45 protein-coding genes, 2 pseudogenes and 5 riboswitches (2 of these 52 running past the window's edge) are annotated in these 57,671 nt (G+C 69.9%); of the genes and pseudogenes, 20 read left to right on the forward strand and 27 right to left on the reverse strand.

Features of this window, described 5'->3' with window-relative positions:
• The 3 genes from metE (AB0O07_RS07915) to aceA form a co-directional block, all read right to left on the reverse strand.
• Positions 1–1,181: the 5' portion of a 5-methyltetrahydropteroyltriglutamate--homocysteine S-methyltransferase gene (gene metE / locus AB0O07_RS07915; protein WP_365628720.1), read on the reverse strand. It extends 1,141 nt beyond the left edge of the window; the window shows 1,181 of its 2,322 coding nt (coding positions 1–1,181); it begins with the start codon at positions 1,179–1,181; its stop codon lies beyond the left edge, outside the window.
• A 178-nt stretch (positions 1,182–1,359) separates the two neighbouring features.
• Positions 1,360–1,515, reverse strand: a riboswitch (cobalamin riboswitch).
• A complete protein-coding gene (gene aceB / locus AB0O07_RS07920; protein ID WP_365630255.1) occupies positions 1,513–3,147 on the reverse strand; it encodes a malate synthase A in 1,635 nt (544 codons plus the stop codon). It overlaps the preceding riboswitch by 3 nt.
• A 245-nt stretch (positions 3,148–3,392) precedes the next feature.
• The gene (gene aceA / locus AB0O07_RS07925) at positions 3,393–4,700 is read right to left on the reverse strand and encodes an isocitrate lyase (RefSeq protein ID WP_365628723.1); all 1,308 of its coding nucleotides are present in this window, start codon (positions 4,698–4,700) and stop codon (positions 3,393–3,395) included.
• A gap of 280 nt (positions 4,701–4,980) precedes the next feature.
• On the opposite strand from aceA, the gene AB0O07_RS07930 reads away from it, so the two are divergent.
• On the forward strand, positions 4,981–6,414 hold the full coding sequence (locus AB0O07_RS07930; protein WP_365628726.1) for a short-chain fatty acyl-CoA regulator family protein: 1,434 nt from the start codon (positions 4,981–4,983) through the stop codon (positions 6,412–6,414).
• Positions 6,415–6,447: 33 nt separating this feature from the next.
• Here AB0O07_RS07930 and AB0O07_RS07935 read toward each other — a convergent pair whose 3' ends face one another.
• Positions 6,448–7,263: an FCD domain-containing protein gene (locus AB0O07_RS07935; protein ID WP_365628729.1), complete on the reverse strand. Its 816-nt coding sequence runs from the start codon at positions 7,261–7,263 to the stop codon at positions 6,448–6,450.
• A gap of 227 nt (positions 7,264–7,490) precedes the next feature.
• On the opposite strand from AB0O07_RS07935, the gene AB0O07_RS07940 reads away from it, so the two are divergent.
• Both AB0O07_RS07940 and AB0O07_RS07945 read left to right on the forward strand, forming a co-directional pair.
• Positions 7,491–8,267, forward strand: a complete 777-nt coding sequence (locus AB0O07_RS07940) for a 5-oxoprolinase subunit PxpA (RefSeq protein ID WP_365628732.1) — start codon at positions 7,491–7,493, stop codon at positions 8,265–8,267.
• 121 nt (positions 8,268–8,388) lie between these two features.
• Positions 8,389–9,975, forward strand: coding sequence for an amidase (locus AB0O07_RS07945; protein WP_365628735.1), 1,587 nt, complete (start codon positions 8,389–8,391; stop codon positions 9,973–9,975).
• Here the strand turns inward: AB0O07_RS07945 and AB0O07_RS07950 are convergent.
• Positions 9,972–10,724, reverse strand: coding sequence for a BPL-N domain-containing protein (locus tag AB0O07_RS07950; RefSeq protein WP_365628738.1), 753 nt, complete (start codon positions 10,722–10,724; stop codon positions 9,972–9,974). The two genes, AB0O07_RS07945 and AB0O07_RS07950, sit on opposite strands and share 4 nt — an antisense overlap.
• A 100-nt stretch (positions 10,725–10,824) precedes the next feature.
• Positions 10,825–11,199 carry a hypothetical protein gene (locus tag AB0O07_RS07955; RefSeq protein WP_365630405.1) on the reverse strand — a complete coding sequence of 125 codons (375 nt, stop codon included), beginning with the start codon at positions 11,197–11,199 and terminating at the stop codon, positions 10,825–10,827.
• On the opposite strand from AB0O07_RS07955, the pseudogene AB0O07_RS07960 reads away from it, so the two are divergent.
• Positions 11,147–11,344 (forward strand): annotated as a pseudogene (locus tag AB0O07_RS07960) (LuxR C-terminal-related transcriptional regulator); the annotation flags it as partial. The gene AB0O07_RS07955 and the pseudogene AB0O07_RS07960 overlap by 53 nt on opposite strands.
• A gap of 32 nt (positions 11,345–11,376) precedes the next feature.
• Here AB0O07_RS07960 and AB0O07_RS07965 read toward each other — a convergent pair.
• Together AB0O07_RS07965 and AB0O07_RS07970 are read right to left on the reverse strand one after the other, a co-directional pair.
• On the reverse strand, positions 11,377–13,491 hold the full coding sequence (locus AB0O07_RS07965; RefSeq protein WP_365628741.1) for an acyltransferase family protein: 2,115 nt from the start codon (positions 13,489–13,491) through the stop codon (positions 11,377–11,379).
• Between the two features lie 196 nt (positions 13,492–13,687).
• A complete protein-coding gene (locus AB0O07_RS07970) occupies positions 13,688–14,545 on the reverse strand; it encodes an aminoglycoside phosphotransferase family protein (protein ID WP_365628744.1) in 858 nt (285 codons plus the stop codon).
• 310 nt (positions 14,546–14,855) lie between these two features.
• Between AB0O07_RS07970 and AB0O07_RS07975 the strand changes: the two genes are divergently transcribed.
• Entirely contained in the window at positions 14,856–15,980 is a 1,125-nt protein-coding gene (locus AB0O07_RS07975) for a tyrosine-type recombinase/integrase (protein WP_365628747.1), read from the forward strand.
• A 31-nt stretch (positions 15,981–16,011) separates the two neighbouring features.
• Here AB0O07_RS07975 and AB0O07_RS07980 read toward each other — a convergent pair whose 3' ends face one another.
• Positions 16,012–16,185: a helix-turn-helix domain-containing protein gene (locus AB0O07_RS07980; RefSeq protein ID WP_365628750.1), complete on the reverse strand. Its 174-nt coding sequence runs from the start codon at positions 16,183–16,185 to the stop codon at positions 16,012–16,014.
• Between the two features lie 266 nt (positions 16,186–16,451).
• On the opposite strand from AB0O07_RS07980, the gene AB0O07_RS07985 reads away from it, so the two are divergent.
• Both AB0O07_RS07985 and AB0O07_RS07990 read left to right on the forward strand, forming a co-directional pair.
• Positions 16,452–20,942 carry a hypothetical protein gene (locus AB0O07_RS07985; RefSeq protein ID WP_365628753.1) on the forward strand — a complete coding sequence of 1,497 codons (4,491 nt, stop codon included), beginning with the start codon at positions 16,452–16,454 and terminating at the stop codon, positions 20,940–20,942.
• Positions 20,943–21,456: 514 nt separating this feature from the next.
• The gene (locus AB0O07_RS07990; RefSeq protein WP_365628756.1) at positions 21,457–21,840 is read left to right on the forward strand and encodes a hypothetical protein; all 384 of its coding nucleotides are present in this window, start codon (positions 21,457–21,459) and stop codon (positions 21,838–21,840) included.
• Positions 21,841–22,170: 330 nt separating this feature from the next.
• Here AB0O07_RS07990 and AB0O07_RS07995 read toward each other — a convergent pair whose 3' ends face one another.
• Positions 22,171–22,362 carry a hypothetical protein gene (locus tag AB0O07_RS07995; RefSeq protein WP_365628759.1) on the reverse strand — a complete coding sequence of 64 codons (192 nt, stop codon included), beginning with the start codon at positions 22,360–22,362 and terminating at the stop codon, positions 22,171–22,173.
• A 256-nt stretch (positions 22,363–22,618) separates the two neighbouring features.
• Between AB0O07_RS07995 and AB0O07_RS08000 the strand changes: the two genes are divergently transcribed.
• Complete coding sequence (locus tag AB0O07_RS08000) at positions 22,619–23,674, forward strand: hypothetical protein (protein ID WP_365628762.1); 1,056 nt, start codon at positions 22,619–22,621, stop codon at positions 23,672–23,674.
• Between the two features lie 405 nt (positions 23,675–24,079).
• On the opposite strand, the gene AB0O07_RS08005 is transcribed toward AB0O07_RS08000, so the two are convergent.
• Positions 24,080–24,340 (reverse strand): hypothetical protein, encoded by a 261-nt coding sequence (locus AB0O07_RS08005; protein ID WP_365628765.1) that lies wholly within the window; start codon positions 24,338–24,340, stop codon positions 24,080–24,082.
• Positions 24,341–24,527: 187 nt separating this feature from the next.
• On the opposite strand from AB0O07_RS08005, the gene AB0O07_RS08010 reads away from it, so the two are divergent.
• Both AB0O07_RS08010 and AB0O07_RS08015 read left to right on the forward strand, forming a co-directional pair.
• The gene (locus AB0O07_RS08010; protein WP_365628768.1) at positions 24,528–25,286 is read left to right on the forward strand and encodes a helix-turn-helix transcriptional regulator; all 759 of its coding nucleotides are present in this window, start codon (positions 24,528–24,530) and stop codon (positions 25,284–25,286) included.
• Between the two features lie 723 nt (positions 25,287–26,009).
• Positions 26,010–26,618: an amino acid transporter gene (locus AB0O07_RS08015; protein ID WP_365628771.1), complete on the forward strand. Its 609-nt coding sequence runs from the start codon at positions 26,010–26,012 to the stop codon at positions 26,616–26,618.
• Positions 26,619–26,651: 33 nt separating this feature from the next.
• Here the strand turns inward: AB0O07_RS08015 and AB0O07_RS08020 are convergent, their stop codons facing one another.
• The 5 genes and pseudogenes from AB0O07_RS08020 to AB0O07_RS08040 form a co-directional block, all read right to left on the reverse strand.
• The gene (locus tag AB0O07_RS08020; RefSeq protein WP_365628774.1) at positions 26,652–26,930 is read right to left on the reverse strand and encodes a hypothetical protein; all 279 of its coding nucleotides are present in this window, start codon (positions 26,928–26,930) and stop codon (positions 26,652–26,654) included.
• Positions 26,931–27,253: 323 nt separating this feature from the next.
• A pseudogene (locus tag AB0O07_RS08025) lies at positions 27,254–27,526 on the reverse strand (alanine--tRNA ligase-related protein); the annotation flags it as partial.
• A gap of 16 nt (positions 27,527–27,542) precedes the next feature.
• Positions 27,543–28,109 carry a GNAT family N-acetyltransferase gene (locus tag AB0O07_RS08030; protein ID WP_365628776.1) on the reverse strand — a complete coding sequence of 189 codons (567 nt, stop codon included), beginning with the start codon at positions 28,107–28,109 and terminating at the stop codon, positions 27,543–27,545.
• The gene (tsaD, locus tag AB0O07_RS08035; protein ID WP_365628779.1) at positions 28,109–29,170 is read right to left on the reverse strand and encodes a tRNA (adenosine(37)-N6)-threonylcarbamoyltransferase complex transferase subunit TsaD; all 1,062 of its coding nucleotides are present in this window, start codon (positions 29,168–29,170) and stop codon (positions 28,109–28,111) included. Before tsaD ends, AB0O07_RS08030 begins: the two co-directional genes overlap by 1 nt.
• 472 nt (positions 29,171–29,642) lie before the next feature.
• The gene (locus tag AB0O07_RS08040) at positions 29,643–30,092 is read right to left on the reverse strand and encodes a Fur family transcriptional regulator (protein ID WP_365628781.1); all 450 of its coding nucleotides are present in this window, start codon (positions 30,090–30,092) and stop codon (positions 29,643–29,645) included.
• Positions 30,093–30,232: 140 nt separating this feature from the next.
• Between AB0O07_RS08040 and AB0O07_RS08045 the strand changes: the two genes are divergently transcribed.
• The 6 genes from AB0O07_RS08045 (at position 30,233) to AB0O07_RS08070 (ending at position 36,177) form a co-directional block, all read left to right on the forward strand.
• Positions 30,233–30,874 (forward strand): superoxide dismutase, encoded by a 642-nt coding sequence (locus tag AB0O07_RS08045; RefSeq protein WP_365628784.1) that lies wholly within the window; start codon positions 30,233–30,235, stop codon positions 30,872–30,874.
• 214 nt (positions 30,875–31,088) lie between these two features.
• A complete protein-coding gene (locus AB0O07_RS08050; protein WP_365628787.1) occupies positions 31,089–32,675 on the forward strand; it encodes an ABC transporter substrate-binding protein in 1,587 nt (528 codons plus the stop codon).
• A 20-nt stretch (positions 32,676–32,695) separates the two neighbouring features.
• A complete protein-coding gene (locus AB0O07_RS08055) occupies positions 32,696–33,664 on the forward strand; it encodes an ABC transporter permease (RefSeq protein WP_365628790.1) in 969 nt (322 codons plus the stop codon).
• A 5-nt stretch (positions 33,665–33,669) separates the two neighbouring features.
• Complete coding sequence (locus AB0O07_RS08060; RefSeq protein WP_365628793.1) at positions 33,670–34,548, forward strand: ABC transporter permease; 879 nt, start codon at positions 33,670–33,672, stop codon at positions 34,546–34,548.
• Positions 34,549–34,592: 44 nt separating this feature from the next.
• A complete protein-coding gene (locus AB0O07_RS08065) occupies positions 34,593–35,504 on the forward strand; it encodes an ABC transporter ATP-binding protein (protein WP_365630258.1) in 912 nt (303 codons plus the stop codon).
• Entirely contained in the window at positions 35,497–36,177 is a 681-nt protein-coding gene (locus tag AB0O07_RS08070) for an ATP-binding cassette domain-containing protein (RefSeq protein ID WP_365628796.1), read from the forward strand. The genes AB0O07_RS08065 and AB0O07_RS08070 overlap by 8 nt, the downstream gene beginning before the upstream one ends.
• A 537-nt stretch (positions 36,178–36,714) precedes the next feature.
• Here AB0O07_RS08070 and AB0O07_RS08075 read toward each other — a convergent pair.
• Positions 36,715–37,356: a histidine phosphatase family protein gene (locus AB0O07_RS08075; protein ID WP_365628799.1), complete on the reverse strand. Its 642-nt coding sequence runs from the start codon at positions 37,354–37,356 to the stop codon at positions 36,715–36,717.
• Between the two features lie 244 nt (positions 37,357–37,600).
• Positions 37,601–37,804, forward strand: a riboswitch (cobalamin riboswitch).
• A gap of 164 nt (positions 37,805–37,968) precedes the next feature.
• On the opposite strand from AB0O07_RS08075, the gene metE (AB0O07_RS08080) reads away from it, so the two are divergent.
• The 3 genes from metE (AB0O07_RS08080) (at position 37,969) to folP (ending at position 42,121) form a co-directional block, all read left to right on the forward strand.
• Positions 37,969–40,287: a 5-methyltetrahydropteroyltriglutamate--homocysteine S-methyltransferase gene (metE, locus tag AB0O07_RS08080; protein WP_365628802.1), complete on the forward strand. Its 2,319-nt coding sequence runs from the start codon at positions 37,969–37,971 to the stop codon at positions 40,285–40,287.
• Between the two features lie 78 nt (positions 40,288–40,365).
• Complete coding sequence (gene metF / locus AB0O07_RS08085) at positions 40,366–41,277, forward strand: methylenetetrahydrofolate reductase [NAD(P)H] (protein WP_365628804.1); 912 nt, start codon at positions 40,366–40,368, stop codon at positions 41,275–41,277.
• Positions 41,270–42,121, forward strand: coding sequence for a dihydropteroate synthase (gene folP / locus AB0O07_RS08090; RefSeq protein ID WP_365628807.1), 852 nt, complete (start codon positions 41,270–41,272; stop codon positions 42,119–42,121). Before metF ends, folP begins: the two co-directional genes overlap by 8 nt.
• 453 nt (positions 42,122–42,574) lie before the next feature.
• Here the strand turns inward: folP and AB0O07_RS08095 are convergent, their stop codons facing one another.
• From AB0O07_RS08095 to AB0O07_RS08140, 10 genes are all read right to left on the reverse strand, one after another.
• The gene (locus AB0O07_RS08095) at positions 42,575–43,369 is read right to left on the reverse strand and encodes an enoyl-CoA hydratase (RefSeq protein ID WP_365628810.1); all 795 of its coding nucleotides are present in this window, start codon (positions 43,367–43,369) and stop codon (positions 42,575–42,577) included.
• Entirely contained in the window at positions 43,366–44,262 is an 897-nt protein-coding gene (mmsB, locus tag AB0O07_RS08100; protein WP_365628813.1) for a 3-hydroxyisobutyrate dehydrogenase, read from the reverse strand. The genes AB0O07_RS08095 and mmsB overlap by 4 nt, the downstream gene beginning before the upstream one ends.
• Positions 44,259–45,335 (reverse strand): enoyl-CoA hydratase/isomerase family protein, encoded by a 1,077-nt coding sequence (locus tag AB0O07_RS08105; protein ID WP_365628816.1) that lies wholly within the window; start codon positions 45,333–45,335, stop codon positions 44,259–44,261. The genes mmsB and AB0O07_RS08105 overlap by 4 nt, the downstream gene beginning before the upstream one ends.
• Positions 45,332–46,480 carry an acyl-CoA dehydrogenase family protein gene (locus AB0O07_RS08110; protein WP_365628819.1) on the reverse strand — a complete coding sequence of 383 codons (1,149 nt, stop codon included), beginning with the start codon at positions 46,478–46,480 and terminating at the stop codon, positions 45,332–45,334. Before AB0O07_RS08110 ends, AB0O07_RS08105 begins: the two co-directional genes overlap by 4 nt.
• A gap of 5 nt (positions 46,481–46,485) precedes the next feature.
• Positions 46,486–48,009 carry a CoA-acylating methylmalonate-semialdehyde dehydrogenase gene (locus tag AB0O07_RS08115; RefSeq protein ID WP_365628822.1) on the reverse strand — a complete coding sequence of 508 codons (1,524 nt, stop codon included), beginning with the start codon at positions 48,007–48,009 and terminating at the stop codon, positions 46,486–46,488.
• 218 nt (positions 48,010–48,227) lie between these two features.
• Positions 48,228–48,415: riboswitch (cobalamin riboswitch) on the reverse strand.
• 48 nt (positions 48,416–48,463) lie between these two features.
• Positions 48,464–49,234: an ECF transporter S component gene (locus AB0O07_RS08120; RefSeq protein ID WP_365630260.1), complete on the reverse strand. Its 771-nt coding sequence runs from the start codon at positions 49,232–49,234 to the stop codon at positions 48,464–48,466.
• Positions 49,235–49,284: 50 nt separating this feature from the next.
• Positions 49,285–50,934: an ATP-binding cassette domain-containing protein gene (locus tag AB0O07_RS08125; protein ID WP_365628825.1), complete on the reverse strand. Its 1,650-nt coding sequence runs from the start codon at positions 50,932–50,934 to the stop codon at positions 49,285–49,287.
• Positions 50,931–52,088, reverse strand: a complete 1,158-nt coding sequence (locus AB0O07_RS08130) for an energy-coupling factor transporter transmembrane component T (protein ID WP_365628828.1) — start codon at positions 52,086–52,088, stop codon at positions 50,931–50,933. The genes AB0O07_RS08125 and AB0O07_RS08130 overlap by 4 nt, the downstream gene beginning before the upstream one ends.
• Before the next feature lie 5 nt (positions 52,089–52,093).
• Positions 52,094–53,044 (reverse strand): transmembrane domain-containing protein, encoded by a 951-nt coding sequence (locus AB0O07_RS08135; protein ID WP_365628831.1) that lies wholly within the window; start codon positions 53,042–53,044, stop codon positions 52,094–52,096.
• Positions 53,041–55,710: a prenyltransferase/squalene oxidase repeat-containing protein gene (locus AB0O07_RS08140; protein WP_365630263.1), complete on the reverse strand. Its 2,670-nt coding sequence runs from the start codon at positions 55,708–55,710 to the stop codon at positions 53,041–53,043. The genes AB0O07_RS08135 and AB0O07_RS08140 overlap by 4 nt, the downstream gene beginning before the upstream one ends.
• A 246-nt stretch (positions 55,711–55,956) precedes the next feature.
• A riboswitch (cobalamin riboswitch) is annotated at positions 55,957–56,029 on the reverse strand.
• Positions 56,030–56,127: 98 nt separating this feature from the next.
• A riboswitch (cobalamin riboswitch) is annotated at positions 56,128–56,248 on the forward strand.
• A gap of 122 nt (positions 56,249–56,370) precedes the next feature.
• On the opposite strand from AB0O07_RS08140, the gene AB0O07_RS08145 reads away from it, so the two are divergent.
• Positions 56,371–57,671, forward strand: the 5' portion of a protein-coding gene (locus tag AB0O07_RS08145) for a hypothetical protein (protein ID WP_365628834.1). The gene runs 112 nt beyond the window's last position; the window shows 1,301 of its 1,413 coding nt (coding positions 1–1,301); the start codon lies at positions 56,371–56,373; its stop codon lies beyond the right edge, outside the window.

Here is a 57,671-nt window from a genome sequence, read left to right on the forward strand (position 1 = left end):
GCGAGGTCGGCGCGGTTGGCGGCGAGTTCACCGGCGATGGCACCGGTGCCCTGGGCCAGGCCCCTGGCGAGGGTGACGATCTCGGCGGTCTTCTGCCGCGCGAAGGCCAGCCAGCGCAGGATCTGCGGGTCGATGTCGCGTTCGGCGGTGGCGTCCAGCGGCACGTGCAGCAGGGAGCAGGACGCGGCGACATCGACCCGGCCGGCGAGGCCGAGGAGGGTCCCGAGGGTGGCGAGAGACTTCTCGTAGTCGTTGATCCAGATGTTGCGGCCGTTGACGACGCCCGCGACGAGCCGCTTGCCCGGGAGGCCGCCGACCGCCGCGAGGTCGTCCGGGGTGGCGGCGCCGGCCTCGGTGAAGTCGAGGGCGAGCCCTTCGACGGGGGCCTTGGCGAGCACGGTCAGCGCCTCGCCGAGCCGCCCGAAGTACGAGGCGACCAGGAGCTTCGGCCGGTCGGTGGCGGAGCCGAGCTCCCGGTAGACCCGAGCGGCCGCCGACAGTTCGGCCGGGGTGCGGTCCTGGACCAGGGCGGGCTCGTCGAGCTGGACCCACTCGGCGCCGGCCGCCCGCAGATCGGCCAGCACCTCGGCGTAGACCGGCAGCAGCCGGTCCAGGAGCGTCAGCGGCTCGAAATCCGCGGGCACCCCGGGGGCGGGCTTGGCCAGCAGCAGATAGGTGAGCGGGCCGACGAGGACGGGGCGGGCGGTGAGCCCCTGGACGAGGGCTTCCTTCAGCTCGGCGACCTGCTTGGCGGAGTCGGCCGTGAAGACCGTGTCGGGACCCAACTCGGGCACCAGGTAGTGGTAGTTGGTGTCGAACCACTTCGTCATCTCCAGCGGGGCGACCTCCTGGGTGCCCCGGGCCATCGCGAAGTAACCGTCCGTCGCGTCAGCCTCGACGGCGGCGCGGTGCCGCTCGGGGATCGCGCCGACCATGACGGTGGTGTCCAGGACATGGTCGTAGTACGAGAAGTCGCCGGTGGGCACCTCGTGGATGCCGGCGTCGGCGAGGGCCTGCCAGTTGCTCCGCCGGAGCCCGGCGGCGGTCTCCCGGAGGGCGTCGGCGGTGACCCGGCCCTTCCAGTACCCCTCGACGGCCTTCTTCAGTTCACGGTCACGCCCCTGGCGGGGGTAGCCGTACACGGTGGCCCGTGCTGCCGCGGCTGCGGGCTTCGCTGTCACGGAACTCTCCTTCGCGAGTCTGTCCGGTGGAACCCGGGGACGGGGTGGACGCGAAGGGACGACCGACCGGGCGGGCCACGGGGCTCCGCCGCCGTGTCTGCCGCTCGGTATGTACGCCGACCCGCCCACGAGGTCACCGGGGTGTCCGCACGCGACGGTCCGCGTGCGGGCAACGGGCAGGTCTTCGGACTCGTGGGCCCGTCCGGTGGCCGAAGGCCACGGGACACCTACTGGCCGTCGCTTCCCGGACCCGGGCGGGTCCAGTGCGTATGACGGCGGTCGTTCCCACATACCGCTGCGGGGCAGTCCCGGATTCTCACCGGGTTCCCTCTTACGACGTCCTGCCTGGCGGGCAGGGCGAACCTGTTGCGCCCTCCAGCCTAGCCGAGAGATCCGAAGTCCCGTCCCGGAGACGGCTCGCGGGGATCTGGACGAGATGGCGTTCGTAGGCGTCGTTGGTGAAGAAGGCGGGCAGTTCCCGGGCGAGTGCGGTCCGCTCGAAGACGGCCCTGACCTCGGCGGTTCTGGCTCCGGGGTGTTCCGCGGCGAGCGCCGCGCACTCGGAGTCGAGGAGAGCGGTGACGGTGGCGCGGCCGACCGCGCCGTGCCGCAGCCACTGCCAGATCTGGACCCGGGCGATCTCGGCGGTGGCCGCGTCCTCCATCAGCCCGTTGAGCGCGACGGCGCCGTGGCCCCGGAGCCAGGCGTCGTAGTAGCGCAGCGCGACGGCGATGTTGGAGCGGACGCCCTCCGGGGTGGGCGGGCCGGTGGTCCGTGCGACGGCGACCAGGTCACGGGCGGTGACCGTAACGTCGTCGCGGGCGCGGTCGAGCTGGTGGGGGCGGCCGTCGAGGACCGCGTCGAAGGCCGTACGGCAGACCGGGACGAGGCCGGGGTGGGCGACCCAGGAGCCGTCGAAACCGTCCTCGGCCTCGCGCTCCTTGTCGAGCCGTACGGTGGCGAGCGCGGCCTCGCGGGCGCCGGGGTCCCGGCCGGGGATCTGGGCCGCCATGCCGCCGATGGCATGGGCGCCGCGCCGGTGGCAGGTGCGCACCAGCAGATCGGTGTAGGCGCGGAGGAAGGGCGCGGTCATGGTGACCTTGGCCCGGTCGGGGAGGACGAAGTCGGGGCGGTGGCCGAAGTTCTTGATCAGGCTGAAGAGATAGTCCCAGCGGCCCGCGTTCAGTCCGGAGCTGTGCGCGCGCAGCTCGTAGAGGATCTCCTCCATCTCGTACGCCGCGGTGATCGTCTCGATGAGGACGGTGGCGCGGACCGTGCCCTGCGGGATCCCGAGGAGGTCCTGGGCGAGGACGAAGACGTCGTTCCAGAGCCGGGCCTCGTACCGGTTCTCCAGCTTGGGCAGGTAGAAGTAGGGGCCGGTGCCGGTCTCGGTGCGGCGGCGCGCGCAGTGGAAGAAGTGCAGGCCGAAGTCGACGAGGGAGGCGGCGAGGGGGCGTCCTCCGATGGTGAGGTGGCGCTCGGTGAGATGCCAGCCCCGGGGGCGGACGACGAGGGTGGCGGGGTCGGGGCCCAGCCGGTAGCGGCGGCCCTCGGGGGTGGTGAAGTCGAGCCGCCCGTGCACGGCGTCGAGCAGGGTGAGCTGGCCGGAGATCAGGTTCTCCCAGGTGGGCGCGGTGGCGTCCTCGAAGTCGGCCATCCAGACGTTCGCCCCGGAGTTGAGGGCGTTGACCGCCATCCGGCGTTCGGGCGGTCCGGTGATCTCCACCCGGCGGTCCAGCAGTCCGGGCGCGGGCGGGGCGACCCGCCAGCGGGTGTCGGCGCGGACGGCGGCGGTGGCGAGCGGGAAGCCGAGGGGGGTTCCGGTACGGAGCCGGTCGGCGCGGCGGCGGCGCTCGGTGAGCAGGTCGGCGCGGCGCGCGGCGAACGCGGCGTCGAGGCGGCCGAGGAACGCGAGGGCCTCGGGGGTGAGGATCTCGTCGTGGCGGTCGCCGGGCGGGCCGAGCACCTGGACCCGGCCGGCCGGGGCGGGGGCCGTGGGGGCGGTGGGGTGGGTGCGGGGCGCGGTGGTGGGCGTGGAGGTCACGGGGTCTCCTCGGCGGAGAGCGGAAGCGGTGAGGGTGGTGTGTGCGGTGTGCTGCGGCGCGGGCCCCGGGGAAGGGGCGTCCCCCGGGGCCCGTCGGCGGGTGGCGCTCGTACGGGATCGGCGCGTACCGGATCGGCGCGTACGCGTGGTACCCGTACCGCCGGGGCTCAGTGGAACTGCTCGGCCTCGGTGGAGCCGGCCAGGGCGGTGGTGGAGGAGGCCGGGTTGACGGCGGTGGAGACCTGGTCGAAGTAGCCGGTGCCGACCTCGCGCTGGTGCTTGACGGCGGTGAAGCCGTCCCGCTGCGCGGCGAACTCCTTCTCCTGGAGGTCGACATAGGCGGTCATGCCGTGTTCGGCGTAGCCGCGCGCGAGATCGAACATGGCGTGGTTGAGGGAGTGGAATCCGGCCAGCGTGATGAACTGGAAGCGGTAGCCCATCGCGCCCAGCTCCCGCTGGAACTTGGCGATCTGGTCGTCGTCGAGCGCCGCCCGCCAGTTGAAGGAGGGCGAGCAGTTGTAGGCGAGCATCTGGTCGGGGTGGTGGGCGTGGACCGCCTCGGCGAACTCGCGGGCCTGGGCGAGGTCGGGGGTGCCGGTCTCGACCCAGATGAGGTCGGAGTAGGGCGCGTAGGCGAGGGCGCGGGCGATGACGGGCGCCATGCCGTTACGGACCCGGTGGAACCCCTCGGCGGTGCGCTCGCCGGTGGTGAATTGGGCGTCGCGCTCGTCGACGTCGCTGGTGAGCAGGTTCGCGGCGAGCGCGTCGGTGCGGGCCACGATGAGGGTGGGGACATCGGCGATGTCGGCGGCGAGCCGGGCCGCGTTGAGGGTGCGGATGTGCTGGGCGGTGGGGACGAGGACCTTCCCGCCGAGGTGGCCGCACTTCTTCTCGGAGGCGAGCTGGTCCTCGTAGTGGATGCCGGCGGCGCCGGCCGCGATCATCGCCTTGGTGAGTTCGAAGGCGTTGAGCGGGCCGCCGAACCCGGCCTCGGCGTCGGCGACGATCGGGGCGAGCCAGTCGGTGGGGTCGGTGCCGCCCTCGGCGGTGGCGATCTGGTCGGCGCGGAGCAGCGCGTTGTTGATGCGGCGGACCACCTGGGGAACGGAGTTGACCGGGTAGAGGCTCTGGTCGGGGTAGGTGTGGCCGGCCTGGTTGGCGTCGGCGGCGACCTGCCAGCCGGAGAGGTAGATGGCCTGGAGTCCGGCCCTGACCTGCTGCACCGCCTGGCCGCCGGTGAGCGCGCCGAGCGCGTGGATGTACTCCTGCGTGTGGAGCTGGCGCCAGAGCCGCTCGGCGCCGCGCCGGGCGAGGGTGTGCTCCTCCCGGACGGTGCCGGAGAGCCGCAGGACGTCCTCGGCGGTGTAGGTGCGTTCGATGCCCGCCCAGCGCGGGTCGGTGGCCCAGCGGTGGGCCAGTGCGGCGGCGTCGGCCGCCTGCTGCTCCGCTCGCGCCTGTGCTCGTTCCTGTGCCATGGCCGCCTCCGGGGGTCTCGGGGTCCCAGGTGTCCCGTAAAGCCTGCGAACACCTGACACTGAGTGCCTTGTCTGATCGTAAATCCGGCCGGGAGATCGCGCCCCTTCAGGCCGTACAACGACTCTGACAGTGACACTGAGTGCCATCAAGAGAGGATGTATGTCACGTTCTGCCAATCTTCGGCCCCGGAATTGCCAAGTCTGCGAAGGCTCCGCGAGGCGCTTCCGCACCTACACTTCCCCGGATCGGCGGGGGCGGGCGACGACCGGGAGGTATGCGGTGGGCAGGATCTACGCCGGGGCGAGACTGCGCAGGCTGCGCGAGGAGCGCCGGCTGAGCCAGGCCGAGCTGGCCCGTCTCCTCGCCATCTCGCCGAGCTACCTCAACCAGATGGAACACGACTCCCGGCCGCTGACCGTCCCCGTACTGCTCCGGCTGACCGAGTCGTTCGGGGTGGACCCGGGCTTCTTCTCGGCGCGGGACAGCGCGCGGACCCTGGCCGATCTGCGGGAGGCGCTGGCCGACGAGGTCACAGCGGGCCGGGTGTCGCCCGCCGAACTCGCCGAACTGGCCTCCCGGTTGCCCACGGTCGCCGCGGTCCTGCTCGATCTGGGCCGCCGCAACCACGCGCTGACCGAGCGGCTCGCGGAGGTCGCCGAACACCGTGGCGGGGCCGGTGCGGAGCTGCCGCGCTCCCCGCACGAGGAGATCCGCGAGTTCTTCTACCGCCGCCAGAACTATCTGCACGAGGCCGACCTGGCCGCCGAGGAGCTCGCCCGGGAGCTGGGGATACGCCCCGGCGAGGTGATCCCGGTGCTCGGGTCCCGGCTCGCCGAACGGCACGGGGTGCGGCTGGCCCGGGAGTGCGGCGGACTGGGCGACCGGCTCCACCACTTCGACGCCGCCGGGCGCGTGCTGCGGATCTCGGCCCGGCTCCGCCCCGGCCAGCAGGCGTTCCGGATGGCCACCCAGCTCGCCCTGCTCGAATTCGGGCCCGAGATCTCGGCGCTCGCCTCGGAGGACTACGCGGAGGACTCCCCCGCCTGGCCGCTGGCCCGGATCGGGGTGGCCAACTATGTCGCGGCGGCGCTGATCCTGCCGTACCGCGCCTTCCACACGGCGGCGGAGGAGGCGCGGTACGACATCGAGCGCCTCACCGACCGCTTCGGCCTCGGCTACGAGACGGTCTGCCACCGCCTCTCCACCCTCCAGCGGCCCCGGCTGCGCGGGGTGCCGTTCTCCTTCGTCCGGGTCGACCGGGCCGGGAACATGTCGAAGCGGCAGTCCGCGACCGGCTTCCACTTCTCCCGCGCGGGCGGCACCTGTCCGCTGTGGAACGTGTACGAGGCGTTCGCGGCGCCCGGCCGGATCCATGTGCAGATCGCCGCGATGCCGGACGGCCAGCGCTATCTGTGGACGGCCCGCGCGGTCACCCGGCACCGGGGCGGCTGGGGCGATCCGGGGAAGACCTTCGCCATCGGTCTGGGGTGCGAGATCCGGCACGCCGCCCGGCTGGTCTACTCCGACGGCCTGGACCTGGCCAACGCCTCCGCCGCCACGCCGATCGGCATGGGGTGCCGGATCTGCGAACGCCTGGACTGCCCCCAGCGCGCGGTGGCCCCCCTGGGCCAGCCGCTCGCCATCGACGAGCACACCAGCACCTTCGTCCCCTACCCGGTGGCGCGGCGGGAGGAGCCGGGCCACCGGGGATGAGCGCGGCCGGCGGGTCCGCCGCGGGGGCGCCGCTCAGACCCGCCCCGGGCCCGGGGCGCCCTCGGGACGCTCCTCGGGGAGCAGGCTGGCGATCGGGACCTCGCTCACCCCGCGCTCGGCGAGCGCCCGGGCCCGTACCTCGTCCAGGTAGCCGACATGGTCGTGGAGGCGGGCGCGGGCGTCCTCGGGGCTCCGGGCGCGGATCGCCTCGTACAGCGCCGTGTGCTGGGCCTGGACGAGGTCGCGGTCGAGGAGCCCGACGAAGACCGTGTTGGTGAGCGGGCGGACCAGGTGCACCGAGGTCATGGCGAGTTCGAGGATGCGGTTGCCGGACGAGCGGGTGATGGCGGTGTGGAATTCGAGGTCGGTGGCGAGCCACGCGGCCATGTCCAGCCCCGGTTCCTGGGCGCGGGCGAGAGGCGCCGCCATCGCCGCGAGGTCCTCCTCGGTACGGCGTTCCGCGGCCAGCGCCACGCACTGGAGCTCCAGGGCCATCCGCGCCTCGTCGACCTCGCCGACGGAGACATCGCCCGCCCGGAACCAGAGCATGATCGCCTCGCTGAGCCGGGAGGCGACGTCCTCGGCGGCGGGCACCACCACATAGGTCCCGCCCGCGCTGCCCCGGACGGAGGTGGTCAGACCGCTCGCGTAGAGCAGTTTCAGCGCCTCGCGGGCCGTGCCCCGGGAGACGTCGAAGGCCGCCGCGAGCTCCAGCTCGGTCGGCAGCCGGTCCCCCGGCTCCCACTGTCCGGCGAGGATCGCGCCCCGGAGCTGTTTCGCGATCTGCCCGGACGCGTCCCGCCTGGTCAGCGCCACGGGTGTGAACACGGACGTGTTCGCCTCCCCCACGGACCCCTCCTTCACCGAGATCAGGGAGACCGGCGAGACCACCGGTCACCGAGATCTGTTCGTTACCGGCGGCACACTTGCGTGACACCGGAAAGCCACTAGTGTCCAATGTTAGACATTGGATGTCGGACTGATCGTCCGCCGTCCCAGGCTACCGCCGCCCGCCTGCCCGCCGGGCGCCGCGCCCCGCCGCCCGCCCGTACGGCGGCCACGAAAGGCAGCACGCGATGCACCCGTCTCCGCTGGTCTCCACCGACCTGAACTGCGACATCGGCGAGGGTTTCGGCCGCTGGCGGATGCCGGCCGACGCCGAGCTGATGGAGCTGGTCACCACCGTGAACGTCGCCGCCGGGTTCCACGCGGGCGACCCGTCCACGCTCCGCGCCACCGTCGACCTGGCGGCCGGGCACGGGCTGGACATCGGCGCCCATGTGGCCCTGCCCGACCTGGTCGGCTTCGGCCGCCGCCGGATGGAGATCTCCGCCCAGGAGGCGTACGACCTCGCTCTCTACCAGATCGGCGCGGTCGCCGGGTTCGCCCGCGCCGCGGGCACCACGCTCACCCATGTCAAGCCGCACGGCGCGCTCTATGTGATGGCCAGCACCGACCGGGCCCTGGCCGAGGCGATCGCCCGCGCCACGGCCGCCGTCGGCCCGGCGCTCCGGCTCTTCCTCCTGGACGCGCGCTTCGCCGAGCCGGTCCTCGCCGCGTACGGGGTGCGGGTGGAGCCCGAGGGCTTCCCCGACCTCGCGTACGCGCCCGACGGCGGTCTCGTCCTGGAGCGGACCAAGGAGCCCCGGCCACCGGAGCTGGTGGCGCGGCGCGCCGTACGGATGGCGACCGGGCACACCGTCGAGGCGACGGACGGTTCCGCCGTCCCGGTCCACGCCCGCACCCTCTGTCTGCACAGCGACGCGCCCGACGCCGCCGCGACCGCGCGGGCGGTGCGCGAGGCCCTCGCCGCGCACGACGTCGCCGTACGGCCGCTCAGCGCCCTCGGCTGAACCCGCCCCGGGCGCGGCGGTCCCTCCGCCCCTCCTCCGCCTCCTCTCCCCCTCCTCTCCCCCCTCCTCCGCATTCCCTCCCCTCCTCCAAGTCCCTTCACCCGAAGCACGGGAGCACGCCATGACCGACCGGACGACCCAGCCGACCAGCGACCGGTTCACCCTCGACGAGGCCACCGTCGCCGATGTCCACGCCGCCTACCGGGCCGGTACGCTCACCGCCCGCGCCCTGGTGCGGGCGTATCTCGACCGGATCGCCGCCCTAGACACCGTCGGCGGCGGCGGTCCCGGGCTGAACTCGGTGCTCGCCGTCAACGCCGCCGCGCTCGCCGACGCCGACGCCCTGGACGAACGGCTCCGGGCCACGGGCGAGTTCGCCGGTCCGCTGCACGGCATCCCGGTCGTGCTGAAGGACCAGATCGAGACCGCCGGGCTGACCACCACGTACGGCTCGCAGACCGCGCGGGAGCATGTCCCGGAGCGCGACGCGACGATCGTCTCCGCGCTGCGGGAGGCGGGCGCGGTCATCCTGGCCAAGACGACCATGCCGGACTTCGCCACCTCCTGGCACTCGACCTCCTCGGTCAGCGGCCTGACCCGCAACCCCTATGCCCTCGACCGCGACGCGGGCGGCTCCAGCAGCGGTACGGCCACGGCGGTCGCCGCCAATCTGGCGACCGTGGGCATCGGCGAGGACACCGGCGGCTCGATCCGGCTCCCCGCGTCCTTCTGCAACCTCGTCGGCGTACGGGTGACCCCGGGCCTCATCAGCCGGGCCGGGATGTCCCCGCTGGTGGAGACGCAGGACACGCCGGGCCCGATGACCAGGACCGTCACCGACGCCGCGCTCCTGCTCGATGTGCTCGCCGGATACGACCCGGCCGACCCGTACACCGCCACGGCGGCGATCGCGGCGAACCGGGCCGCCGGGGACCGCTCCGCCCGGAACCGGAGCACCTACCGCGACGCGCTCGCCCCGGACGCGCTGCGCGGGGCCCGGATCGGGGTGCTCCGGCAGGCGTTCGGCGACGCCGGCGACCCCGAGGCCGAGGCGGTGAACACCGTGATCGCCGCCGCCCTCGAACGGATCGCGGCGGCCGGGGCCGAACTGGTCGATGTGGAGATCCCCGAGCTGGACCACTACGTCGCCTATACGTCGGTGTACTTCTCGCGCTCCCGCGCCGACCTGGACGCGTTCCTGGCCGGCCGCCCCGGCATCCAGGCCACCTCGGTCGCCCAGGTGTACGAGGACGGCCTCGCCCACCCCAACCTCGACCTCTTCGCCGGCATCGCGACCGGCCCGGCCCACCCGGACGACGATCCCGAGTACCCCCGGCGGCTCGCGGCCCGCGAGCGGTTCCAGCGCGAGATCATCGGTGTCATGGCCGCGCACGGGGTCGACGCGCTCTGCTTCCCCGATGTACGGATCGCCGCCCCGTCCCACGCCGATGTCCTCGCCTCGCGGTGGACCTGTCTGGAGTTCCCGACCAACACGGTGATCGCCTCGCAGTTCCTGATGCCCTCCGTCACCGTCCCGGCCGGGTTCACCACCGACGGGCTCCCGGTCGGGCTGGAGCTGATGGCGCTCCCGTACCACGAGGCGGACATGCTGGGGCTGGCGTACGGCGTCGAACGGGCCACCGCCGCCCGCCGCGCCCCGGCCCCTGCCTCGCACACCCCGCACGCCCCGCGCGCCCCGCGCGGCTAGTCGTCCGGTGCCGTACCCGCGTCCAGTACGGCACCGACCAGGTCGGCCGCCAGGTCGCGGGTGTTCTGGAAGGGCAGTGCCGCGTCGTCGAACCAGTCCCTGGTCGCCTCCGGGTGGGGGCCCACGACGGCGACGCGGCCGGTCCCGCAGGGGGCGACGAGGGCGGCGACGCGGCCGCTGGGGTACGTGGCGAGGACCGTGCTCCCGGGGGCGGGGGTGAAATACGCGCCGTCCTGGAAATAGAGGGTGCGGGGGCGGCCCCGCCAGGCGACGTCGACCAGGGTGTCGTCCTCGGTGCGGACGGTGGCGCCGTCCGTGGCGATGTACTGGCCGACATCGCCGGAGAGCAGGCCGAACCCCTCCTCGTGCCCCGCGAGATAGCCGCCGAGGCAGAACCCCAGGTACCGGCCGCCCCCGTGGACGAAGTCGCGGATCGCCTGCCGGTGGGGTTCGAGCCGCCGGTACGCGGGGGTCAGGTCGCCGCCGCCGGGCTGGGCGTACAGATGGGCCGTGGCGAGGGTGGCGGCGGAGAGCGGGAGGTCGCCCTTGGGTCCGGTCGTACGGACGTCGAGCCCCCAGGGGCCTTCCGCCAGCAGGCCGACCACGGTGTCGGCGCAGTCCCGGTCCTCCCGGGTGCGCCCCCGGTACACCAGGGCCACCGGGCGGTCCCCGGGGACGGGGACGGGGGCGGCACGGTGGCCCGGACCGAGGGCGCGGCGGAGGGCGGCGAGCGGTCCGGTGGCGTTCATGGGCCGGAATCTAACCGGCCCCTGCCCCACCGGCGGGGCGACACCACGGAGCGGCGGGGCGGCTCCGTGGAGCGCGAGGCGCCGAGGCCGTCCCCCGGGCCTACAGGAGGCGCTTGCGGCCCCAGGTGAGGATGAAGGCGGCGACGAGCACGGTGGCGGCGAGCATGATCCCGGCGCCGAGCCACTGCATCGGCTGCATCTGGGAGACCTGAAGGTAGTCGACGGAGCGGCCGATGACCTGCTTCGCCTCCAGGCAGGCGGCGCGTGCCCTTTCGTTCTCCATCTGGTCGAGGCAGGTGGTCCAGTCGAGGCGCTCTCCGGAGCTGGTGAGGAAGAGGGCGCCCTGCCCCTGTTCCACCGCCTCGGCGGGGAGCTCGGGGAGCGGGGCGTCGGGGCCCGCGCCCCGGCCGCCGCAGACGGCGCTCTCCGCGCGGGAGGAGGACCAGGTGCGGCTGGTGGCCCGGGGGCTGACCAACGCGGAGATCGCCGCCGAACTCACCATCTCGCTGGGCACGGTGAAGACCCACCTCGCCAACGTGCAGACCAAGCTGCCCGCCCGCAACCGGGTGGAGATCGCCGCCTGGGCCTGGGAGTCGGGCCTGGTCGACGGGCGCCGGTAGCTGTCGAAGGGCCCGGACCCGGACGACAGGACCTAGGCCGTCCCCATGAGGCGATCGAGTTCCGGGGCGAGCAGCGGGGTCAGGGCCTCGGCGTACGCCTCCGTGAGGTGGCTGTCGTCGCGGTAGACGGCGGTGTCGGCGACGACCACCGGGCAGATCCGGGTGCGGGGCGCGCAGAGCCAGCGGGTGGGGTCGACGACGGTGGTGGCGGTCTCCGTGGCGGCGGCGCGCAGGGCGGCGCCGCGGGCCGGGTCGCGGATGGCGTCCGGTATGTGGTTGGCGCAGGCGTGCAGTTGGAGGGAGTTCCTGGCGGCGCAGTCGACCGGGTCCCCCTGGGGCCACGGGGTGTCGAGCAGGGCCGCGACCTCGGCCCCGTCGGCGGCCAGGGCGCGGAAGGTGCGGGCGAAGCCGTCGGTCCACTGGCGGAGCGGGTCGCCGGTGGGGCGGGCCGGGTCGCCGGCGTCCGACGAGGAGACGAGGACCAGCTCCGGGCGGAGCGCCGCGATCTCCGCCAGGGCCTGGGACCGCCAGGTGTCGCAGGCGGTGTACGGCTGGTGGTTGGCGACGATGGTCACCTCGGCGACCTTGCAGGAGGCCTTCGTCAGCGAGACGAGTTTCCAGCCGCGCGCGGCGGCGAGGCGGTGCAGGGCGGGGAACCACTGGGCGGCGTGGGAGTCTCCGAAGAGGACGACCGTACGGGTGGCGGCGCGGTCCCCGTAGACGCAGGGGCGGGGGCGGGTGGTGGCGTAGTCGGCGTGGCAGCCGTCCCGGTAGAGCGCGGAGCGGGCGGACTTCACCCGGGGCAGGGGCGGTGCGAGGTTACGGGGCAGGGCGGCCGGGGAGGCGGCGAGGAGTCCGGCGAGGCGTGCCTCCGGGTCCGGTGCCTCGGCCAGGCTCCGCGCCAGCGCGGGCGCCGGGCCGCCCACCTCGATCGTCGGCGGGACCGTGGTGGCCACCAGGGCGAGCACCGAGGCGCCCGCCGAGAGCACGGCGCCGAGGGCGAGCGCGCGGCGCGGGGTCCGGCGCAGCGCCGGATGGAAGCGGACCGGGTTCTCCACGAGGCGCAGGGTCCCCCAGGCCAGGCCCAGCGCCACCGTGGAGAGCCCGAGGGCGAGCGGCACGGGGGCGGTGCCGTCGGCGGTGCCCAGCGCGGCCGGCACGATGACCAGCAGCGGCCAGTGCCAGAGGTACCAGCCGTACGAGAGCCCGCCGAGCCGGACCATCGGGCGCCGCCCGAGCAGCCACCCCGCGCCGTACCGGGTGGCCGTGGAGCCGCCGGCCAGCACCAGCAGGGTGCCGGCGACGGGCAGGAGGGCGTGGTGGCCGGGGAAGGGCGTCCGGTCGTCGTACCAGAGCGCGGCGAGGACGACCGCGGCCAGGCCGAGCCAGCTCAGCGCGGCGGCGAGAGCGGCGGGCAGCCGGGCCGCCCGGGCGGCGCCCAGCGCGAGGAGCGCGCCCGCGCCCAGCTCCCAGGCGCGGGTGAGGGAGGCGAAGTACGCCCAGGGGGCGTGGCCCCCCGTCAGCAGGACGCCCGCGGCGAACGAGCCCGCGCAGAGGAACGCGAGGGGTACGGCGACCAGCCGGCGGCGTCCCCGGGCGACCCGCCAGGCGAGCAGCAGGAGCAGCGGCCACACCAGATAGAACTGCTCCTCCACGGCGAGCGACCAGAAGTGCTGGAACGGGGAGGGCGGGCTGTCCTGGGCGAGATAGTCGGTACCGGCCGCCGCCAGCCGGAAGTTGACCAGGTAGAGGGCGGCGGCGACTCCGTCGCCCGCGTACTCGGCGAGCCGCGCCTTCGACAGGAAGAGCCAGGCGCCGGCCAGGGTGGCGGCGATGACCAGGGTCGAGGCGGGGAGCAGCCGGAGCGCCCGGCGGGCGTAGAAGGAGCGGACCGACACCCGTCCGGTGGCGGCGAGTTCGCGGAGGAGCAGCGAGGTGATGAGCCAGCCGGAGATCACGAAGAAGACGTCGACGCCGACATATCCGCCGGCGAACCCGGCCACCCCGCAGTGGGAGAGCACCACCAGCCCGACGGCGACCGCGCGCAGCCCCTGGACGTCGAGGCGCAGGTGTTTTCCGGTGGGCGGTGCGGATCCGCCGCTCGCCGGGGCGGTCGGGGGTGCGGCGGACGGGGCGCTCGGTATCAAGGGGTGACTCCTGGGAACTGCTCGCGGACTTCTTCGGGGCTTCTGCGGGGCTTCGGTGGGGACTTCTCCGGTGAAGAAGATCCCTCCGATCGCGGCCCCGGGTTCCACCGAAAAGGCCCGCACCGGGCCTGGACCCGAAGGTTCCATCGGGCGAAACCCCCCGTTCATCCGGGCGCGGCCCGGGGGTCGACGGCCGTTACGCGCGGGCCGCCCGGATCCGGTCGAGCCACTCGGTTCCCATCCGCCGCCCGTCGGGGAACTGGTCGTGGCGGTCCCAGCGCCAGGTGGTGACCAGCGTCAGCACGAGGAGCCGGCAGGCGCGGAGCAGGTCCTCGTCGACCTCCGGGTAGAAGGCGGCGGCCTCGTCGGGCGCGTGGGCGAGGTCGAAGGCGACGGGCCCCCGGCAGCAGGTCTCGAAGTCGATGAAGAGCGGCCCGTCCGCCGTGGCGAGCAGATTGCCCGGGTGGGGCTCGCCGTGCAGGAGCTGTTCGGGGCCGCCGTGTCCGGTGACCGTCCGGCGCAGGCTCCGCAGGGTGTCGCCGAGCAGTTCCCGGTCCGCCGCCGCGAGCGCCGGGGTCCGCTCGCGGTCCGCCACGAGCCGCCGGGCCTGCTCGATCCGGTCCGTGACGTGCGGTACCGGGAGATCGGGGGCCGGGGCCCCGGCTGCCGGGGCGTCGAGGGTGCGCATACCGGCGTGGAGCCGGGCGAGCGCGTGCGCGTACGCGGCGGGCGGGACCTCCGGGGAGGCGAGCGGCGCGTAGTAGGTCCAGAGCGTGACCACGAAGCCGTCGCGCTCGTGGACGCGGGGCTCCGTCCGGGGGTCCGGCGCCGCCACCGGGCAGCCGGCCCCGGCGAGCCGCCGGGCCAGGTCGAGCTCGGCGTACGCGCTCCGGTCGGCGGCGGGCGCCACCCGGGCCAGGACGTCACAGGGCAGCAGGCGCAGGGTGAGCTTGTTCGAGTTGTGCAGGACGGCCGCTCCGTCCGCCGGCAGACCGTACGAGGCGACGAGCGCCCTGGCCACGGTCACCGCACGCGCCACCTCCGACGCCCGCATACGCCCTCCGCCCCTCTCCCCGGGGCGGCGCCGTATCACGCCGCGCCACGACCCGCGCACCCTACCAACGCGGCCCGCCGGGGGCGCGCGGTTTTCCCCCGGCCCGGTCCTCCCGATCCCCTCCCTCCCCCGCCGCCGATCTCGCCGTATGCCGTGCCGCCTCGCCGGGTTCGATCGATACTGGAAGTCACCGAGGAGGCCCCCTTGAAGATGCTCATCAACGTGCCTCAGTTTGGTGCGGCCGCAGGTCAGGACCATGCTGAGGGCCACGAGGTCAGCAAAACCCCAGCATGGGTCAGGAGATACACACATGGCGGCCAAACTCATCCGCGGCATGGGCAGCTCGTTCAAGATCTGCACCTGCAAGCGGCAGAGCGGATGCGCCCATCCATACTCCATCCGATTTCGTGACGCGACGGGCCGCCAACGCGAGGAAACCGGGTACCCGACGCAGCGAGAGGCGCTGGAACGACTCACCAAGCTCTACAACGAAAAGCAGAGCACACCTCGTCAGCGAGCCGAGCTCAAGCGCGAGCTGGGTAAGCAGCGCTTCGGCGAATACGCCCGCACCTGGGTGACCCGTCAGCGCCACTACGCGGCAGGCAGCATCCGGGCGACCAACCAGCTCTTGGACAACCACATCCTTCCGGCACTGGAATCCCGCAGGATCAACACCTTCAGCTCCACCGTCATCGAAGACTTCATCATGGCGATGGAGGAGCGCGAGGTCGGACTGGCCACCCAGCAGAACGCGTTCGACGCCCTCAAGAAGGTCCTCCTCGACGCCCATCGACGCGGAGGCATCTCTGAAGATCCGTTCGCGGGCGTCATACCACCCGAGTACATACCCCGGCAGATCACGATCCCGACGCTCTCAGAAATACACGCTCTCAAACAAGTAGCGACCGACGAGTTGCGCGTCATCATCGACTTGATGTCTGGTTGCGGCCACCGGAACGGAGAAGCCTACGCGGCCAATCTGGAGCGGATGGTTGCCGACGACGCCTACCGCATCACAGAGCAAATCGACGGGGTGGCGCGAGAGCCCGCTCGCCTCAAACACCGCAAGCCAGGCGAGTTCCGAGAAGTCCCCATGCCCGCAACGGTCCGAGAGTCGATTCTCCGGTACGAGGGCACGCACGGAACCGACGACAACGGCTACCTGCTCCGAACGCAGCGAAGCCCTTACTGGGCACACTCGACTCTCGACTACCAGTGGAGCGCCGCGAAAAAGCGCGCCGGCATCACTCGCAAACTCAACCCCTACTCGTTGCGCCATTACTTCGCGTCCAACTGCCTATCGAAAGGGATCCCCATCACTGACGTGGCTGACTGGATGGGGCACAAGAACATCAACATGACCTTCCGCATCTACCGCCACTTGATGCCGGCTTCCATCGGACGGGCTGCACGTATCCTCAACGACGGACTGTAGCGAGAAGGGGCCGGGTAATCACCCGGCCCCTTCAGGAAACCTTCTGCTGCTGCGCCCATCGGTCCAGGTCCTGGACCTTGAATTTCACCTTTCCTCCGAAGTAGTACCTTGGCAGCCCATGCCGCAAGGACTCCCGGTACATCCATCGTTCAGTCATGTCCAGGTACTGTGCCGCATCAGAAATCCCTATGTACTGACGGTCCATCTGCCACCTCCCTATGAGTGAGTCGGAGGGTAGTCACAAAATCCGGCCGCACCCAATCACCACGAAGACTTAAACCATGCCGACCTGACCCGCGCCAGTAAAGGGGAGCCACGCGGGGGCCCGAGGAAGGAAGCGGACGCGACCCGGAGTGTCACCGACCGACGACACCACTGGAGCCGGAGTCGCATGGAGTGGAGCCCCCTCGTCAGGGGTGCGCCACAGGCGTAAACCGCAGCCTCTGAAGACAGGGGCAGTACGGTGCTGTTTTGCGCGACTCCGCGCACGACGCAGAGATCGCCCAGTGGGCGGCGAAGGGGGAACCAGTGACACCTCGGCCTGGAGGCGAGACCGACAAGTTCGGGAACCGTTACGAAGGCGCCTGGACAATCAGACATGCGCTGTACGTCCTCCTCGGACGCGGTGAGTCGCTCACGGTCGAGGCGAACGGGCTCCTGGGCGAGGGGGTTGAATTCGCCTACCATCTTGGTGGCCGGACCGAGGTACATCAAGTCAAGCGGCAGAATCGCAACGCCAACAGTTGGAACGTGGCGTCCCTGGGCAAGAAAGAGATCTGGCGGCACCTTCGGACTCACGCCGAAGCAGGACACGACTTCCATTTCGTCTCCGTGGTGCCTGCCCGCCCGCTCCAGGAGCTCAGCGACCGGGCCCGCCGCTCTAACGACTATGCCTCCTTCATTCGCGACTGGCTGACGGAAGGATTGCGCGACCCATTCGACGAACTCGCGTCCCCCACGGTCTACGGCTCCCCAGAATCCGCATGGCACATGCTGCGCGCGCTGTGGGTGGAATGGCCTGACGAGCGTGACGTCGTCGCGGTCAACGCCACCCTCGCCGAACAAGTCCTGAGCGGAGCTCCCGGCCGTCTCGCCGCCCTCGGGCTCGGCGATCTCCTCCTCGACAGCCTGGGCACCCGTCTCGATACTGCGGCTATCACGGCCCGGCTCCCGGAGTACGGCCTACGGCGCGTGCTCCCACTGAACGGCGAGGCCTCGGTCGACTCGGTCAGTGAAGCCACCCGGCGCTGGGCCGCAAGTGTCGAGCGCGAACTCTTCCAGCCCATCATCCCCCGCCAAGAGGCCGTCCAACTGGCGAAGCGAACCAGCGGCGACCGGCGCCTCACCGTGCTCATGGGCTCTGCCGGCGACGGCAAGAGCGCCGTGCTGCACCAGGCATTCACAGCACTCAACGTAGAGTCCACTCCAGTTCTCGCATTCCGGCTCGACCGGCTGGACACCTTTTCCACCACCACCGAGCTGGGCCGAAACATCGGTCTGACGACGTCACCAGTTACCGCGCTCGCCGCCGTGGCGAATGAGAGGCCGTCGATACTGATCGTGGATCAACTCGACGCCGTCAGCGTGATGTCCGGGCGCATCCCTGAAACCTTCGACGCCGTGGCTGATCTAGTACGTGAGGCAAGCGCCCATCCCACGATGAGGGTCGTCCTCGCCTGCCGGAAGTTCGACGTCGACAACGACCACCGTATCCGGCAGCTCACAGATCCGAACGTCTGCACCCGCGTCATCATCGATGATCTTACGGACGGTCAGCTCAACGCAGCTTTGGGCGCCATGGGGCTCAACGCGGCCGAAGTCGGCGCGAGTCAGAGGCGACTGCTGCGGTCACCGCTGCATCTGGTGCTGCTCGCCTCCGTCGCCGACCAAGAAGGAGCGCTGTCGTTCCGGACCATCCGGCAACTCTTCGACACTTTCTGGAACCGTAAAAGGAAAGAGTGTCTACGCCGCAATCCAGCCGCACGCTTCCACGAGACGGTCACCACTGTCGCCGAGGCCATCAGCACGCGGCAGCGGCTGTCGGTTCCCCACACCGTTCTCGACGGCGATGACCTCTCCGCCAGCGGAGACGTGCTGATATCCGAGCATGTTCTGGTGCGTGACGGACAGCATCTGGCTTTCTTCCACGAAAGCTTTTTCGACTACGCGTTCGCACGCGGCTGGCTGAGACGCCGCCAGACACTGGTGGCCTTTCTCACGAGCGGTGAGCAAGAGCTTTTCCGTCGTGGCCAAGTACGGCAAATCCTCGGTCATTTGCGGGAACTGGAGCCGGAGCGCTTCGTCGAAGAGACCGAGGCGCTGCTGATGTGCCAAGACATCCGCTACCACATCAAGGAAGTGGCACTGGCGCTGCTCCGCGACCTGGACGCACCGACGGCCGAGGAGTGGGACGCCGTCGCACGGATACTGGACGCCGGACCCGCGTTCCTGCCCCGGTTGGTGTACTCCCTCAGCAACGCCGCCTGGTTCAGCCGGGCCGACGCCGAAGGAGCCATCGAGGACTGGCTGACAGGCCACGACCCGCAGGAGTTGAGATGGGCGCTCCGAATCATGTCGAGTACCGACGGGCGACATTCCGACCGGCTGGCCGAACTCCTGGCGCCATACGACTCACATCCGGAGTATTCCCTGTGGCTGATGGAGATCACCCGTTTCACCGGGGTTGCAGAGAGTCGGCAACTCTTCGACTTGATCCTGAACGCGGTACGTACCGGACAGTGCGCGGGGTATGAGCGTGCGCTCTGGGTCTCCGTTCGCGATCTCGGCGAGCAGCGGCCGGGGTGGGCAGTCGAGCTGCTCGCCGCCCACCTCACCGAACAACCGGACGCCTTGCGCCTCGACGACAGCCGTAAAGTCATCGCTCTTCTCGGCAGGGACCACATCGCCCTGAGACTGGTGAAAAGCGCTTCCGTCGGCGCTCCCGCGTTCTTCTGTGCCCGGCTGCTCCCCGTTCTCCTGGGAGTCATGGAGGCCACGGCCCACCCGGTGAGGGACGGATGGCCCGTCCGCGACGGCCATTTCGCCTTCCGGTATCCCGACGACGAAGCCAGGACACTGGACCTGGCCCTGTTCAACGGTGCTGCCACAGCGCTGCGGTCGGTCGCAGCTCAAGACTCCTCCCTGGCCCGCCCTCTGCTGGACAGGCTCGCGGACTCCCCATACGACGCAGCACAGTGGCTGCTCTACGAGGCTCTGCACTCCGCAGGGGCTGCCCTCGGTCTGTGGTCGGCCGAACTGCTACTCCAGGGCCGACATCGCCTGCTCACCGGATACATGTCCAACGCGGTTTGGGGAGCGCGTCAGGTGCTTCGCTCCATAGGTGCTTCTCTGCCCAATGAAATCCTCCACCGGCTCGAAGAAGCGGTGCTGCATCTCCGCCTCCCCCCGGACGAAAAGTTCTCACCCTGGGACGAGTTCACTCTGCTGTCGGCGCTGCCCGAGCAGAGACTTTCCGAGCGAGGGGCACGACGCCTCGGCGAACTCCGCCGCCGTCACGGCGACGCAGACCAACCAGCGGAACCGAGCGGCATCACAGCCGGAATTGTCGCGCCGCCCATCGCCGTCGAGGCCGCCCGACACATGAACGACGACCAATGGCTCCGAGCCATGAAGAAGCACGGCGAGGACACGTTCAACTGGAGCAATCACACCGGTGGCGCTCGGCAACAGTGCCAGGTGCTGGAGAACCAAGCAGCCGAGCAACCTGCACGATTCGCCCGTTTCGCCTTGAAGATCAATCGCGACATCAATCCCGCCTATGGCGCGTCACTCCTCCTCGGCCTGGGAAGGGCTGAAAAACTCGCCGATCCAACACCGGTGTTCACCGCAGTACGGCATCTCGCCAGCCTGGAGCACCAAGAGCACGATCGCTGGCTCGGATGGCCGCTTCGGAAGTACCTCGCCTCCACGCCCCTCGATCTGGTCGAGTTGCTCCTCGACCGCGCACTCCGCTCCAGCAACCCGGCGAACGATGCCAAGAAAACGGACGGCAATGCTGATCTGGACTTCATCGGGATCAATACCGTGCGCGGGAGCGCCGCCGAAAACCTGGGGGATCTCCTCATCAACGACTCAGACGGTTCCCGCACCGCTCTGGTAGCCCCCCATCTGCGCTGCCTCGCCGCCGACCCGTCCAACGCCGTCCGCGCCTGCGTCGCCCACGTACTCCATGCCTCCATGCGCCATGCGCAGCGCCAGGCAGCCGAGGCGTTCCAGGTACTCGTGACAGCGCATGACTCACTACTGGCCTCACCGCGAGTGGTGCATCTCACTGTTGCTATGGCCTATGGGAACCCTGTCGCGACCAGACCGGTCATCGAGCGAATGCTTCGCTCGCCCGACGAAGCGGTCCGGCGCTCAGGTGGGCTTCTTGCGGCGCTGGGAGCGATGGAGTGGGGCATGCCGGACCTGTTGGAGGAAGTTCTCGCCAGCCAGGACGGCGCACGGCGGCAAGGAGCTGCCGAACTGTGTGCCCAGAGACTGTCAAGCACCGGCGATCTACCCATTGCCCACCGCGCTCTCGGCCAGTTCTTCCACGACCCCGAAGAACAGGTGCGCGAAGCCGCCGCCACAACAGCTCTGGCGTTGCGTGGCAAACGGCTGAGACCCTTCAGACAGCCGCTCACCGATCTCATCGCTTCGCCTGCCTTCAGCCACGCCCTTCCTCAGCTACTGATCACCCTGGATCAAGCCATCGACCGAGTCGACGACTTGATCCTGAAGTGCGTCCAGCGGTTCATCACGGTGCATGGAGCCGACGCAGATGACCTCTCGACCAGTGCGGCCGCCGACGCTCACGAGATCGGTGAGCTGTTGATCCGCGCACACGCACAGGCAAGATCTGCGGCTAAACGCTCGAACATCCTAGATGTATTGGACCAGTTGCTACTCCTCAGGGCGTACGGTGTGGCCGCGGCAGTCGAGAAGACCGATCGAGGATGACGGCTCGTCGGCTCATCTACGGATACATGTAGGTCAAGTACAAGGAGACAGCGCGCGGCGGGCTCGCGGTGAACAGCATCGAGTGCTAGAGAAACGGGCCCTGACCAGCGCGTTCGTGTCTTTCAGCGCTGTCAGGGCCTTCCCTGCTTACGCGGAGGGAAGTCCCTGGAAACCCCCTGGGACAGACGTGATAGTCCCTGGGATATCCCTGCGCAAGCAGCCTTCCGGGACCAGGGTCCCAGTCCCTCGAAGGGACCGGCGAAGCCACCGTTCGGCATAACCTTCAAGGCCCTCTCCTCCGCTCCACGCAGCGGGGGAGACGAACGCGGGACGTAAGCTGACGTGATCAGTCAGAGGGGGATCATGGAAGCGCCGAACGTCATCGGAGACTGGCAGGACTATCAGTCCGATGAGTGGGCAAGGCCTGCGTGTACGGGTGCACACCCTCACGAGGGGAGTGCCTCCGCAGAGTCGTAGGGACGAGGCGAAGGGGCTGACGTACGTCTCGTTCCAGGTGACGTTCGAGAATCGCCGTTCCACACACCTCTCCATCGATTTGTGCGACCATCCCCGCCACATTGAAGTCCGTGTGGGACGAGACGGCCACGGCGCCTTCGTGGATGAGTACGGCTCCAGCGACATCCGAGGCTTCAATCTCTACCCGCAACGGCGGGCGACGGCCACCGTCTACGCCGCTGCACACCCCGCGCAGTTGCGGCAACTGGACATCCAAATCAGTCCAGAGATCGACGGTGAGCAAGCGTTCGGATACGTCTGGGTCGGCGGACTCGGCATCCACGAGGGCTCAACGGGAAGGAACTCTCGCGCGTCAGCGGCTGATTCCGGCATGGCCCGCGAGGTGGAACGTTTCCTGGAGGAGACGGCTCCCGGTTCCTGAAACCACCATGTGCGACCGGGGGCGCCTGCAGCTCTGACCCTCAACCGGGCCAGCGCTGTCTTCAGGTTTCGAACCCGAGACTTACGCATGACGAGCACGCTACTGATCGTGCCGGGCTGTGTCGGCTGGTGTTGCCGAGTACCGTTTTGCCTGATCAGACCACTGGTGCCGGTCCGGCGGGTGCCGGTCCGTGTTGCACTGTCCAAAGGCGTCCCCGCTCCCCGTGCACTCCCCTGGTGGCTGCCCATGACCGGCGATGTCCCGTCAGCGACTGGCCGGTGGCTCCTGAACGGTCCGTGTCACCATCCCACAGACACCTGGCCGGGGAGGTCACAGGGTCCTGGAGAGGGGGAAGTGGCAGTCGAGGATCTTGCGGGCTTCCCGCCGTCGGGCGCGGCGGGGGTGGAGCAGGGCGACGCCGACAATGACGATGTAGACGGTGATCCAGATACACAGGGCGGTGATCAGTGCCCAGGGCAGGGGTCCCGTCGCGGGGAGGAGGTCGGTGAGGGTGGTGATCATGGTGGTCTCCTGGTCGTTTGCCGGGCCGTGTGCTCCGGCGGTTCCCCTAGATCACCAGGCCCCGTGCGCCTCGCCTGGATAAAGGTGGGAGGGCTCTATGTCCAAAACCGCGTCCTGCTTCCGGCGGTGTGGGTAGGTTCGCGGCATGTCTTCTACGGGTGATCCGGTTTCCGCTGATCAGCAGCTTATCGACCATGCTCTTCGGCACGATTTGATGGTGTCGGTGAAGCGGCTTGCGCTGTGGCGGCGGGCGGGTTTGCTGCAGGGGCACACGGTGCGGGCGCTGGGCCGGGGGCGCGGGAGTGCGTCGGTTCCGAATGATGAGGCGTTCGGCCTGGTCGTGGCGCTCGCCCGGCTGGCACGGAGGGGTGCCCGGCCCTCTCATCTGGCGCTGGCGCTGTTCGGCGAGGGGCATCCAGTGCCGGAGGCGGCCATACGAAATGCCTTCGAGAAGGCCGTGCGGGGGCACGGGACCGGCCTCGGCGAGGAGAATCCGGAGACCGGGGAGGACGAGGAAGAGTGGGCGGAGCGTGTCGCCGACGAGGTGGTCGCCTCCGGGCAGCGGGTCCGGCTGATTCCCGCGCGGGCGCGGCGGATCGACGAGGGCATCGCCCGGTACATGCGTGCCCGTGGGGTGGTGTGGCCTCCCCCGGAGCTGGCCGGCCTGGACCGGAACCCGGAGCCGTCGAGTCCGTCCGGTGGGGAGGTGGCGGCCGCAGCGGTGACCACGGTGCTGCGCGGGGGTGCTTCCGTCACGCCGCAGGGGATCGGTGCTGTGCTGCGGGCCATGCAGCCGGCGGGGTGGGGCAACCCCGGGGCGTCCCTGGCCGAGTACACGGTCGAGGACGTTCCGGATGCCTCCCAGGAGGTGTTCCTCGCCGACGGCGGGATGAGTACCGTCCCCGACGGGCCCGTTCTCGACACCCTGGTCGGTCTGGCGGTGACAGCGAACCTGAACGATCTGCGGGGCGCCTGGGCGGCGAGCGGGGCGACCCGGGAGTGGGCACTGGACCTGTGCGACCGGGTCGAGACGGAGCTGGCGGCCAACGAGCTGAGCGATGCGGCCTTCGAGTGGTTGATGGGCAGGACCTTCGTGTCGGGGATGGTGCTGATGGCCGAGGTGGGCGATCAGCACTGGTCCCCGTCGGACCGGGCGAGGGACTCCCTGATGCTGCTGCTGATGCGGCAGGCGCTCCGCGATCTCGATGAGAAGGTGCCGGGCTGCCAGTGGGAGCTGCTCGAGTCCCCCGGGATCATGCCGGCCCCGCTGGTGCCTTTCCTCCGGCCGCAGCACGTCTCAGAGATCCGGTAGGATGATCATGGACTAGGGCACTCGTGAGACCGTGGTGGTAGCTGTGGCCGAGATGGCGGTGCTGCGTGCTCTGCAAGTCGCTGGCCGCCGACTGCTCGCGCGGCGGAGCGGCAGATTCACCGGGCGGACATCGTGATCGCGGTCACGAACGGCGGCTTCTCGAAGTCGGCCCGGCCATTCACCGAAGGACAGGGAACCACCTGATCGACCGGGCAGCTCTCCAACGGTGGGCAACCTGGGGCCGGCCGGTCGGCGAGGTCCTCGTCCTGCCGGAACCCGGTACCGCAGCAGCCGCTTGATCACGTTTCCATATCGGCGGAGTATCCGCTGGCCTGCGGCGATTGCCAATCTCGGTGCCGAGGTCCAACAGTGGGACTGCCGCCGGGCCGTCGCCGGCCAGCTGGCTTACTTGCCGGCCTGCGCGGTGACCATGAGCAGGTACCCCAGCGACTCGACACGACACTCACCAGCCGGTCGTCCACGCCGGACGGGCCGGACGGCGTGAGGCGGGACGGCTGCTGGCTTCCGCTCGGCGGTCGCCGTCACGATGACGTCGGCCACGACCTCCGAGGTGACCAGGTGGGCGGCTTCGTCCTCGTCCGGCCCGACCCGCTTCGCCATGGTGCCGACGAAATGGGCGACGACCCCGCGCACAGCGGCGGTCACTACCTCTGGAACAGAAGGCCCTGAGGATGCGTGCGCCAGAAATGCAACCCTTTTTTCTACTCACAGGTAACCACTCGCCATATCGGCACATACCGGCATCAAATCCTGCACCCTCTGAACCAAAGGTCTTGTTCGTGGCCATTGCCGCTGGAGAAGGCTCTCCCAACTTGGCCCAGGCGGGACGAGATTGGCACGCTACTGCCGGTCACGGGTCGGCCTACGGCCCAGCGAACCCGGGAGGGGTGCGATGCTCACGGAGGGATACGGATCACGGAAGCAGTGGGAGCCCGTGAATGCCCGCCTGATCAACCTACTGGAGGGCCAGCTCTCTGTACGGGGCCTGACCTACGGTCAGCTGGCGGTGCTAATCGGCCGGGACTCGTCAACCGTGTCGCGGGCGCTATCCGGGCGAGGGATCCCTTCTCGGGCTGTGACGGAGCTGATGGCCCGATCTCTCGGCCTGGACGAGCACACCATGATGGCCGTCAGGGGTGAAGCGGTGGCGATCAGGCGGAGGGGTCAGTCAGTTCGAGCCGCCGGGGGACCGCCTGACGGGATGCGCACCCACAGGGAGTTTCTGGATGCTCTCCAGGAAACGATTCGAGGGGCGAAGCTCTCCCAGCGAGAGATTGGGCTCAGGAGTCACGGCACACTGAAGCGCTCCACTATCGGAGCGATACTTCGCGGCGAGCGCAGTGCGCCACTCGAGCTCGTAATGACGATCATCGAGACTTGCGGCGTCGTAGCCCCCTCAGCCGTTGCCTCATGGGAGGAAGCCTGGTGCGACCTCGCAGAACCTGACCGGGAAAGGCGCCGACAGCGGAAGTGGGCGGGTTACAGCCTTCAGCGGTACCTCCGCAGACTGCCAGCTCACCAAAGGCCGTCCGCCTGGGCCAGGTACGTGGAGGAGAGGAACCTCGATGACATCTTGAGGGGAAACCGCTAATAAGGAGTCCTCGCACCCTGGTCTCCCACCACAGGTTTTGGTGCTTCCCTCCAATCCCTTAGCTACTGCTGGAGGAACTGACAGACAGGGCCGGAAGGGGTTTCAAAGGCTCCCGCCCGCGCACCCTTCCGCACACCGGCTGCGCAGATGCGCTCCCCTTGGACCGGGCGGCGCGATCCGAGGAACCCGGCCCGGCCGCAAGAAGGGATCGGCTCAGTCGAAAGCCGGGCCGGACGGTGTCTGACCCGGCTTTCGACTGAGCCGCCTTCGGGATTGGAACCCGAGACCTACGCATTACAAGACCGTGAGCGTTCGTGCTGTGCGGTGCGCGGCCGTGCTGCTGAATGACGTTCTGCCTGATCGGAGCATGTGAGGCTGATTGGTATGTGCCACCTCGTATTACGTCGTCCAAAGGCGTCCGGCCACCGGCTGGCCACCGGAGGGGCTACCGAAGAGGCCGCAAAGGGGCGCCACACGAGTTGTAGGTCTTCTACAGTTCCTCACGTGGCCGAATAATCTCGCACCCCTGCGGAATCGCCCCGCAAGCCAAGTTCCCGACGCCCACCATGGTCGCTTTGAGTGGGACATCATCTCCGGGGTGACGACCAGGGCTTATCGGGAAATCTCAGCGTTGACGAGCCGTGGTCGCTACCGTGATGAAAGTCTGCGAGATTGGCTCTGCCCGCAATTCCGTGAATGATTGTGTAGCAGTACCCTCGCCGAATGACACGCACTGAGACGCCGTGGGGGCCGTGGGAGCCAGCTGCCCTGGCCGATGTAGCGACACTGTTCTCATCGGTCGATGTCCCCTGGTGGGTCGCCGGGGGTTACGCCATCGAGCTCGCGGTCGGCTACTCGTTCCGAGAGCACAGCGATGTCGATGTCTTGTTGCTGCGGCGCGACCAACGAGTCGTTCAGCAAATGCTGCCTGCATGGGAGTGGTGGGCAGCCGACCCGCCTGGGACTCTCAGGCCGTGGGTGCCCGGAGAGATCTTGTCCGCCGAGATTCACGATATCTGGTGTCGTCCCGGTCCTTCGAAGCCCTGGCAGATCCAGATCATGCTTGACGAGGCGGAGGGGAGGGACTGGGTTTCCAGACGATGTGCTCAGGTCAGGCGCCCCGTCGACCTCTTGGGCAGGCACTCCCCAGAAGGCGTTCCCTACCTGGCGCCAGAGGTCCAGCTCTTCTACAAAGCCCACCGACCTCGGCCGAAGGACGAAGAGGACTTCCGGGCCGCACTGCCAGCACTCGACGCCGGGCAGCGACACTGGCTGGCAAATGCCGTCAGCCGGGCGTACGGAGATCTTCCCTGGTGCAAGAACCTTCGGTGAGCACCGAGACGGCACCTGATGGACCGTGGTCCTTCACGGGACCGCAGTCGGAGCCCATTCAGGGATCGTGATCAACCGCATCGAACTGTAGCTCCCTGACGAGGCGTTGAGGAGAGCAACATTGGGGAACTTCTTCGCCCCAGCAAGATCTGGAACGGAGGCGGTCCCTTCCCACACGTCCTTGTGCTCCTGAGCGAGCATGAGGAGTTCCGCGCGTATGCCCGCGCCCATCACAAGCTGCTTGCCGAGTACGGCGCCCAGCTCGGCGTGATCCCCGAACAGTGGCTGTACTTCGCCGTCCAGGGCATCCATCACTCTGTCGACGACGACCAGATGGACCAGCTCCGCGACGCCCTCCGAGCGGAGGTGGCCGGCATGGAACCCCTTCGAGGTTCAGCTCGGTCCGGTATGGCCCGGAGTCACTGCGGTCACCGTCGCTGTCTACCCGGAAGACGGAATGGCCCAGCTCAACGAGCGAGTCCGCACGGCGGCCGGAAAGGTGCCCGGGATCGCCCTGCGGCCCAAGGAAGCCAAGTTCTGGGCTCATGCGTCGCTCGGCTATGCGCGTGCCGACTTCCCGGACCGGAAACTGAACCGCGCCCTGCGGGCACTCCGGCCGCCGCGTGTCAATGCAAGGAGAAATTGCCGCTCATCTGGAAGGAAAAGCCGCGCCGGGTGGTGCGGCCGACCTCCTCGATGTCCAGGGTGAGCACGCGCTTCTGCACACTCGTCGCCCGCGGCCAGGGAGTCCGCGCCTCACCGGTCAGGTACGGCTTGAAGGGGACCATGCCTGCGTTGATGAACAGCAGCGTCGGGTCAGGGGGCGACAGCGGGGCGCTGGGGACGCCGGTGCGCCCGCGCTCGGCGAAGAAGTCGAGGAGGCGGTGGCGGATCTCGGCAGTGCACACGGGGGACTTCGAAACCTTACATGGGTTGAGGGGCCAGAGCACGGGCGGGGTGACGGGGGCCCAGGAAGACGACGACACCCGTGCCGGCGGGAGAGGGGTGGGTGACCTGGGTCCAGCCCTGGCCGCGGTAGAAGGACATCGCCCGCGACGACTGGAGGGAGGTCAGCAGCCAGGAGCGGCCCTCGGGGGCGTCCTCGGTGACCGCCTTCAGGAGGTCGGCGGCGAGACCGGTGCCTCGGGCCCCGGGGCGGACGGCGAGCTCGTCGATCTCGCGGGCGCCGCAGAGCCAGTCGACGGTGCGGGCGGGGCCAAGGCCGGCGGCGGCCTGGGGGTAGCAGCGGTCGGTTGGAAAGGGGGCGGGGGTGGTCCACGCGGTGGCGAAGCCGACGGCCTCGGTGCCGGCGAAGGCGAGTGCGGCGGTGAAGCCCGGACGCCGTACGTTCGCGGGCAGCCGGTCCGCGAACTCGACCGCCTTCTCCTCGTCCTCGTTCCACGGCGGGACGCAGAAGGCGTGGACGTACACGGAGTGCAGAGCGTCTGTGTGGACGAGAAGGTCGGTGCCCCTGAAGACGCGGATGCCCATCAGGCCGCACCCGCCAACGAGGCAGCTGGACACAGGGCGGCGTATTCCAGCGGTGCCGACGGGTCGATCGACACATCCAGAGGTGCGGGTTCGGCCCCGGCGCGCACGAGGAGGTCGCCTATAGCTGCGATCATTGCGCCGTTGTCCGTGCACAGCCTCAGCGGCGGCACGCGCAGTTCGATGCCGGCGGCCCGGCACCGTTCCTCGGCGAGGGACCGCACCCGCGAGTTCGCGGCGACCCCGCCGACCACGATCAGTGTGCCGACATGGTGCTCGACGCAGGCGGCCACCGCTTTGCGGGTCAGTACGTCGGCGATGGCCTCCTGGAGTGAGGCGGCTCCGTCCGTCACGGGCAGCTCACGGCCGGTGTAGCCCTCCGCCCAGCGGGCGGCGGCGGTCTTGAGCCCCGAAAAGGAAAAGGCGTACGGGGCGTCACGCGGGCCCGTCAGCGGGCGCGGGAAGGGGACAGCGCGTGGATCCCCCTCGCGCGCCGCCCGGTCGATAGCCGGGCCACCCGGATAGGGCAGCCCGAAGACCCGTGCGACCTTATCGAAGCATTCCCCTGCGGCGTCGTCCAAGGTGTCCCCGAGATGGACGATCGGATCGCGGACCAGGTCACGGACCAGCAGCAGCGAGGTATGGCCGCCGGAGACGATCAGCACCATGCACGGGTTGGGCAGCGGGCCGTGCTCCAGGGTGTCGGCCGCGACGTGACCGGCGAGGTGGTGGACGCCGTACAGCGGAACGCCCAGTGCGTAGGCGATGCCCTTCGCCCCGGCCAGGCCCACCTGGAGCGCGCCCGACAGGCCCGGGCCGGTGGTCACCGCGACGGCGCCGATGTCGGAAAGCCGCAGTCCGGCCTCGTCCAGCGCCTGCCGGATCACCGGGCGAAGGGCGTTCAGGTGCGCCCGGGAAGCGATCTCGGGTACCACCCCGCCGTAGCGTGCATGCTCGTTCATGCTCGACGCCAGTGCATGGCCCAGCAGCCGTCCGTCCCGTACCAGACCCGCGCCGGTCTCGTCGCAGGACGACTCGATCCCGAGCACGATCGATGAACTCACCCTCGCCCCCTTCCTGCATGCAAATAGCTATTGCAGGTAGTGTGCAATAAGAACCGAGTTTTGTGTACCCGAGCAAGAAGTTGCTGATCGCCACTCTCACAAGGGGAGCCGCTCTTGTCTGCGGACCCGGCGGCGCCAAGCCGTGATCACGCCAGGCCAGAGCCGCCCCTGCCGCCAGGTCGTGTCGTTCCGATGACCGAGCCGGCCAGGTGGCCGATGACGTCGGGGGTACGTGGGCGCGTGGCGTCACCGAGCACTGCACACAGGACACCGGGCCGCCTTTCAATGATGTGGAGCGGGGCCGGCTGCAGTGCCCGCCCTCGGTGATCCTCTTGCAGGAGCAGACCCGCGAGGTGGTTACGAGAGCGGACGCTGAATGGCGGCCCGTCGGTTCACTGACCGCGAACCGCGTGCTGGGCGGCATTCCGTCCGGCAGTGCCGTCGGACGCCGCCCCGCATCCATCCGGTTTCCTCAACCGCACCGGACGCACCGTCCGTAGACGAGCAGCGATCCCGAGGAATCGGGCCGCAATCCGGTCAGCGCCTCGATCTTTCCCGCCGCCTCTTTCAGGTGCTCGCTGGCGACTGCTGAGATCTCGCCGCACTGCTGGCAGACCGTGTGGTGATGGGGCTCGGTGGAGATGCCGTAGCGCACCGGGCCGGGGCCGTGCACCGCGTGCGTCAGGCCGATCGCCGTCAGGGATTCCAGGGTGCGGTAGACCGTCGTGTGGTGGATGGCCTCCCCGCTCTGGGCGAGGCGGGCGCAGGCTTCGGTGGTCGAGAGATGGCGTCCCGACTCGGAGAGGAGGGTCAGTATCCGCAGTCTGCCCGGCGTGCAGCGCAGGCCGTGTTGTCGCAGCAGTAGCCGGGGGTGCGGCCGTGCCGTCGTGTCGTGGTGTGCCGGCTGGGAGCCCGTGCTCACGGCGCGCCTTCCTCGTGTGGGGACCGCTCTCGCTGCGACACGGCGAGAGTCCTAGGTCCAATGCCTGATCCGCAACGTATATCTTCTGCTGCTAGCGTGCAGTTGCACATCATTCGCAATTATGTCGGAGGACGTTGGACATGCCGGTGTACACGCTCCCGGAGCTTCCGTACGACTACTCGGCGCTCGCCCCGGTCATCAGCCCCGAGATCATCGAACTGCATCACGACAAGCACCACGCGGCGTATGTGAAGGGTGCGAACGACACCCTGGAGCAGCTGGCGGAGGCGCGGGACAAGGAGACGTGGGGGTCGATCAACGGCTTGGAAAAGAACCTGGCCTTCCATCTCTCCGGGCACATCCTGCACTCCATCTACTGGCAGAACATGACCGGTGACGGCGGCGGCGAGCCGCTGGAGGCCGACGGCGTGGGCGACCTCGCGGACGCCATCGCCGAGTCCTTCGGCTCCTACGCCGGTTTCAAGGCGCAGCTGACCAAGGCCGCGGCGACCACGCAGGGTTCGGGCTGGGGTGTGCTCGCCTACGAGCCGCTCAGCGGGCGGCTGGTCGTTGAGCAGGTCTACGACCACCAGGGCAACGTCGGCCAGGGCTCGACCCCGATCCTGGTCTTCGATGCCTGGGAGCACGCCTTCTACCTTCAGTACAAGAACCAGAAGGTCGACTTCATCGACGCGATGTGGGCCGTCGTCAACTGGCAGGACGTGGCCAGGCGCTACGCCGCCGCCAAGGAGCGCGGCGACAGCCTGCTCCTCGCGCCGTGACGACGTAACGCGCGGCAAGTGTCCTGCTCGTGATCGTCTTCTCAACCTTCACCGGCAGGCAGCATGACGAAGGGCTCCCGTGCGGACGTGACGTGCGGGAGCCCTTCTGCTGCGGAGGTGAGGGCGGAGCGTGGACTGATGTGCGACCTTCGTGGGTAACCCTCAACTGCAAATAGTGCGCAAGAGCAATTTATCTGCAACAGGGGGTGGGCTCATGACGGCCCGATGGATACGAGGTGCCGCCGTCGCCGCGGCAGTGGTCAGCTCGGTGGCCGCGTGTTCGGCGCCCGGTGGCGGTTCCGGCGGTGGCACGTCAGGCGACTCGGCGGTGATCGGGGTGGCCTCGGAGCCGGACACGCTCAGTCCCCTGCTCGGTTACGGCAAGGACGGCAACTCCAAGATCTTCGACGGGCTGCTCGCCCGGGACGCCGACCTGAAGCTCATCCCCGCGCTGGCGAAGGCGCTGCCCGAGGTCGGCGACGATGGTCTGACCTACACCTACACCCTGCGTGAGGGCGTCGAGTTCAGCGACGGCGAGCCACTGACCTCCGCCGACGTGCTCTTCACCTACGAGACCGTCCTCGACGCGAAGACCAACAACACCGCCCGCAGTGAACTGGACGCCATCAAGGAGGTCCGGGCGGACGGTGACGACAAGGTCGTCTTCACGCTCAAGTACCCCTACTCGCCCTTTGCCAGCCGCACGGTCCTTCCTGTCGTCCCCGAGCATGTGGCAGGCGATCAGGACCCCAACACCGGCTCCTTCAACACCGAGCCGATCGGCACCGGCCCCTACGTCCTCTCCGCCTGGAGCAAGGGCGAGAAGCTCACCTTCAAGGCCAATCCCGACTACTGGGGCGGCGCGCCCGAGGTGAAGACGCTCACCATGGCGATCATCGAGGACGACGACGTACGAGCGACCCGGCTGCGCTCCGGCGATCTGGACGGCGCGGTCCTCCCGCCCAACCTCGCCGCCACCTTCAAGAACGACGCGGACAGGAAGACCTACGACGCGGAGTCCCGCGACTTCCGCGCTGTCACCCTCCCCACGGGGAACAAGGTCACCGGTGACCAGGCGATCCGCCAGGCCCTCGACGTGGCCGTGGACCGCGAGGCCATGGTGGACAAGATCCTCGACGGGGCCGGCCATCCGGCATACGGGCCGCTGCCCGTCGACGACCCATGGTTCGCGAAGGGCATCGAACGCGAGCAGAGCCTCGCCAGGGCCCGGCAGATCCTGGAACAGGCAGGCTGGCAGACCGGTGAGGGGGGCATCCGCGCCAAGGACGGCCGACGAGCCGCCTTCACCCTGCTCTACCCCTCCGGCGACAAGGTCCGCCAGGACCACGCCCTCGCCTACGCCTCCGACGCCAAGAAGGCCGGCATTGAAGTGAAGGCCGAGAGCGCCACCTGGGAGGTCATCGAGCCGCGGATGAAGGACGACGCGGTCCTCGCCGGCGGCGGCAGCACCGGCGACCCCGACTTCGGCCTCTACACACTGCTGCACTCCTCCCTCGCCGGCAACGGCTTCAACAACATGGGCCACTACGACAACCCGGCCGTGGACGAGGCACTCGGCACCGGCCGCCGCAGCCAGGACGAGGCGACGCGGAAGACGGCGTACGACATGGTCCAGCGCGAGCTGGTGAAAAATCCCGGCACCACCTTCCTCACCCACATCGACCACCTCTACGTCCTCGCCGACCGCTGGACCGGCCTGACCACCCAACTCGAACCGCACGAGCACGGCTTCGCCAGCGGCCCCTGGTGGAACCTCGAGGACTGGCAGCCCAAGCAGTGAGCCCGCTGCCCTTGGAAGCCATGGCCCGGCTGACCGGGCGGCGCGCCCTGTTCGCCGCCCCGGTCCTGCTCCTCGTCACCTTCGGCATGTTCGCCATCGCCGCGGCCTCCCCGTTCGACCCCGTCAGGGCCTACGCCGGAACCGCCGCCCTCGGCGCCGATCAGGAGACCCTGGACCGGCTGCGGGCCAACCTCGGCGTGGACCAGCCCTTCACCGGGCGCTGGTGGGACTGGCTGACCTCCGCTCTCACCGGTGACCTCGGCCAGTCCAGCGTGATGCGCCAGCCGGTGGCCGAAGTGATCGGCGAACGCCTCGTGTGGTCCGCGCTGCTGTGCGCGGTCGCGTTCGCGGTGGCCGTGCTGACGGGCACCGCGCTCGGCCTGCTGGCCGCCCGCCGACAGGCCGGTTGGCTCGACCGCACGGTCACCTCCCTCGCCTACACCCTCTCCGCCGCCCCGGTGTTCTGGACCGCCCTGCTCGTGATCTGGCTGTTCGCCCTCCGCCTGGATCTCCTCCCGGCCGGTGGCCTGACCGACACCGCCAGCGAACAGGTCACCGCGTACCAGGTGGCGAGCCACCTCGTGCTGCCCGCCGGAGTCCTCGCCATCTCCCAACTCCCATGGTTCACCCTCTACGTCCGCCAAGGCGTCGCCGACGCACTGGCCGAGGACCCGGTACGCGGAGCCCGCGCCCGCGGCCTGAGCGAACGCACCGTCCTGCTCGGCCACGCCCTGCGCTCCGGACTGCTCCCGGTCCTGACCCTGATCGGCTCCCGCATACCAGAACTCATCACCGGCGCCCTGCTGGTGGAGACCGTCTTCAGCTGGCCGGGCATCGCCGCGGCCACGGTGGAGGCGGCCACCGCCGTCGACTTCCCGCTCCTGGCCGCCCTCGCCACGCTGGCGACGGCGGCTGTCCTGGCCGGCAACCTGCTCGCCGACCTGCTCTACGGACTCTTCGACCCGAGGGTGAAGCTCAGTGAAATGTGACTCCCATGGCTGAGGCGGCCGTCGAGCCGAAGTGGCGCTCGTACGGCACACGCCGGCGCTCCACCCGCACCATCCGGGTGCGCACCTCCCTCACGCTCGTCGCCGTGACCGTCCTCGCGGTCCTGCTCGTCCCGCCGCTGGTCCAGCTCGACCAGCAAGCGGTCGATCTCGCGGCGAAACTCCAACCACCCTCGTGGGCACACCCGTTCGGCACCGACGACGTCGGCCGGGACCTGCTGCTCCGCTGCGTCTACGGCCTGAGGGTCTCCCTGCTCGTCGGAGTGGTGGCGGCCCTGACCGCGACCGTGATCGGGACCGCCGTCGGCGCCACCGCCGGGGCGCTCGGCGGCTGGGCCGACCGGGGCATCATGCGGCTCGTCGACACCTTCTCGTCCGTTCCCCACCTGCTGCTCGGCATCTTCATCGTTGCCATGTTCCGCCCCGGCCTCTGGCCGGTGGTGATCTCGGTCGGGCTCACCCACTGGGTGTCGACCGCTCGAATCGTCCGCGCCGAAGTGCTGTCCCTGCGCTCACGCCCGTACATCGACGCGGCGATATCCGGTGGCGCTTCGAGGTGGCGGGTGGCGGTACGGCACCTGCTGCCCGCGGTGCTGCCGCAGGCCACGCTGGCCGCCGTACTGATGGTGCCGCACGCGATGTGGCACGAGTCGGCCCTCTCCTTCCTGGGACTCGGCCTTCCCAGCCACATGGCGAGCCTCGGCAACCTCATCCAGAACGCCCGCGGCTCGCTGCTAGCCGGACAGTGGTGGCCCACCCTCTTCCCCGGCCTGTTCCTCATCGTCCCGGCCCTCGCCATCGCCGGCCTTGCCGGGGCCTGGCGGGAACGGATCAACCCCCGCCGCCGATCGGAGCTGATGCTGTGAGAGCCGCCGCCCTGTCCGTACGCGGCCTGTCGGTGCGCTTCCTCATGCCCGGCGGGCGCCGCATCGCCGCCGTCACCGACGCGCACTTCGACGTGGCTAAGGGGGAGTGCCTGGCCCTGATCGGCGAGAGCGGCTGCGGCAAGTCCGTCCTCGCCTCCGGGCTCCTCGGCCTGCTCCCCGCCAACGCACAGACCGCGGGCGAGGCCCGCCTCGGCGACCTCGACCTGCTCGCAGCCGACGAGCGCACCCTGGCCCGCACGGTCCGGGGCCGCCGTATCGGCCTCATCCCGCAGAGCCCGGCCGCACACCTGACCCCCGTACGGACCATCCGCTCCCAACTGGAGGAAACCGTCGCCGCGCTGAAGGGGATCCGCGGCCGTGCGGCCCTGCGCTCCGCCGCGGAGGAAGCCGCCGACCGCGCCGCGTTCCCCGCGGACCACCTCGACCGCCACCCCCACGAACTCTCCGGCGGCCTCGCCCAGCGCGCCGCCACCGCCCTCGCCCTCGTCGGCGACGCGCCCCTGCTGCTCGCCGACGAACCGACCACCGGACTCGACCGCGACCTCGTCGAGCACACCGTCGACGAACTGCGACGCCATGTGGATGACACCGGCCGGGCCCTGCTGATGATCACCCACGACCTGGCGGCGGCCCAGCACATCGCCGACCGCGTGGCGGTCATGTACGCGGGACGCATCATCGAACTCAGCCACGCGTCCACCTTCTTCGGCGCACCCGGCCCCCGCCACCCCTACAGCCGCGGACTGCTTCAAGCCCTGCCCGACCGCGCCTTCACCCCCATCCCCGGAATGCCCCCCGAACTCGGCGACCTCCCCGACGGCTGCGCCTTCGCCGCCCGCTGCGACCGGGCCACCGACGCCTGTGACGCCCAGCCGAAACTGGCGGACACGGTCGCCTGCCACCACCCGCACGTGCCGGAGGACATCCGTGCTTGAACTGCGCTCCATCACCGCCAGCTACGACCGACACGCCCCCGTCGTACGGGACTTCTCCCTGACCATCGAGTCCGGCGAGGCCGTCGGCCTCCTGGGCCCCAGCGGCTGCGGTAAATCCACAATTGCCCGTGTCGCCGCCCTGCTGCACCGCCCCGACGCCGGCACCCTGCTCCTGGACGGTGAGCCCGTACGCCGCTGGCGCCACCGCGCCCCACGCACACAACGCACCGCCATTGGCATCGTCTTCCAACAGCCCAGACTCTCCGCCGACCCCCGGCTACGGCTCACCGACCTCATCGCAGCGCCACTCCGCGCGACGGGCCGCCGTGACGAAGCACCCGACCGTGTCACGGAACTGTCCACAACCGTCGGCCTGACACCCGACCTGCTAACCCGACGCCCCCACGAAGTCAGCGACGGCCAACTCCAACGCGCCTGCCTGGCTCGCGCCCTCGTCCTGCGCCCCCGCTGGCTGATCTGCGACGAGATGACCGCCATGCTCGACGCCTCCACCAGCGCTGCGCTGGTCGAAGCTGTCGAGCACTACCGGGCCACGACCGGAGCCGGTGTGCTCGCCGTAGGCCACGACCAGACACTCCTACGGCGGTGGTGTGGCCGAACAACCCAATGGGGCACTCACGGAATTACCGTCAAGGCGACGGTCGCGGAGTGACGAGCGGCCACGTGTCCGCAGAGGGTGATCTGCAGGTGATGTCATCCTCAACGGCGGGGAGGCCGGTCACCGGCCCTTAAGGCCGGACCACGAAAGCAGTTGACTTGAGGTGGGCGTTCTTGCCCCCGGACGCTCTGCCCCTGCCCTTCTCCCCTCCGTCCTCACTGCCGCAATCCACCACAAGGAGCCTCGTCACCACGGCCGTCACACCTCACCGCACACATGAAAGCATCGAAACTCTCCACAATCCGCACAACACCTGGACGGACTCATGCCATGTATGCCACAGGTTCGGCACCGCCCCGGTTGAGTTCCCAAGAACCGAACTCTGTTCGCAGAGATACCGGCCGCTCATCATCCGACCGCAGCCAGCCGTTCGTCCACCGCTCCGCACGCGCGCCGCACGCCTGTCCACCGGATGTCCACCGGCGGCGATCTTGGCGCCCCGGAAGAAGCGCCCGATCGAGAAGTGACGTCACCGCAGGGGAGAGCCCGCTACTCCACTGGGGCGAGCCGTGGAAACGGGCCAGGTGGAGGTCAGCCCGCTTTGGCACTGCCGAGATGGCGGGTGTCACCGAGTGTGACGACCTGACGGTTGTGAAAGAAATCGTCTTCGCGCAGTGTGGTGATGCTGGCGGAGGGCGCCCGGAAACTGACATAGCCGGCCGACTCGATCGGCATCTTGATCCAGGACGCCACGACGCACGTCAGGGAGCCGCCGTGCGTCACGACAATCTGGTATGTGCAAGAGCTCCGCAGGATCTCGTCCATGGCCGTATAGATGCGCCGCGCCCACGCGGCCTTGGTCTCCGCACCCTGCACGCCCTCGTCGTGGTCCATCCGTTCTCCGACAGCCGGCGGTGGAATGAAGCGCCGGTCGAGCCACCTCTGCGGCCTTCCCTCCGCCTCGCCGTACGACTTCTCCCGCAGTCTGCGATCCAGGACCGGCTGCACACCGAACGCATCGGCCACCTCATCGGCCGTCCGCCGAGTGCGCTGCAGATCCGAGGAGAACAGCTCCACCTCGGCGCCGTCCGGGATCTGGACGCGCAGCGCCTGGGCAATGGAGACCGCCGCACGGATGCCGGCGGACGTCAGCTGCGAATCATGCCATCCGCCGACGGTTCCCTCGACGTGGTGGGTCGCCTCCGGATGGGTGACGACGTAAAGAGTCCGCATGAGTACGTGCCTCCTGGTAGAACGTCCTGCCTGGTTGCCGACCGCAACTATGGAAGAGAGCGTCCCGAGCCATCAAACGGGTTCCTCGGCTCGGGGTTCCGGCGAGGCGGTAGGGGCCGGTGCCGGTCTCGGCAATCGTGCCCGTTGAAGGCCAGACGGAAGATCCTGTGTCCCATGTCACATTCCGGAATGTGAACGTGCTCGACCAAAGAGGTGTCCACGCTCTAGCCTGGCCGGTGCAGCTGGTTCGCCCTGCCCTCCAGGCAGACGCGTCGTAAGAGGGAACCCGGTGGGAATCCGGGACTGCCCCGCAGCGGTGAGTGGGAACGACCGCCGTCATACGCACTGGATCCGACGTACAGGGTCTGGGAAGCGACGGCCAGTAGGTGTCTTCCTCGGGAAGGCGTGCTCGCGAGTCCGAAGACCTGCCCGTTGCCCGTGTACGAACCATTCGTGCGCGGAGATCCCGGTGACCTCGTGGGCGGGTCGGCGTACATATCAGGCGGATGACCGCGCTGTGCCGCGCGAGGTCGGGTCCGTCCGGTTCGTCACCCCTTCGCGCTCGCGTCCTGTCCCGGGATTCCAGGGAGATATCTCGCGAAGGAGATTTCCGTGACAACGAAGTCCGCAGCCGCGGCAGCACGGGCCACCGTGTACGGCTACCCCCGCCAAGGCCCGAACCGGGAACTCAAGAAGGCGATCGAGGGCTACTGGAAGGGCCGTGTCCCCGCCGACGCCCTCCGCTCCGCCTCCGCCGACCTGCGCGCCCACAGCTGGCGGCAGCTCTCGGATGCCGGCATCACCGAGGTCCCGACCGGGGACTTCTCGTACTACGACCATGTCCTGGACACCACCGTCATGGTCGGCGCGATCCCCGCGCGCCACCGCGCCGCAGTGGCCGTCGATCCGCTGGACGGCTACTTCGCGATGGCCCGCGGCACCCAGGACGTCGCGCCGCTGGAGATGACCAAGTGGTTCGACACCAACTACCACTACCTGGTGCCCGAGCTGGGCCCGGACACGGTCTTCACGGCCGACTCGACCAAGCAGGTCGCCGAGCTGAAAGAAGCCCTCGCCCTCGGGCTGAGCGCCCGCCCGGTACTCATCGGCCCGGTCACCTACCTGCTGCTCGCCAAGCCCGCCCCCGCCGTACCCGCGGACTTCGAGCCGCTCACCCTGCTGGACCGGCTGCTCCCCGTGTACGCGGAAGTCCTCGCCGACCTGCGCGCGGCGGGCGCGGAGTGGGTGCAGTTGGACGAGCCCGCCCTGGTCCAGGACCGCACCCCGGCCGACCTGAACGCCGCCGCCCGCGCCTACCGCGACCTCGGAGTCCTCACCGACCGGCCCAAGCTCCTGGTGGCCTCCTACTTCGACCGGCTCGGCGAGGCCCTGCCCGTCCTCGCCAAGGCGCCGGTCGACGGACTCGCCCTGGACTTCACCGACGCCGCGGCCGCCAACCTCGACGATCTCGCCGCCGTGGGCGGACTGCCCGGCAAGCGCCTGGTCGCCGGTGTCGTCAACGGCCGCAACATCTGGATCAACGACCTGGAGAAGTCGTTGTCCACTCTCGGCACCCTCCTCGGGCTCGCCGACCGCGTCGATGTCGCCGCCTCCTGCTCCCTTCTGCACGTCCCGCTGGACGCCACGACCGAGGGGGACATCGACCCGCAGATCCGGCGCTGGCTGGCCTTCGCCAAGCAGAAGACAGCTGAGATCGTCACCCTCGCCAGGGGCCTTGCCCAGGGCACCGACACCATCATCGGCGAAATCGCCGCCAACCGTGCCGACCTCGCCGCCCGCGCCAGCTCACCCATCACGCGTGACCCCGCCGTGCGAGCCCGCTCCGAGGCCGTGACGGACGCCGATGCGCGACGCTCCCAGCCGTACGCCGAACGCGCCGCGGCCCAGCGCTCCCACCTCGGCCTGCCGCTGCTTCCGACCACCACCATCGGCTCCTTCCCTCAGACAACCGAACTGCGCACGGCCCGCGCCGACCTGCGCGCTGGTCGGATCGACACCGCCGGGTACGAGAGGCGCATCAAGGCCGAGATCCAGGAGGTCATCTCCTTCCAGGAGAGGACCGGCATCGATGTCCTGGTGCACGGCGAGCCCGAGCGCAACGACATGGTGCAGTACTTCGCCGAACAGCTCACCGGCTACCTCGCCACCCAGCACGGCTGGGTCCAGTCCTACGGCACCCGGTACGTCCGCCCGCCGATCCTCGCCGGGGACATCTCCCGCCCCGAACCGATGACCGTACGCTGGACGTCCTACGCCCAGTCGCTGAGCGACCGCCCGGTCAAGGGCATGCTCACCGGACCGGTCACCATGCTCGCCTGGTCCTTCGTCCGCGACGACCAGCCCCTCGGCGACACCGCCCGCCAGGTCGCCCTCGCGCTGCGCGACGAGGTGAACGGCCTGGAGGCGGCCGGGACCTCGGTCATCCAGGTGGACGAGCCCGCGCTGCGCGAGACCCTGCCGCTGCGGGCCGCCGACCGTCCGGCGTACCTGGCGTGGGCGACGGAAGCGTTCCGGCTCACCACGGCCGGAGTGCGGCCGGACACCCAGATCCACACGCACATGTGCTACGCCGAGTTCGGCGACATCGTCCAGGCCATCGACGACCTCGACGCCGACGTCATCAGCCTGGAAGCCGCCCGCTCCCACATGCAGGTCGCCCGCGAACTCGCCGCCCACGGCTACCCGCGCGAGGCCGGGCCCGGTGTGTACGACATCCACTCCCCACGCGTGCCGAGCGCGCGGGAAGCCGCTGATCTGCTGCGGGCCGGCCTCCGGGCCATCCCCGCCGAGAGGCTGTGGGTCAACCCCGACTGCGGGCTGAAGACCCGCGGCTGGCCCGAGACCCGCGCGTCCCTGGAGAACCTGGTCACCGCCGCCCGCGCGGTCCGCGAGGAACTCACCGCGTCCTGACCACAAGCCCAGCAGGCCGGGGGGAGGAAGCACCCGCCTTCCTCCCCCGGCCCCCGGCTTGAGAGAAAGCAGCAGCCCATGGCTCTCGGCATCCCCAGTACAAGGGCGGACAGCGCACTGTCCATTCGCGACCTCCTCGCACGAGGAGGTCACTCCTACTCCTTCGAATTCATGCCACCACGCAGCACGTCCGCCGAAGCCGGGCTCTGGACCGCGATCCGTAAACTGGAGACGCTGGCGCCTACGTTTGTCTCGGTGACCTACGGCGCCGGCGGTTCGACACGAGGCCGGACCGTCAACGTCACAGGGCGGATCGCCCAGGAGACCACGCTCACCCCGGTCGCGCACCTCACCGCGGTGGACCACAGTGTCGCCGAACTGCGCAACATTCTGGGGCACTACGCCGACCAGGGCGTGCGGAACGTCCTCGCTCTGCGCGGAGACCCGCCGGGTGACCCGCTCGGCCCCTGGGCACAACATCCTCGGGGCATCCAGTACGCGAGTGAACTGGTCAGCCTGATCAAGGAGTCAGGAAACTTCTGCGTCGGCGTCGCCGCCTTCCCCGAGATGCATCCCCGCTCCCCCGATCGGGACAGCGACATCCGCCACTTCGTGAACAAGTGCCGGGCCGGCGCCGACTACGCCATCACCCAGATGTTCTTCGATGTCGAGGACTATCTGCGCTTCCGTGACCGGGTGACGGCGGCCGGCTGCGAGACACCGATCATCCCGGAGATCATGCCGGTCACCACCATCCGCTCACTGCAACGTATTCCGACCCTCTCCACCGCCGTCATCCCCGCCCCGCTGGCCGAGTCCATGGTTGCCGTGCAGGACGATCCCCGAGCGGTCCGGGCCCTCGGAATCGACCACGCCATCGCGATGTGCAGCCGACTGCTCGCCGAAGGGGCTCCCGGACTCCACTTCATGACCATGAATTTCTCCACGGTGACAACAGAGATCTATCAGAACCTTGACCTCCATGGATAAGCCAGGGAACACCTCGCCTGTGGGAATCCGCCGCCCCTCGCTGGTCGGAATCGTCAACATGACCACGGATTCGTTCTCTGACGGAAACAGGTTCCTCACCACCCAGGCCGCTGTGTCCCATGCGCACCGGTTGCGCTCGGAGGGGGCGGGCGTCATCGAGCTCGGGCCCGCCGCGAGCCATCCGGGAGCCCAGCAGGTGAGCGAGGACGAGGAGATGAAGCGACTGGCAGACGTCATCGACCAACTGGTCGCCGAGGGCATCCCTGTATCGGTGGACTCATATCGGCCCTCGACACAACGGTTCGCCGCGGCACGGGGCGCCACCTATCTCAACGACATCCAGGGCTTCGACGATCCCGCCCAGTACGGTGCACTCGCCGACAGTGGATGCCGACTCGTCGTCATGCACTCCGTGCAGCGCCGCGGCCCGGCCACCAGAGTGCGGACCGATCCCGCGGAAGTATGCAGAGGAATAGAGGAGTTCTTCGCCGAACGCCTGGCCACGCTGGAGCAGGCCGGTATCGGACACGACAGGCTGATCATCGACCCGGGTCTGGGCCATTTCCTGGGCAGCACGCCCGAACCGTCGCTGAGGACCCTGGCCGGTCTCGAACGGCTGAAGGCACGCTTCGACGTACCGGTGCTCGTCTCCCCCTCCCGCAAGTCGTTTCTGCGAGAGCTCACCGGGAGCGGCCTTCCCGGAATCGGTCCGGCCACACTGGCGGCGGAACTGTATGCCGCACGCAGCGGTGCGGACTTCATACGCACCCACGACATCGCCGCGCTCCGCGACTCGCTCACGGTTTTCGAAGCTCTGGAGACTGCCAAGGAAAGTGGCTGGTGACGCGGCAGAGTCAGGACGTTGTCGGGCGAGTTGCTCCGTGACGTGGGCGATCCGGCCGGTGGTAGGGCCGTTCGCGGAGATCGGGCCTCTCTGGAGTGGGGATGGACTCTCCTGCGGGCCGGCACGGCGTGGCGCGGGGCCGCATGGAGGGTGGCCAGGCGGGTCTCCTCCCAGAGGGGACGGCGCAGGCGATCAGACAGTCCAGGGCGTCCGGCGTCGATGGACACCCTGAAGTAGTGCTTCTGGTAGACGTGGTGGCCGAAGCCCGTGGTCTTCACCTTGTGACGCCTGTTCCCTCCACCCGCGCCTGAACCTGTCGCGGGACGTCGATCTCGTACAGCGTGCGCGTCCACCACCTCGTTCGCGCCGCTGTGCAGCGGCTCCTCCAGGGGACCGATGCGGTGGTGACCACCCTGCAGAAGCCACAGTTCGCGAGTGTCGCCCCTACCGAGTTCACCTGTGCCGAAAGGTGGGCTTCCGCTTGTCGGCGAAGGCCCCCATACCCTCCTTCTGGTCTGCGGTGGCGAACACCGCGTGGAAGAGACGGCGCTCGAAGCGGACCCCCTCGGCGAGCGTGGTCTCGAAGGCCCGGCCAACTGCCTCTTTCGCCATCATCGCCACGGGTAGCGACATGCCGGCGACGGTCTCGGCGACGGCGTGTGCCTCGCCGAGCAGTTCGTCCACGGGCACGACCCGTGAGACCAGTCCGGCGCGCTCGGCCTCGGTCGCGTCCATGGTGCGTCCGGTGAGGCACAGTTCCATGGCCTTGGCCTTGCCGACCGCCCGGGTAAGCCGCTGGGACCCGCCGATCCCGGGGATCACGCCGAGCTTGATCTCCGGCTGGCCGAAGACCGCTGTGTCCGCGGCGAGCAGGATGTCGCAGAGCATCGCGAGTTCGCAGCCGCCGCCGAGGGCGTACCCGGAGACGGCCGCGACGGTCGGGGTGCGCACCTGCGCGAGCCGGTCCCAGGCGGTGAACCAGTCGGTGAGGTACATGTCCATGTAGCTCTGCGGCTGCATTTCCTTGATGTCGGCGCCGGCCGCGAACGCCTTCGTGGAGCCGGTGATGACGATGCAGCCGCAGTCAGGGTCCCGGTCGAGGGCCTCGGTTGCTGCCACGACCTCGTGCATGACCTTCAGGTTCAGCGCGTTGAGGGCCGTCGGACGGTTGAGGGTGAGCAGGGCCGTGCGGCCTCTGCGCTCGACGAGGATCGTCTCGTAGTTCAGTGTCTGGTCTGCGGCGGTCATGCCTGTTCTCCGCTCTGGTTCCGGATGGTTCGTACGATGCCGGAGAAGTCCTCGGTGGTACCGGCCCGCTCGGCATAGGCGGCGTACAACTCGGATGCCCGAAGCCCCAGTTCCGCCCGCACTCCACCCGCACGTACCGCGTTGGCGGCCAGGCCGAGATCCTTGGCCATCAGGGCGGCGGCGAAGCCGGGCCGGTAGTCGCGGTTGGCGGGGCTGGCAGGCACGGGGCCTGGGACCGGACAGTTCACGCTGAGCGCCCAGCACTGGCCGGAGGCCGTGGAGGCCACGTCGTACAGGGCCTGGTGGGAGAGGCCGAGGCTCTCGCCGAGGACGAACGCCTCACTGACAGCGATCATGGAGATGCCGAGGATCATGTTGTTGCAGATCTTCGCTGCCTGTCCGGCTCCCGGGCCGCCGCAGCGCACGGCCTTCTTCCCCATGGTCTCCAGCAGGGGCAGCGCCTCGGCGAACTCGGCCTCTCCCCCGCCGACCATGAAGGTCAGCGTGGCCGCCTCGGCTCCCACGACGCCGCCCGAGACGGGCGCGTCCAGAGCGCGCATGCCTGCGGCAAGGGCGCGCCCGTGAGCGGTGCGGGCATCGGCGACGTCGATGGTGGAGCAGTCGACGAACAAGGTGCCGGTGCGGGCAGCGGCGAGGATGTCGTCGTAGAGGCCCAGGACGTGGTGTCCGGCGGGCAGCATGGTGACGACCACGTCGGCGTCCGCTGCGGCCTCGGCCGCCGACACGGCCCGTTCGACCCCTGCTTGCGCGGCCCTGTCGACGGCACTGGGCACCAGGTCGTGGCCTCGCACCCGGTAACCGGCCCTGACCAGATTGGCGGCCATGGGGCCGCCCATGTGTCCGAGTCCGATGAACGCGACGGTCCTGCTCACCAGACCACCTCCTCGGTGGTGTCGGGTCCGGCGAGCGCGAGTTCCCGTTCGCCGAGGGGCGCGAAGAAGCGCTCCACGTCGGCGTCGGTCACCTCGGCCAGGGTGGCCGGCGACCAGCGCGGTGTCCGGTCCTTGTCGATGACCTGGGCGCGGATTCCCTCGACGAGGTCAGGGGCGGCCAGGGCCGCGCAGGAGACGCGGTACTCCTGCTCCAGCACGCGCTCCAGTGGGCCGAGCCGTCGGGCGCGGCGCAGGGCGGCCAGGGTGACTTTGAGTGTGGTGGGCGACTTGGCCAGCAGGGTCTCCGCGGCCTTCTTCGCCGCCGGGTCGCCGTGGGCGAGGAGCCGCTGGACGATCTCCTCGACCGTGTCGCAGTCGTAGCAGGAGTCGATCCACTCCCGCATCGTGGACAGCTTCCCCGGCGGGGCGGGACGCACATGACGGGCCAGGGCTTCCCGTACGGGGATGCCGGAGAGGTCGTCGGCGAAGCGCAGCAGTGAGGCGGACGGGAGGTAGTGGTCGGCGAGTCCGCACAGCAGGGCGTCCTCGGGACCGATTTGTGCGCCCGTCAGAGCGAGGTGGGTGCCCAGTTCGCCTGGGGCGAGGGCGAGGAGGTAGGTGCCGCCGACGTCCGGGACGAAGCCGATGCCGGTCTCGGGCATGGCGATCCGGGAGCGCTCGGTGACGATGCGGATGTCGGCGTGGGCGGAGATGCCGACTCCACCGCCCATGACGATCCCGTCCATCAGGGCGACGTAGGGCTTGGGGTAGCGGGCGATGCGGGCGTTGAGCCGGTATTCGTCGCGCCAGAAGGCGGCCGAGGCGGAGCCGTCCGCGGTCAGGGCGTCGTCGTGGATGGCGTGGATGTCGCCGCCCGCGCACAGGCCCCGCTGCCCCGCGCCGGTGAGGACGAGCGTCTCGACGGCCGGGTCGTGCTCCCAGGCCGTCAACGCCTCGTCGATGCGGTGGACCATGGTGTGGGTGAGGGCGTTGAGTGCCTCGGGGCGGTTGAGAGTGAGGTATGCGGCGCGCCCCTCGGTGCGCAGCAGTACGGTGTGCTCGCCGGTGGTCATCCGAACGCCTCCGTCAGGCCGCGGGCCACGATGACGCGCATGATCTCGTTGGTTCCTTCCAGGATCTGGTGGACGCGCAGGTCACGGACAATCTTTTCGATGCCGTAGTCGCTCAGGTAGCCATAGCCTCCGTGCAGTTGCAGGGCGCGGTCGGCGACGGAGTAGCCGGTGTCGGTGGCGAATCGTTTGGCCATCGCGCACAGGTGCGGAGCCTGCGGATCGCCCCGGTCCATGGCCTGGGCGGCCTGCTGGACCAGCGCCCGGGCGGCGGCGAGTTCGGTCGCCATGTCCGCGAGACGGAACTGGAGTGCCTGGGCGTCGAGAAGCCGGGCACCGAACGCCTGCCGGTCGGCGAGATGGACGAGGCTGCGGTCGAGGGCGCTGCGCGCGCCGCCGAGGGAGCAGGCGGCGATGCCGAGCCGGCCGCCGTTGAGGCCGCTCATGGCGATACGGAACCCTTCGCCCTCGGAGCCGAGCAAGCGGTCTGCCGGCAGTCGGACGCCGTCAAGGATGACCTGCCGGGTGGGCTGCGCGTTCCAGCCCATCTTCCGCTCGTCGGGACCGAAGGAGAGCCCGGGGTCGTCTCTGTCGACGAGGAAGGCGGAGATGCCGTTCGGGCCGTCACCGCCGGTGCGTGCCATGACGACGTACAGCTGCGAGGCGCCCGCGCCGGAGATGAACTGCTTGACGCCGTTCAGGAGGTAATGGTCGCCGTCGCGATCCGCGCGGGTGCGAAGGGCGGCGGCGTCCGAGCCGGCATCCGGTTCGGTGAGGCAGTAGCTCGCCAGGTCCTCCATCGCGCAGAGGCCGGGCAGCCGGCGCTCGCGCTGTGCCAGGTCGCCGTACTGGTCGATCATCCAGGCGACCATGTTGTGGATGGAGAGGTAGCCGGCAATGGAAGGGCAGCCGGAGGCGAGGGTCTCGAAGACGAGAACGCCGTCGGTTCGGGTGAGCGCGGAACCTCCGTACTCCTCCCGTACGTACACACCACCGAGGCCGAGGCCGGCCGCCCTGCGGAGCACGTCGAGGGGGAAATGCTTGTCCCGGTCCCAGTCCAGGGCATGCGGGGCGAGATGGTCCTGCGCGAAGTCCAGGGTCGTCTCGACAAGGGCCTGCTGATCCTCGGTGAGCATCGTGGCGGTCATCGTGCTCAGCCCATCGTCGGGATGGTGAAGCTCGCGCCCTCCCGGAGGCCCGCGGGCCAGCGTGAGGTGACGGTCTTCGTACGGGTGTAGAAGCGGATGGCGTCCGGGCCGTGCTGGTTGAGGTCGCCGAAGCCGGAGCGCTTCCAGCCGCCGAAGGTGTGGTACGCGACCGGCACCGGAATGGGCACGTTGACGCCGACCATTCCGGTGTTCACCCGGCGGGTGAAGTCACGTGCCGTGTCTCCGTCACGGGTGAAGATCGCGACGCCGTTGCCGTAGGCATGCTCACTGGGCAGGCGCAGTGCCTCCTCGTAGTCCGCCGCGCGGGCGACCGAGAGGACCGGGCCGAAGATCTCCTCCTGGTAGATGCGCATCGCCGGGGTGACGCGGTCGAAGAGCGACGCACCGGCGAAGAAGCCGTTCTCGTGGCCGGGCAGAACGAAGTTCCTTCCGTCCACGACGAGTTCCGCGCCTTCCTCGACGCCGAGGTCGACGTACGCGCGCACCCGTTCGACGGCATCCCGGCCGATCAGGGGGCCGAAGTCGGCCTCTGGGTCGTCGCTGCGGCCGATCCGCAGCGAGCCGATGCGTTCCTTCAGACGAGCCAGCAGGGCATCGGCGGTGGCCTCGCCTACCGGGACGGCGACGGAGATCGCCATACAGCGCTCGCCCGCCGAGCCGTACCCGGCGCCGATCAGGGCGTCCACGGCCTGGTCCAGATCAGCGTCCGGCATCACGATCATGTGGTTCTTGGCGCCGCCGAAGCACTGGGCGCGCTTGCCGTGGGCTGCGGCGGTCGCATAGACGTACGCGGCGATCGGGGTGGAGCCTACGAACCCGAGCGCGCCGACGCGAGGGTCTTCGAGGAGGGTGTCGACGGTCTCCTTGCCGCCGTGTACGACGTTGAGGACGCCCGGCGGCAGGCCGGCCTCCAGGAACAGTTCCGCGAGCCGGAGCGGGACGGACGGATCACGCTCGGAGGGCTTGAGGATGAAGGAGTTGCCGCAGGCAAGGGCGGGAGCCGCCTTCCACAGGGGGATCATCGCGGGGAAGTTGAACGGGGTGATGCCGGCCACCACACCGATCGGGGCGCGCAGAGAGTGGACGTCGATGCCGTTGCCGGCGTTGTCGGTGAACTCACCCTTGAGCAGATGCGGGATGCCCGCGGCGAACTCGACTACCTCCAGGCCGCGCTGGAGGTCGCCGTGCGCGTCGGCGACCGTTTTGCCGTGCTCGGACGAGAGCAGACGGGCCAGCGAGTCCCTCTGCCCCTCGACGAGCTGAAGAAATCGGAGGAAGACGCGGGCCCGGCGCTGCGGATTCCACTGACCCCACTCGCCCTGCGCCTCGGTGGCGTCAGCGATGACGGCCTCTGTCTCCGCGCGACTCGCGAGCGGAACACGGGCCTGCACCTCTCCGGAATTGGGGTCGTGGATGTCGCCGTAGACCCCGGACGTTCCCCGGGTGTGCCTGCCGCCGACGAAATGGGTCAACTCACGCACGGGGGCGCGGTCTTGTACGCGGACCATGGGTGCCTGCTCTCGTCAGGTGATCCGGGATGGCGCGCAGGTCCGTCACACCCGGCGTGGTGGCGTGCGGGTGCTCGGGCGACGCGGGATCGCGTATGGCGAGGGAACCGTCAGACGGTGACGGCCGGATGCGGGACGTGCCGTGGGCCTCGTCGGGCGGGTCCGCCGGAGTCGTGGATGCACACCGGTGCCATGCGTGTCAGCTCCATCCTCGTGGACAACACGGAACATCCCACGGCCGGTATCCTGACTCCCGGATCAGCGCGCGCCGTCCGCCTTCCCGACATCCTGCTCGTCAGTGGCGTTCTGCTCGACGGCGTACTCCCCGGTCACAGTGGCGGGACCGCGCCGGAATCACACCGGCTTCCCTGCACCGCGGGCCTTCACCACGACTATATAGTTGGACATCCTAGTAAATCTAGTCCGCAGGGCCATCTGATGCTGTCGTTGCTGGTCAGCGGGGTTCGGATGCGGCCGACCTGGGCGCGGCGAAGCGCACCGGGGCACGGAATCGGGCCCGGCGGGCAGCGCGGCGGAAGGTGGTCAGAACCGCGGGCCCGGCCAGCAGGATGCATATGAGGTTGGTGACGGCACGGCCGGTGTCCCAGCCCAGCGAGGTGGCGATGTCGAACGCGATGTAGCGCTGCCACTGCTCGGTGAAGGGCAGGCCGGGCAGGTAGGCGATGGAACTGTTCGGGTCGAGGGAGAACGGCCAGAAGGAGAGATTGAGGAGGAAGCCGAACAGGTAGCCGGACAGCGATCCGTAGACGGCCAGCATCAGAACCTCGCGCCGGCCGCTCGCTCGGGGCAGGAACCCGGCGAGCATGCCGACGAAGGCGCAGCCGAACATCTGGTACGGCATCCAGGGGCCGACTCCGCCGGTGATGAGCGCGGAGGTGAACAGCGAGGTGCAGCCGAGGGTGAAGCCGAAGCCGGGTCCGTAGACGCGTCCGGCGAGGACGAGGACGAAGAAGACAGTCTCGATGCCGGCGGTGCCGGCCCCCAGAGGGCGCAGGGCCGCGTTGACGGCGGACAGGACGCCGAGCATCGCCAGCGCCTTGGAGTCGATGCCGCCCTCGGCGATCTCCGACAGGACCACGCACAGGACGAGAACCAGCAGCACGCCGAAGATCAGCGGGGGCGCGTAGTTCGAGCTGAATGTCCCCGGGGCGACGACGAATGGCCAGAAGAACGCGACGACGCCGAGGAAGGCGGCAAGGACCATGACGACGCCGGCGCGAGGGGTGAGCCGGATGGCCGCGGCCACACGCGACGTCACGGGGCCGTCCCCTTATCGCCCGCGGCCGGCATTGCGTCCACGACTTGTCCGACTGTCAGATAGGGCAGCGGGGCGAAGATTTTCGCGGTCTGCGGCGCGAAGACGGGGGAGGAGAGGATGACTTCCGTGGTCGGTCCGTCTGCGACGATGTCCCCCTCCGCCATGACGACCACACGGTCGGCGGCGCGTGCGGCGAACTCGACGTCGTGCGTGGCGATCACGACCGCCCTTCCCTCCGCCGCGAGAAGGTCGACGATGCCGGTCAGAGCGGCCTTCGCCCCGTAGTCAAGGCCACGGGTCGGTTCGTCCAGGAGCAGCACCCCGGGCGCGGCGGAGAGCTGAATGGCCAGGACGAGGGCGAGTTTCTGCCCCTCGGACAGGTCACGGGGATGGGTGGTGTCACCGATACCGGGTGCGAGCCGGTCCAGGATGGAGCGAGCGCTCTCCGTCCCCTGGGATTCCGTGTCGGCCTGGTCGAGCTCCTGTCCGACGCTTTCCAGATAGAGCAAATCAGCAGGGGTCTGCGGAACGAGGCCGACGAGCGTGCGGGCCCGGATGGCAGAAACGGCGTGGGGGTCGACGCGGGCGCCGCCGCGCGGGTCGGTGACCTTCACGGTCCCCGCGCGGCGCGGCCCGGAGCCTTGGAGCGCCCACAAGAGCGAGGACTTGCCCGAGCCGTTGCGGCCCATCAGCGCCGTCACCTCACCGGCCCGCAGGTCCAGATCGACTTCCCGAACGGCCGGAAGGCTCTTGTACGTGACGGTGACACCGCGCGCGGTCAGCAGAGGCGGCCGTTCACCGGCCGGGGACGGGCGGACGGGGGCCGGAGCGCGGTCGGCCAGTCGGGCCCGCAAGGGCGCCGCGGTGCGGCGGGCGTCACGGATCGACAGTGGCAGCGGAGACCAGCCCGCGGCCCGCCCCAGTTCCACGATCGGTGGCGCGATCGTCGCCGTACGCAGAATGTCGGCGGGCGCGCCGATGCGGGCGTGGCCGTCTCCGGGCAGGTGAAGGACGCGGTCGGCGTACTGGACAACGCGTTCGAGGCGGTGCTCCGCCATCAGGACGGTGACACCCAGGTCGTGGACGAGCCGGGTGACGGCGGCGAGGACCTCCTCGGCGGCTGTCGGGTCGAGAGCGGAGGTGGGCTCGTCCAGGACCAGGACGCGGGGGTGGGCGGTGAGGACGGAGCCGATCGCGACGCGCTGCTGCTGGCCGCCGGAGAGTTCGTGCAGGGCGCGGTGGCGCAGGTCGGCCAGTCCGAGCAGATCGAGGGTCTCCTCGACACGTTTACGCATGGTGGCCGGGGAGACCGCCAACTGTTCCATGGCGTAGGCGAGTTCCTCCTCGACGGTGTCGGTGACGAAGCCGTCGATCGGATCCTGTCCGACCATGCCGACGACATCGGCGAGTTCGCGGGGAGGGTGGTGGGCGGTGTCACGGCCGTCGACGGTGACCTGCCCGTACAGTGTGCCGCCGGTGAAGTGGGGAACCAGCCCGTTGACCGCGCCCAGGAGTGTGGACTTGCCGACGCCCGTGTGTCCGACGACGAGACAGAGCTCGCCCTCCTCCACTGTGAAGTCGACATCGCGCAGGGCCGGTTCGGGCGCGTCGTCGTACTCGATGGTGACCTGGTCGAAGGTGATCACGAGGCGTCGCCTCTCTGGAGAGGGCCAGGCGGGGGCGCGAGGAACCCGGCCGTGCCCGCGAGGAGGATCGCGGCGGTCGGCACGAGCGGCAGGGCGGGCCAGGTGAGCGGATAGAAGGTGGGGTTGAGCTGGGCGGGGTCGTAACCGAGGTTACTCAGGAGCAGCGCTGCGGACAGCACCCCGCTGCCGGCCACAGCCCACTCGGGCAGCCGCCAGGCATCGGGACGGTAGGTGGTACGGGTGACGCGCCGGCCTCCCAGCCGCAGGCCCGTCACACACAGCACCGCGCCCAGCACCATGGCGGGCAGGCCGAGGAAGGAAGGCGCGGTCGCGTCCAGCAGTCCGTAGGCACTGGCACACAGGCCGCACATACCCAGCAGCATCAGCGCGCCGGTGACCCGGCGGGAGGTGCGGGTGGCGGTGCCCGCGCGGCCGTAGCCCCGGGAGTCCATGGCCGCGGCCAGCCGCAGCGAACGCTCCAGCGCGTCCTCCAGTACCGGGACCACGATGCCGCGCAGCGCTTTCATACCCCGCGTGCGCCCGGCGCGCAGCTTCTTCGCCCGGGCGACACGTTGCACGCTCTGCACGAGTTGGGGCGCCACGCTGATCGCGACCGTGACCGCCACGCCGAGTTCGTGGAGGGCTCCGGGCAGGACACGCAGCGCGCGCTTGGGATTGGCGAGCGTATTGGCGGCGCCGATGCAGCACAGCATGCACGCCAGGCGCAGACCGTCGGTCGCCGCCGACAGCAGCGCCTCCAGAGAGACCGGGCCGCCGATCTTGATGCCCGCATACCAGTCAGGGGTGGGGATGTGCGGGAGGGAGAAGAGAAAGTGGTCGTGAGGGGTGATGCCGGTGGCGAAGACGGCACGGAAGACGACACGGATCGCCACGACGGTGAGGGCCAGGTAAAGGTAGTACTTGAAGCCGCGCGCCCAGGGCGCCTCCGTGCGACGGGCGGTGACGACATAGCCGAGGACAGCGAGAACGAGAAACAGCAGCAGCGGGTTGTTGGTGCGGCTCACCGCCGTGGCCAGGGCAAGGGCCCACACCCACCAGGCCACCGGGTGCAGAAGACGCGGCAGACGGCGCCCGCCCGAGTCCGGCGACGAACCGGACCCGGCGGTACGCGCCGCCACGGTCGTACGACTCATCGCGGTCACTCGGCACGGCGACGGCGTGCCACGAACACCGCCGCACCGCCGATCACCACCACGAGTGCCGCGCCAGTGACCACCGGCGCGATCGAGCCGGAGTCGTGCCCGGCGTCGGCGGCGGGGGCGGCATCGACGACGCTCGGGCCGGAGCGGGGAGCGGCGACCGCCGGCGGAGTACTCGCGGCGCTGCTCGGCGGGCTCGGGGTCGGTGACGGGCTCGATGTCGGGCTCGTGGTCGGTGACGGCGGATACGGCATGCTCGGCTTGGTCTTCGTCGGCTCCGGCAGGACGGTCTCGGGCGGCTCACCGGCTTGGCGCTCGGGCGCGGGGCCGGTGTCCGTATCCGGCGGCAGCACAGGCGCCTTGTCGGTGGCGGCGGGCTTGCCGGTGTCTCCCTGCGGCCGGGTGTTGTGCGCACGCAGCTGCGCAGGGGTGACCTTCGGGCGTCCCTCCGTGCCCCCGATGTCGGTGCCGCCGAAGATCCACAGGTCGACGCTGCCCGGCTTGGGCTTGTAGAGCATGGCGCCGAGCTGGCTGTAGCTCCAGTCCTCCGCGCCCGGATCGGCGTGCCAGTACGACCAGTAGGCGGAGGCAGGAGGTGTGAGGACACAGTCCTCCTCGGCGGCGGTCGGGTACGGCTTGCCGCTCTGAAAACCGCTGTATCCGATGCGGCAGATGAACGCGGGGCCGTCGTGTCCGGTGCCGGTGGTCCGCCAGCCGCCCTGGTTGAGCAGCTCGTATCCGGTGGTCGGCGTGGTGCCGCAGGAGCGGTAGATCGGGCCGCCCCAGTGACTGAAGTCGACGGCCAGCACCACACCCGCGGACGTGGTGCAGCGGCCCATGGGCTGCGGGTCGGCCACGACCGGCGCGATGGTCGCGGCGAGCACGGCAACCGTCAGGCCCAGCACGCCCGCCGTACGCGCCAACGCCTTCGGCAAGCGCCTGGGAATCATGGCGTTCCCCCCGCATCGGCCCTGCGTCGGGCCACGACCACCGTGCGCCAGCCCGCGAGCACCAGCAGCACGGCGGTCACAGCGAGGACGCCGACCTGGACGCCGGTGGACGCCAGCACGCCGTCACCGCCACCGCCATCGCTGCCTCCGTCGGCGACGTACCCGCCCTGGGAGCCTCCCGAGTCACCGGGTGTGACGATGTCCGGGGCTCCGCCGCTCGGGCTCGGCGTCGGCTGCGGTGAGGTACCCGTGAGGTCCCGCTTCAACTCGGCGAAGGAGACACCCGTCGAGCCGCCGACCGCCTGGGTGGAAGCCCGCAGGTCGGAACCCCGCTGTCCCTCCCTGGCCACGTTGAACCCGCCGTCGGAGTTCTGTTGCGAGGCCAGGAACTTCCGCGCCGCGCCGATCTCGTCGGCATAGGTGGCGCCGTTCAGCGACAGGCCCTGGACGGCGAGGGCGGCCGAGTTGACCGAGTCGCCCGCCGCACCCGGGAAGCCGCCACTCGGCAACTGCTTCCCGGCGAGCCAGGCAAGCGCCTTGTCCACGGCCGTGTCCGCCGTGGCGCCGCCGGCCAGATCCAGGGCCATGGCGGCGATGGCCGTGGAGTCGACATCGGAGTCGTTCGTGGACGGGATCAGGCTTGGCCACGCACCGCTGTCCTGCTGAAGGCTCGCCAGATATGCGAGCGGCTCCTCGGCCTTCTCCCCCGCACGCAACTGCGCGATGACGGCGAGGGACTGGGAGAACACCGAAGGCGCGTAGGTGTAGGCGCCCTTGGCGGCGCATGAGCGGTCGGGTGCGGTGCTCGGCGTCGCGCACACGGACCTGCCGAGCGCGCCGATGAGGTCGTGCCCGGCGAAGTCGCGGGGGTCGCGGCCTACGGCCTCGGCGAGCAGGGCGGTCTTGCCGAGGGAGCCGCCCGCCGCATAGGCGGTTCCGATGCCCGTCCAGTCGTTGACGGTGCGGCCCGCGCCGTCCTTGCCGCCGCGGTCGAGGAAGTCGACGATGCCACGCAGCTTGGCGTTGTCCAGGCCGGTCGCGGCCAGTGCGTAGGCGCCGTCGATCGTCAGGCCGAAGTCAGCGCGGGAGGTGCCGGGTCCGGCGGGGTAGTACTGGCCCAGTTGGAGGTGGGCGGCGCTGGTGAGGTACGCGACGCCCTTCTTCAGGTCGGGACCCTCGCCCGGGGCGGACGTGCCCGGCGTCGTCGCCGGGGGCTCGGAGACCGGCGGCTCGGTCGGCTCCGCCTTCTTCGTGGTCAGGGTGGTCAGGTCGGTGTCCGCGCCCGCGAGGACAGCCGGCGGAGTCGGGTACACGGCAGGGTCGGTGGCACCCTCCTCGAAGCCGAAGCCCCCACCGTCGAGTTGCTGCCGCGACAGCCACCCCACGGCCGCGTCCGCACGGTCGACGGCGCCGAGCGCGCGCAACGCCTGAGCCGCGTACGCGGTGGCGTACACGCTGCCCGTGCCGGCACCGGTGTAACCGGGGAAGGCGCCGTCCTCACGCTGGGACTTCGCCAGGGACATACGAGCCTTCGTCACGACGTCGTCGTATCCGCCCGCCCTGTGCAGCACCAGCGCGACGAGTCCGGTGGTGGCGGGGTCGCCGTCGCAGTACTCACCGGGGCGGATGAGGATGCTGGTGATGCCGCCGTCGTTGCACTGAAGCTGGGTGAGCCGGTCCACGGCGGCGGCCGGTGGTGTCACCCCGGCGCGCAGCATCGCCAGCACGGACAGGGCCTGACCGTCGGCGTACGCGGCGCCCAGAAAATCGCCCTTGGCGGTGCAACCGGGGGTCGGCTCACCGGATTCGGGGCCCGCCGCGCACACGTTCTTGGCCAGGTCGCCGACAAGGTCGTGGCCGCCGAAGGCGTGCGGATCCCGCTCCGTGATCACGGCGAGCAAGGCCAGACGGGCTGCGGCTGTCGCGTCGGGGGCCTGGTCGGTTCCGTTCGGGTAGGCGTAGTCGCCGACGTGAGCGGCAAGGTAGCCGGTGACCTTGTCGAGGGCGGTGCTCGTGCCGTCGGCTGCGGCAAGCGCGTACGCTGCCTCGGTGGTCAAGAGGTGGTTGGGGATGCCGGCGTCGTCGTCGACACGCTCGCCTGCGGTGAGGCGGCCCTTGAGCCAGGTGACGGCGGCGCTCAGGTCGACCTCGCCGGGCGCACCGGTGGGCGAGGTACCCGGGTCCGGGTTGCCGGTGCCTCCGGCGCGGACGTCGTCCGGACTGAACGTGGGCCTGCCCGTACTGCCGCCGACATCCGTGCCGCCGTACACCCATGCGTCGACGTCGCCGTCCTTGAGCTTGCGGTCCATCGCGCCGTACTGGCTGTAACTCCACTCGTCCTGACCGGGCGAGGCGATCCAGTACGACCAGTAGGCCGTGGCGGGCGGGGTCAGTACGCAGGGCTCCTTGTCCGGAGTCGGGTACTGGGTACCGGAAGCCCCCTTGCCGATACGGCAGATGAAGGCCGGACCATCGTGCTGGGTGCCGGTGGTCGTGAAGCCGGCGTCGTGCAGGAGTTCGTAGCCAGTGGTCGGACTGGCGTCGCAGCCGCGTTCGACCGTGCCGCCGAACGGTCCGAAGTCCACCGCCACGATCGCACCCTTGGCCGCGGTGCAGTCGCCGATCGGATCGGCTGCCGCCGGGGGTGCCGTGGTGAGGAACGTCATACACGCGGTCAGCAGCACCAGCACCAGCGGCGCCGCCGCACGGGCCAGCCATTCCACGGACCACGCGCCGACCCGTTCGTCTCTTCGCTCTCCGGTCCTCACCGCGGCCCCCTCGTCCGTCCCCTGTCCGGCGCGGGACGGAACGTGGCTGAGGGCTCCCGCGGCGCCGGGCGATGTCCCTGCGCACGAGAGCTGGTCGCACCACGCCGTAGTCCGCGACGGCGTCCGTTGCTTGATCACGCTCCAGGCATTCCGGCTCGCCCGGCTTACACGCGGGGCCTACGGTTGCGGGTCAGCGCCGGGATTCGACCGGCTTCCCCTGGAACTTGTTGCGTATCAGCCGGATTTGAACATGGTTCACCAAGGGCGTCAAGGTGCGGCGCAGGTCTGCGCACGGGTGGTCCGCAGCCCCTCTGGCGATGGGCATGGTGTTCGGGTACCGTCCCGCACTGCCGAATGGGGGAACCCGGTGGGAGTCCGGGGCTGACGCGCAGCGGTGTGGACCGGCAGGGGACCGGCCCGAGCCCGAATGCCCAGGCGGCGAAGCGAATTCGGCAGCCCGTCCACGCGTTCCGGACGACGGTCCGCCCGCTGCTCCGCCCACACCGAGGCTGGATCCGGCACGGGCCTGGCCGGCGTCCCTCATCCCAGGAGCAGGCCATGTCCCGTACCGCAGCCCTCCGCCGTCCAGTTCTCACCGCGGCAGCGGCCCTCGGCGCGTTCGCGCTGACCACGCTGCCCGCGGCGGCGACCGCCACCCCGGCCCAGATCGCCACGTCGAAGACCAACGGCGTCTCCTACCTCAAGTCCCTCCAGGCAGCAGACGGTTCGTACGCCGGATCGGGGCTGTCCAACGAGTGGGCGTTCAGCGCGTTCGCCGCCGCGGGTACCGCGGCCGTCGATGTCACCCCGGCCGGCGACACCACCAAGAACGCAAGAACCGTCTACCGCAACCTCCTCTCCACCAGCGGCTGGCCGTCCGCCTCCCCCGTCGTCACCGACTACGAACGCGCCACCCTCAACGCCTACGCCGCCGGCATCGACCCGGCCCGCGTCTCCGCCTCCCGCAACCTGGTCGCCGACATCTACGGCTACTGGCAGACCTCCGAGCCCGGCTACTTCGGCCCGTCTGCCAACTTCAACGGCACAGTGTTCGCCGCCCTCGCCCTGAACGGTGCGAAAACCCCTTCCGGACAGGTCCGCGTCCCCCAGACCCTGCGTGACGCTATCGTCACCCGCCTCCGCGCCAACCAGCACAACGACGGCGGCTGGAACTTCAGCAAGGCCGAGGGCAACCCCTCCCAGCTGGCCGCGGCCAGCGACATCGACATGACCGGCGCCGCGATGGCGGCCCTGTGCGTCTCGGGAGTGCCAAACACCGACACCGACATCGTGCAGGCCAAGGCGTTCCTCAAGAGCAAGCTGGTCGCCAGCAGCGGTGCCTTCAACGCGATGTTCGGCGTCAACACCGACTCCAACGGCTGGGCCGTCTCCGGCCTGAACGCCTGCGGTATCAACCCCCAGACCGGCGACTTCCTGACCTCCATGGGGAAGACCCCGGTCGACTTCCTGATCGCCCAGCAGTTCAACCCGGGCGGCGGCTTCAAGTACCTGCCGAGCGACACGAGTCCGTCGGCATACGCCTCCATCGACGGGCTGCGCGCGGTGGCCGGCGGCGGCTTCACCGCTGCCCCACCCGCCCCTGTCACCTCGGGTGCGCCGCAGTGGGTGGGCCAGTCCTCCTTCACCTCAGGTACGGCGACAAAGTTGGCGCTGACCGTGGACGACGGCGCCGGAAGTCTGAAGGTGTGCTCCGTCTCCCTGACCCCGACCGGGACAACGACCACGCTGGGCGCGGTCCTCGACGCAGCGCTGAGCGCGGCCACCCCCTCAGGATGCGTAACCTCGGTGACCCCGGCCTCCGGTACCGGCACGATCACGGCGATCAACGGCAAGGCCGG

Source organism: Streptomyces sp. NPDC093085 (assembly GCF_040683935.1).
Taxonomy (GTDB): Bacteria; Actinomycetota; Actinomycetes; order Streptomycetales; family Streptomycetaceae; genus Streptomyces.

Excerpts from the sequence above, each read along its gene's own strand:
- AB0O07_RS07995 (WP_365628759.1), bottom strand. The coding sequence starts at position 22,362 with ATGATCACCACCCTCACCGACCTCCTCCCCGCGACGGGACCCCTGCCC.
- aceA (WP_365628723.1), bottom strand. The coding sequence starts at position 4,700 with ATGGCACAGGAACGAGCACAGGCGCGAGCGGAGCAGCAGGCGGCCGAC.
- AB0O07_RS08105 (WP_365628816.1), bottom strand. The coding sequence starts at position 45,335 with ATGACCACCGGCGAGCACACCGTACTGCTGCGCACCGAGGGGCGCGCC.
- AB0O07_RS07950 (WP_365628738.1), bottom strand. The coding sequence starts at position 10,724 with ATGAACGCCACCGGACCGCTCGCCGCCCTCCGCCGCGCCCTCGGTCCG.
- AB0O07_RS08140 (WP_365630263.1), bottom strand. The coding sequence starts at position 55,710 with ATGACGTTCCTCACCACGGCACCCCCGGCGGCAGCCGATCCGATCGGC.
- AB0O07_RS08135 (WP_365628831.1), bottom strand. The coding sequence starts at position 53,044 with ATGATTCCCAGGCGCTTGCCGAAGGCGTTGGCGCGTACGGCGGGCGTG.
- AB0O07_RS08075 (WP_365628799.1), bottom strand. The coding sequence starts at position 37,356 with ATGCGGACTCTTTACGTCGTCACCCATCCGGAGGCGACCCACCACGTC.
- AB0O07_RS07975 (WP_365628747.1), top strand. The coding sequence starts at position 14,856 with ATGGCGGCCAAACTCATCCGCGGCATGGGCAGCTCGTTCAAGATCTGC.
- AB0O07_RS08060 (WP_365628793.1), top strand. The coding sequence starts at position 33,670 with ATGGCTGAGGCGGCCGTCGAGCCGAAGTGGCGCTCGTACGGCACACGC.
- AB0O07_RS08120 (WP_365630260.1), bottom strand. The coding sequence starts at position 49,234 with ATGGTCCTTGCCGCCTTCCTCGGCGTCGTCGCGTTCTTCTGGCCATTC.
- AB0O07_RS07970 (WP_365628744.1), bottom strand. The coding sequence starts at position 14,545 with ATGCGGGCGTCGGAGGTGGCGCGTGCGGTGACCGTGGCCAGGGCGCTC.
- AB0O07_RS07940 (WP_365628732.1), top strand. The coding sequence starts at position 7,491 with ATGCACCCGTCTCCGCTGGTCTCCACCGACCTGAACTGCGACATCGGC.
- AB0O07_RS08055 (WP_365628790.1), top strand. The coding sequence starts at position 32,696 with ATGGCCCGGCTGACCGGGCGGCGCGCCCTGTTCGCCGCCCCGGTCCTG.
- AB0O07_RS08065 (WP_365630258.1), top strand. The coding sequence starts at position 34,593 with ATGCCCGGCGGGCGCCGCATCGCCGCCGTCACCGACGCGCACTTCGAC.
- AB0O07_RS08110 (WP_365628819.1), bottom strand. The coding sequence starts at position 46,480 with ATGACCGCCACGATGCTCACCGAGGATCAGCAGGCCCTTGTCGAGACG.
- metF (WP_365628804.1), top strand. The coding sequence starts at position 40,366 with ATGGCTCTCGGCATCCCCAGTACAAGGGCGGACAGCGCACTGTCCATT.
- folP (WP_365628807.1), top strand. The coding sequence starts at position 41,270 with ATGGATAAGCCAGGGAACACCTCGCCTGTGGGAATCCGCCGCCCCTCG.
- AB0O07_RS08015 (WP_365628771.1), top strand. The coding sequence starts at position 26,010 with ATGACACGCACTGAGACGCCGTGGGGGCCGTGGGAGCCAGCTGCCCTG.
- AB0O07_RS08115 (WP_365628822.1), bottom strand. The coding sequence starts at position 48,009 with ATGGTCCGCGTACAAGACCGCGCCCCCGTGCGTGAGTTGACCCATTTC.
- AB0O07_RS07980 (WP_365628750.1), bottom strand. The coding sequence starts at position 16,185 with ATGGACCGTCAGTACATAGGGATTTCTGATGCGGCACAGTACCTGGAC.
- AB0O07_RS08130 (WP_365628828.1), bottom strand. The coding sequence starts at position 52,088 with ATGAGTCGTACGACCGTGGCGGCGCGTACCGCCGGGTCCGGTTCGTCG.
- AB0O07_RS07945 (WP_365628735.1), top strand. The coding sequence starts at position 8,389 with ATGACCGACCGGACGACCCAGCCGACCAGCGACCGGTTCACCCTCGAC.
- AB0O07_RS08095 (WP_365628810.1), bottom strand. The coding sequence starts at position 43,369 with ATGACCGCCGCAGACCAGACACTGAACTACGAGACGATCCTCGTCGAG.
- AB0O07_RS08045 (WP_365628784.1), top strand. The coding sequence starts at position 30,233 with ATGCCGGTGTACACGCTCCCGGAGCTTCCGTACGACTACTCGGCGCTC.
- AB0O07_RS08030 (WP_365628776.1), bottom strand. The coding sequence starts at position 28,109 with ATGGGCATCCGCGTCTTCAGGGGCACCGACCTTCTCGTCCACACAGAC.
- AB0O07_RS08050 (WP_365628787.1), top strand. The coding sequence starts at position 31,089 with ATGACGGCCCGATGGATACGAGGTGCCGCCGTCGCCGCGGCAGTGGTC.
- AB0O07_RS08020 (WP_365628774.1), bottom strand. The coding sequence starts at position 26,930 with ATGGATGCCCTGGACGGCGAAGTACAGCCACTGTTCGGGGATCACGCC.